The organism is Streptacidiphilus jiangxiensis (assembly GCF_900109465.1).
Taxonomy (GTDB): Bacteria; Actinomycetota; Actinomycetes; order Streptomycetales; family Streptomycetaceae; genus Streptacidiphilus; species Streptacidiphilus jiangxiensis.
In genome coordinates this window covers 457,604-513,271 of record NZ_FOAZ01000003.1, presented here as the reverse complement: position 1 = coordinate 513,271, position 55,668 = coordinate 457,604, and the positions used below count along the sequence as shown (strand labels likewise).

At 72.3% G+C, this 55,668-nt stretch carries 51 protein-coding genes, 3 tRNA genes and 3 pseudogenes (2 of these 57 only partly in view); 23 read left to right on the top strand and 34 right to left on the bottom strand.

Annotated elements, in window-relative coordinates:
• The 3 genes in view from purL to purS are tightly spaced (each overlapping or abutting the next) and all read right to left on the bottom strand, a layout consistent with a single transcriptional unit that may run on beyond the window.
• A protein-coding gene (gene purL, locus BMY61_RS08610; RefSeq protein ID WP_042453765.1) for a phosphoribosylformylglycinamidine synthase subunit PurL crosses the window boundary here: on the bottom strand, positions 1-1,709 show its 5' portion. Its footprint begins 547 nt before the window's first position; 1,709 of the gene's 2,256 nt are visible here — the first part of the coding sequence; its start codon is at positions 1,707-1,709; its stop codon lies off the left edge, out of view.
• The gene (purQ, locus tag BMY61_RS08605) at positions 1,709-2,389 is read right to left on the bottom strand and encodes a phosphoribosylformylglycinamidine synthase subunit PurQ (RefSeq protein ID WP_042453767.1); all 681 of its coding nucleotides are present in this window, start codon (positions 2,387-2,389) and stop codon (positions 1,709-1,711) included. Before purQ ends, purL begins: the two co-directional genes overlap by 1 nt.
• Positions 2,386-2,637: a phosphoribosylformylglycinamidine synthase subunit PurS gene (gene purS / locus BMY61_RS08600; protein ID WP_042453769.1), complete on the bottom strand. Its 252-nt coding sequence runs from the start codon at positions 2,635-2,637 to the stop codon at positions 2,386-2,388. Before purS ends, purQ begins: the two co-directional genes overlap by 4 nt.
• A gap of 352 nt (positions 2,638-2,989) precedes the next feature.
• Between purS and BMY61_RS08595 the strand changes: the two genes are divergently transcribed.
• From BMY61_RS08595 to BMY61_RS08580, 4 genes are all read left to right on the top strand, one after another.
• Complete coding sequence (locus BMY61_RS08595; RefSeq protein WP_042453772.1) at positions 2,990-3,313, top strand: histone-like nucleoid-structuring protein Lsr2; 324 nt, start codon at positions 2,990-2,992, stop codon at positions 3,311-3,313.
• A gap of 157 nt (positions 3,314-3,470) precedes the next feature.
• Positions 3,471-3,542: transfer RNA gene (locus BMY61_RS08590), tRNA-Gly, on the top strand.
• Positions 3,543-3,637: 95 nt separating this feature from the next.
• Positions 3,638-3,710: transfer RNA gene (locus BMY61_RS08585), tRNA-Gly, on the top strand.
• 24 nt (positions 3,711-3,734) lie between these two features.
• Positions 3,735-3,810 (top strand) — tRNA-Gly (locus BMY61_RS08580).
• A 91-nt stretch (positions 3,811-3,901) separates the two neighbouring features.
• Here the strand turns inward: BMY61_RS08580 and BMY61_RS08575 are convergent.
• The 4 genes from BMY61_RS08575 to purD form a co-directional block, all read right to left on the bottom strand.
• On the bottom strand, positions 3,902-4,804 hold the full coding sequence (locus BMY61_RS08575) for a phosphoribosylaminoimidazolesuccinocarboxamide synthase (protein WP_042453774.1): 903 nt from the start codon (positions 4,802-4,804) through the stop codon (positions 3,902-3,904).
• 100 nt (positions 4,805-4,904) lie between these two features.
• Positions 4,905-6,401 carry a N,N-dimethylformamidase beta subunit family domain-containing protein gene (locus BMY61_RS08570; RefSeq protein WP_042453776.1) on the bottom strand — a complete coding sequence of 499 codons (1,497 nt, stop codon included), beginning with the start codon at positions 6,399-6,401 and terminating at the stop codon, positions 4,905-4,907.
• Positions 6,402-6,614: 213 nt separating this feature from the next.
• Positions 6,615-8,312: a hypothetical protein gene (locus BMY61_RS08565; protein WP_042453778.1), complete on the bottom strand. Its 1,698-nt coding sequence runs from the start codon at positions 8,310-8,312 to the stop codon at positions 6,615-6,617.
• A gap of 483 nt (positions 8,313-8,795) precedes the next feature.
• The gene (gene purD, locus BMY61_RS08560) at positions 8,796-10,052 is read right to left on the bottom strand and encodes a phosphoribosylamine--glycine ligase (protein WP_042453780.1); all 1,257 of its coding nucleotides are present in this window, start codon (positions 10,050-10,052) and stop codon (positions 8,796-8,798) included.
• Positions 10,053-10,375: 323 nt separating this feature from the next.
• Between purD and BMY61_RS08555 the strand changes: the two genes are divergently transcribed.
• Positions 10,376-11,167: an SLATT domain-containing protein gene (locus BMY61_RS08555; protein ID WP_042453782.1), complete on the top strand. Its 792-nt coding sequence runs from the start codon at positions 10,376-10,378 to the stop codon at positions 11,165-11,167.
• Positions 11,168-11,379: 212 nt separating this feature from the next.
• On the opposite strand, the gene BMY61_RS08550 is transcribed toward BMY61_RS08555, so the two are convergent.
• The 6 genes from BMY61_RS08550 to BMY61_RS08525 all read right to left on the bottom strand — a co-directional run bounded on the left by BMY61_RS08550 (position 11,380) and on the right by BMY61_RS08525 (position 16,991).
• Positions 11,380-12,027 carry a hypothetical protein gene (locus BMY61_RS08550; RefSeq protein WP_042453784.1) on the bottom strand — a complete coding sequence of 216 codons (648 nt, stop codon included), beginning with the start codon at positions 12,025-12,027 and terminating at the stop codon, positions 11,380-11,382.
• Between the two features lie 53 nt (positions 12,028-12,080).
• Positions 12,081-12,863 carry a GntR family transcriptional regulator gene (locus tag BMY61_RS08545; RefSeq protein WP_042453786.1) on the bottom strand — a complete coding sequence of 261 codons (783 nt, stop codon included), beginning with the start codon at positions 12,861-12,863 and terminating at the stop codon, positions 12,081-12,083.
• A gap of 202 nt (positions 12,864-13,065) precedes the next feature.
• Entirely contained in the window at positions 13,066-14,421 is a 1,356-nt protein-coding gene (locus BMY61_RS08540; protein WP_042453788.1) for an aspartate aminotransferase family protein, read from the bottom strand.
• Positions 14,422-14,526: 105 nt separating this feature from the next.
• Positions 14,527-14,973, bottom strand: a complete 447-nt coding sequence (locus BMY61_RS08535; RefSeq protein ID WP_042453789.1) for a GNAT family N-acetyltransferase — start codon at positions 14,971-14,973, stop codon at positions 14,527-14,529.
• A 12-nt stretch (positions 14,974-14,985) separates the two neighbouring features.
• Positions 14,986-15,582, bottom strand: coding sequence for a GNAT family N-acetyltransferase (locus tag BMY61_RS08530; protein WP_042453791.1), 597 nt, complete (start codon positions 15,580-15,582; stop codon positions 14,986-14,988).
• 125 nt (positions 15,583-15,707) lie between these two features.
• Complete coding sequence (locus tag BMY61_RS08525; RefSeq protein ID WP_042453793.1) at positions 15,708-16,991, bottom strand: adenylosuccinate synthase; 1,284 nt, start codon at positions 16,989-16,991, stop codon at positions 15,708-15,710.
• A gap of 132 nt (positions 16,992-17,123) precedes the next feature.
• Between BMY61_RS08525 and BMY61_RS08520 the strand changes: the two genes are divergently transcribed.
• Entirely contained in the window at positions 17,124-17,921 is a 798-nt protein-coding gene (locus tag BMY61_RS08520; protein WP_042453795.1) for a diacylglycerol kinase family protein, read from the top strand.
• A gap of 49 nt (positions 17,922-17,970) precedes the next feature.
• Here BMY61_RS08520 and BMY61_RS48745 read toward each other — a convergent pair whose 3' ends face one another.
• From BMY61_RS48745 to BMY61_RS08510, 3 genes and pseudogenes are all read right to left on the bottom strand, one after another.
• A complete protein-coding gene (locus tag BMY61_RS48745; RefSeq protein ID WP_280520997.1) occupies positions 17,971-18,237 on the bottom strand; it encodes a Rieske (2Fe-2S) protein in 267 nt (88 codons plus the stop codon).
• A 237-nt stretch (positions 18,238-18,474) separates the two neighbouring features.
• A pseudogene (locus tag BMY61_RS48740) lies at positions 18,475-18,948 on the bottom strand (DoxX family membrane protein); the annotation flags it as partial.
• 180 nt (positions 18,949-19,128) lie between these two features.
• A complete protein-coding gene (locus BMY61_RS08510; RefSeq protein ID WP_052439094.1) occupies positions 19,129-20,214 on the bottom strand; it encodes a hypothetical protein in 1,086 nt (361 codons plus the stop codon).
• 153 nt (positions 20,215-20,367) lie between these two features.
• Here BMY61_RS08510 and BMY61_RS08505 point away from each other — a divergent pair, with 153 nt between their 5' ends.
• On the top strand, positions 20,368-20,787 hold the full coding sequence (locus tag BMY61_RS08505) for a DUF3151 domain-containing protein (protein WP_042453796.1): 420 nt from the start codon (positions 20,368-20,370) through the stop codon (positions 20,785-20,787).
• A 60-nt stretch (positions 20,788-20,847) separates the two neighbouring features.
• On the opposite strand, the gene fbaA is transcribed toward BMY61_RS08505, so the two are convergent.
• Entirely contained in the window at positions 20,848-21,870 is a 1,023-nt protein-coding gene (gene fbaA / locus BMY61_RS08500) for a class II fructose-bisphosphate aldolase (RefSeq protein ID WP_042453798.1), read from the bottom strand.
• Positions 21,871-22,081: 211 nt separating this feature from the next.
• Here fbaA and BMY61_RS08495 point away from each other — a divergent pair, with 211 nt between their 5' ends.
• Entirely contained in the window at positions 22,082-22,828 is a 747-nt protein-coding gene (locus BMY61_RS08495; RefSeq protein ID WP_042453800.1) for a DedA family protein, read from the top strand.
• A gap of 79 nt (positions 22,829-22,907) precedes the next feature.
• Here the strand turns inward: BMY61_RS08495 and pyrE are convergent, their stop codons facing one another.
• From pyrE to BMY61_RS08470, 5 genes are all read right to left on the bottom strand, one after another.
• The gene (gene pyrE, locus BMY61_RS08490; protein ID WP_042453802.1) at positions 22,908-23,444 is read right to left on the bottom strand and encodes an orotate phosphoribosyltransferase; all 537 of its coding nucleotides are present in this window, start codon (positions 23,442-23,444) and stop codon (positions 22,908-22,910) included.
• Positions 23,445-23,455: 11 nt separating this feature from the next.
• Positions 23,456-24,316: an aldose epimerase family protein gene (locus tag BMY61_RS08485; RefSeq protein ID WP_174514540.1), complete on the bottom strand. Its 861-nt coding sequence runs from the start codon at positions 24,314-24,316 to the stop codon at positions 23,456-23,458.
• 68 nt (positions 24,317-24,384) lie between these two features.
• Positions 24,385-25,263 carry an SRPBCC family protein gene (locus tag BMY61_RS08480; RefSeq protein WP_082015346.1) on the bottom strand — a complete coding sequence of 293 codons (879 nt, stop codon included), beginning with the start codon at positions 25,261-25,263 and terminating at the stop codon, positions 24,385-24,387.
• Positions 25,264-25,366: 103 nt separating this feature from the next.
• Entirely contained in the window at positions 25,367-26,854 is a 1,488-nt protein-coding gene (locus BMY61_RS08475) for a polyamine aminopropyltransferase (protein ID WP_052439096.1), read from the bottom strand.
• A 126-nt stretch (positions 26,855-26,980) separates the two neighbouring features.
• Positions 26,981-27,499: a DUF2617 family protein gene (locus tag BMY61_RS08470; RefSeq protein WP_042453806.1), complete on the bottom strand. Its 519-nt coding sequence runs from the start codon at positions 27,497-27,499 to the stop codon at positions 26,981-26,983.
• Between the two features lie 540 nt (positions 27,500-28,039).
• Between BMY61_RS08470 and BMY61_RS08465 the strand changes: the two genes are divergently transcribed.
• Positions 28,040-28,582 carry a DUF1707 and FHA domain-containing protein gene (locus tag BMY61_RS08465; RefSeq protein WP_042453890.1) on the top strand — a complete coding sequence of 181 codons (543 nt, stop codon included), beginning with the start codon at positions 28,040-28,042 and terminating at the stop codon, positions 28,580-28,582.
• Here BMY61_RS08465 and BMY61_RS08460 read toward each other — a convergent pair.
• Positions 28,536-29,612, bottom strand: a complete 1,077-nt coding sequence (locus BMY61_RS08460; protein ID WP_042453808.1) for an Lrp/AsnC family transcriptional regulator — start codon at positions 29,610-29,612, stop codon at positions 28,536-28,538. The two genes, BMY61_RS08465 and BMY61_RS08460, sit on opposite strands and share 47 nt — an antisense overlap.
• Positions 29,613-29,750: 138 nt before the next feature.
• On the opposite strand from BMY61_RS08460, the gene BMY61_RS08455 reads away from it, so the two are divergent.
• Together BMY61_RS08455 and BMY61_RS08450 are read left to right on the top strand one after the other, a co-directional pair.
• On the top strand, positions 29,751-31,187 hold the full coding sequence (locus tag BMY61_RS08455) for an MFS transporter (RefSeq protein ID WP_042453810.1): 1,437 nt from the start codon (positions 29,751-29,753) through the stop codon (positions 31,185-31,187).
• A 192-nt stretch (positions 31,188-31,379) separates the two neighbouring features.
• Complete coding sequence (locus BMY61_RS08450; protein ID WP_042453812.1) at positions 31,380-31,598, top strand: DUF6243 family protein; 219 nt, start codon at positions 31,380-31,382, stop codon at positions 31,596-31,598.
• A 74-nt stretch (positions 31,599-31,672) separates the two neighbouring features.
• On the opposite strand, the pseudogene BMY61_RS08445 reads toward BMY61_RS08450, so the two are convergent.
• A pseudogene (locus BMY61_RS08445) lies at positions 31,673-32,113 on the bottom strand (aminotransferase class I/II-fold pyridoxal phosphate-dependent enzyme); the annotation flags it as partial.
• A 174-nt stretch (positions 32,114-32,287) separates the two neighbouring features.
• On the opposite strand from BMY61_RS08445, the gene BMY61_RS08440 reads away from it, so the two are divergent.
• Positions 32,288-32,842, top strand: a complete 555-nt coding sequence (locus BMY61_RS08440; protein ID WP_042453814.1) for a Uma2 family endonuclease — start codon at positions 32,288-32,290, stop codon at positions 32,840-32,842.
• 81 nt (positions 32,843-32,923) lie between these two features.
• Here BMY61_RS08440 and BMY61_RS08435 read toward each other — a convergent pair whose 3' ends face one another.
• On the bottom strand, positions 32,924-34,090 hold the full coding sequence (locus BMY61_RS08435) for a pyridoxal phosphate-dependent aminotransferase (protein ID WP_042453819.1): 1,167 nt from the start codon (positions 34,088-34,090) through the stop codon (positions 32,924-32,926).
• A gap of 156 nt (positions 34,091-34,246) precedes the next feature.
• On the opposite strand from BMY61_RS08435, the gene BMY61_RS08430 reads away from it, so the two are divergent.
• On the top strand, positions 34,247-35,224 hold the full coding sequence (locus BMY61_RS08430; RefSeq protein ID WP_244904198.1) for a zinc-binding dehydrogenase: 978 nt from the start codon (positions 34,247-34,249) through the stop codon (positions 35,222-35,224).
• A gap of 67 nt (positions 35,225-35,291) precedes the next feature.
• On the opposite strand, the gene BMY61_RS08425 is transcribed toward BMY61_RS08430, so the two are convergent.
• Positions 35,292-36,029 (bottom strand): hypothetical protein, encoded by a 738-nt coding sequence (locus BMY61_RS08425; RefSeq protein ID WP_042453821.1) that lies wholly within the window; start codon positions 36,027-36,029, stop codon positions 35,292-35,294.
• A gap of 205 nt (positions 36,030-36,234) precedes the next feature.
• Here BMY61_RS08425 and BMY61_RS08420 point away from each other — a divergent pair, with 205 nt between their 5' ends.
• From BMY61_RS08420 to BMY61_RS08410, 3 genes and pseudogenes are all read left to right on the top strand, one after another.
• On the top strand, positions 36,235-38,250 hold the full coding sequence (locus tag BMY61_RS08420) for an N-6 DNA methylase (protein ID WP_075003809.1): 2,016 nt from the start codon (positions 36,235-36,237) through the stop codon (positions 38,248-38,250).
• A 95-nt stretch (positions 38,251-38,345) separates the two neighbouring features.
• The gene (locus tag BMY61_RS08415; RefSeq protein WP_052439099.1) at positions 38,346-39,014 is read left to right on the top strand and encodes a hypothetical protein; all 669 of its coding nucleotides are present in this window, start codon (positions 38,346-38,348) and stop codon (positions 39,012-39,014) included.
• Positions 39,011-40,225: pseudogene (locus tag BMY61_RS08410) on the top strand (serine/threonine-protein kinase); the annotation flags it as partial. The gene BMY61_RS08415 and the pseudogene BMY61_RS08410, both read left to right, overlap by 4 nt.
• A gap of 75 nt (positions 40,226-40,300) precedes the next feature.
• Here the strand turns inward: BMY61_RS08410 and BMY61_RS08405 are convergent.
• Both BMY61_RS08405 and BMY61_RS08400 read right to left on the bottom strand, forming a co-directional pair.
• Positions 40,301-41,320 (bottom strand): L,D-transpeptidase, encoded by a 1,020-nt coding sequence (locus BMY61_RS08405; RefSeq protein WP_169791882.1) that lies wholly within the window; start codon positions 41,318-41,320, stop codon positions 40,301-40,303.
• 111 nt (positions 41,321-41,431) lie between these two features.
• Positions 41,432-41,995 (bottom strand): type III secretion system chaperone family protein, encoded by a 564-nt coding sequence (locus tag BMY61_RS08400; RefSeq protein ID WP_042453822.1) that lies wholly within the window; start codon positions 41,993-41,995, stop codon positions 41,432-41,434.
• Between the two features lie 143 nt (positions 41,996-42,138).
• Between BMY61_RS08400 and BMY61_RS08395 the strand changes: the two genes are divergently transcribed.
• Positions 42,139-42,531, top strand: coding sequence for an FG-GAP repeat domain-containing protein (locus BMY61_RS08395; protein ID WP_052439101.1), 393 nt, complete (start codon positions 42,139-42,141; stop codon positions 42,529-42,531).
• Positions 42,532-42,597: 66 nt separating this feature from the next.
• On the opposite strand, the gene BMY61_RS08390 is transcribed toward BMY61_RS08395, so the two are convergent.
• The 4 genes from BMY61_RS08390 to BMY61_RS08375 all read right to left on the bottom strand — a co-directional run bounded on the left by BMY61_RS08390 (position 42,598) and on the right by BMY61_RS08375 (position 48,496).
• Positions 42,598-44,298: a YVTN family beta-propeller repeat protein gene (locus BMY61_RS08390; RefSeq protein ID WP_161791305.1), complete on the bottom strand. Its 1,701-nt coding sequence runs from the start codon at positions 44,296-44,298 to the stop codon at positions 42,598-42,600.
• A gap of 215 nt (positions 44,299-44,513) precedes the next feature.
• The gene (clpB, locus tag BMY61_RS08385; RefSeq protein ID WP_042453824.1) at positions 44,514-47,123 is read right to left on the bottom strand and encodes an ATP-dependent chaperone ClpB; all 2,610 of its coding nucleotides are present in this window, start codon (positions 47,121-47,123) and stop codon (positions 44,514-44,516) included.
• Positions 47,124-47,240: 117 nt separating this feature from the next.
• Positions 47,241-47,768, bottom strand: coding sequence for an LURP-one-related/scramblase family protein (locus tag BMY61_RS08380; RefSeq protein ID WP_075003808.1), 528 nt, complete (start codon positions 47,766-47,768; stop codon positions 47,241-47,243).
• Positions 47,769-47,809: 41 nt separating this feature from the next.
• Entirely contained in the window at positions 47,810-48,496 is a 687-nt protein-coding gene (locus tag BMY61_RS08375) for a flavin reductase family protein (protein WP_042453828.1), read from the bottom strand.
• Positions 48,497-48,691: 195 nt separating this feature from the next.
• On the opposite strand from BMY61_RS08375, the gene BMY61_RS08370 reads away from it, so the two are divergent.
• The 4 genes from BMY61_RS08370 (at position 48,692) to BMY61_RS08355 (ending at position 51,941) form a co-directional block, all read left to right on the top strand.
• Positions 48,692-49,309 carry a hypothetical protein gene (locus tag BMY61_RS08370; RefSeq protein ID WP_042453830.1) on the top strand — a complete coding sequence of 206 codons (618 nt, stop codon included), beginning with the start codon at positions 48,692-48,694 and terminating at the stop codon, positions 49,307-49,309.
• Between the two features lie 9 nt (positions 49,310-49,318).
• Positions 49,319-50,014, top strand: a complete 696-nt coding sequence (locus BMY61_RS08365; RefSeq protein ID WP_042453832.1) for a phosphotransferase — start codon at positions 49,319-49,321, stop codon at positions 50,012-50,014.
• A gap of 23 nt (positions 50,015-50,037) precedes the next feature.
• On the top strand, positions 50,038-50,631 hold the full coding sequence (locus BMY61_RS08360; protein WP_042453834.1) for a pyridoxamine 5'-phosphate oxidase family protein: 594 nt from the start codon (positions 50,038-50,040) through the stop codon (positions 50,629-50,631).
• A gap of 74 nt (positions 50,632-50,705) precedes the next feature.
• Positions 50,706-51,941 (top strand): MFS transporter, encoded by a 1,236-nt coding sequence (locus BMY61_RS08355; RefSeq protein ID WP_042453836.1) that lies wholly within the window; start codon positions 50,706-50,708, stop codon positions 51,939-51,941.
• 133 nt (positions 51,942-52,074) lie between these two features.
• Here BMY61_RS08355 and BMY61_RS08350 read toward each other — a convergent pair whose 3' ends face one another.
• Together BMY61_RS08350 and BMY61_RS08345 are read right to left on the bottom strand one after the other, a co-directional pair.
• Positions 52,075-53,454, bottom strand: a complete 1,380-nt coding sequence (locus tag BMY61_RS08350) for an RNA polymerase sigma factor (protein WP_042453838.1) — start codon at positions 53,452-53,454, stop codon at positions 52,075-52,077.
• Positions 53,427-53,846: a YciI family protein gene (locus BMY61_RS08345; protein ID WP_042453840.1), complete on the bottom strand. Its 420-nt coding sequence runs from the start codon at positions 53,844-53,846 to the stop codon at positions 53,427-53,429. The genes BMY61_RS08350 and BMY61_RS08345 overlap by 28 nt, the downstream gene beginning before the upstream one ends.
• A 178-nt stretch (positions 53,847-54,024) precedes the next feature.
• Here BMY61_RS08345 and BMY61_RS08340 point away from each other — a divergent pair, with 178 nt between their 5' ends.
• Positions 54,025-55,335 carry a serine hydrolase domain-containing protein gene (locus BMY61_RS08340; RefSeq protein WP_042453841.1) on the top strand — a complete coding sequence of 437 codons (1,311 nt, stop codon included), beginning with the start codon at positions 54,025-54,027 and terminating at the stop codon, positions 55,333-55,335.
• A 61-nt stretch (positions 55,336-55,396) separates the two neighbouring features.
• Positions 55,397-55,668, top strand: partial view of an NHL domain-containing thioredoxin family protein gene (locus BMY61_RS08335; RefSeq protein ID WP_143094228.1) — the 5' end (the start) only. The gene runs 1,552 nt beyond the window's last position; the window shows 272 of its 1,824 coding nt (coding positions 1-272); it begins with the start codon at positions 55,397-55,399; the stop codon falls past the right edge of the window.

Here is a 55,668-nt window from a genome sequence, read left to right as displayed (position 1 = left end):
ACCGCCACGACCGGCGTCGGGTGGATCGCCTCGGCGCCCGTCTGGTTGTAGAGCGAGACGTTGCCGCCGGTGACCGGGGTGCCCAGCGTCAGGCAGCCGTCCGCGAGACCACGGGTGGCCTCGGCGAACTGCCACATGACCTCCGGGTCCTCCGGGGAGCCGAAGTTGAGGCAGTCGGAGACGGCCAGCGGCTTGGCACCGGTCGCGGCGACGTTGCGGTAGGCCTCGGCCAGCGCCAGCTGCGAACCGGTGTACGGGTCGAGCTTGGTGTAGCGGCCGTTGCCGTCCGTCGCGATCGCGACGCCCAGGTTGGTGGACTCGTCGACGCGGATCATGCCGGAGTCCTCCGGCATGGCCAGCACGGTGTTGCCGAGCACGAAGCGGTCGTACTGGCTGGTGATCCAGCTCTTGTCGGCCTGGTTGACCGAGCCGACCAGCTGCAGCACGGCAGCGCGCAGCTCGTCGCCCGTGGCCGGACGCGCGAGGCGCTCGGCGGTCGGGGCGTCGGCCTGCAGGGCGTCCTGCCAGGACGGGCGGTGGTACGGGCGCTCGTAGACCGGGCCGTCGTGGGCGACGGTGCGCGGGTCCACGTCGACGATCTTCTCGCCGTGCCAGAAGATCTCCAGACGGTCGCCGTCGGTGACCTCACCGATGACGGTCGCGGTGACGTCCCACTTCTCGCAGATCGCGAGGAAGGCGTCGATCTTCTCGGGCTCGACGACGGCGCACATGCGCTCCTGCGACTCGCTCATGAGGATCTCCTCAGGAGTGAGCGTCGCGTCGCGCAGCGGGACGTCGTCCAGGTCGCAGCGCATGCCGCCGGAGCCGTTGGAGGCGAGCTCGCTGGTGGCGCAGGAGAGACCGGCCGCACCGAGGTCCTGGATGCCGACGACGAGCTGCGCCCGGAAGGCCTCCAGGGTGCACTCGATCAGCAGCTTCTCCTGGAACGGGTCGCCGACCTGCACCGCGGGACGCTTGGTGGGCGTGCCGCCCTCGAAGGTCTCCGAGGCCAGGATCGAGGCGCCGCCGATGCCGTCGCCGCCGGTGCGGGCACCGTAGAGGACGACCTTGTTGCCGGCGCCGGACGCCTTGGCCAGGTGGATGTCCTCGTGCTTCATGACGCCCACGGCAAGGGCGTTGACCAGCGGGTTGCCCTGGTAGCAGGCGTCGAAGACGACCTCGCCACCGATGTTCGGCAGGCCCAGGCAGTTGCCGTAGCCGCCGATGCCGGCGACGACGCCGGGCAGCACGCGCTTGGTGTCCGGGTGGTCCGGCGCGCCGAAGCGCAGCGGGTCCATCACGGCGACCGGGCGGGCACCCATGGAGATGATGTCGCGGACGATGCCGCCGACGCCGGTGGCCGCGCCCTGGTAGGGCTCGACGTACGACGGGTGGTTGTGCGACTCGATCTTGAAGGTGACCGCGTAGCCCTGGCCCACGTCGACGACGCCGGCGTTCTCGCCGATGCCGACGAGCATGGCGTCGGACTGCGGGGCCTTCTCGCCGAACTGGCGCAGGTGCACCTTGCTCGACTTGTAGGAGCAGTGCTCGGACCACATCACCGAGTACATGGCCAGCTCGGCGCCGGTGGGACGACGACCCAGGATCTCGCGGATCTTGAGGTACTCGTCCTCCTTGAGACCCAGCGCGGCCCAGGGGAGCTCGACGTCGGGCGTCTCGGTGGCGTTCTTGACGGTGTCGAGAGTCATTACGCGTTCACCAGCCGCTTGATGATCGAGGTGAAGAAGCCGGTGCCGTCGGTGCCGCCGGTGCCGATCAGCGGCTCGACCGCGTGCTCCGGGTGCGGCATCAGGCCGACGACGTTGCCGGCGGCGTTGGTGATGCCGGCGATGTCGTCGATCGAACCGTTGGGGTTGCCGTCCAGGTAGCGGAAGACGACCCGGCCCTCGGCCTCCAGCTCGTCGATGGTGCGGCGGTCCGCGGTGAACCGGCCGTCCATGTTCTTGAGCGGGATCATGATCTCCTGGCCCTGCGCGTAGTCGCTGGTCCAGGCGGTCGTGTTGTTCTCGACCCGCAGCTTCTGGTCCTTGCAGACGAAGTGCAGGTGGTTGTTGCGGAGCATCGCGCCCGGCAGCAGGTGCGACTCGGTCAGCACCTGGAAGCCGTTGCAGATGCCGAGGACCGGCATGCCGGCCTTGGCCTGCTCGATGATCGTCTCCATCACCGGCGAGAAGCGCGAGATGGCGCCGGCCCGCAGGTAGTCGCCGTAGGAGAAGCCGCCCGGCAGGACCACGGCGTCGACCTGGTGCAGGTCCGTGTCGCGGTGCCAGAGCGCGACCGGCTCGGCGCCGGCCAGCTTCACCGCGCGCAGGGCGTCACGGTCGTCGAGACTGCCGGGGAAGGTGACGACGCCGACGCGGGCGGTCACTGTCCCTCCTCGACGCGGACCACGAAGTCCTCGATCACGGTGTTGGCGAGGAAGGTCTCGGCTGCCTGGTGGATGCGGGCGAGCGCGGCCTCGTCGACCGGACCCTCCACCTCCAGCTCGAAACGCTTGCCCTGACGGACGTCGGCGATCCCCTCGAAGCCCAGCCGCGGCAGTGCGCGCTGCACCGCCTGGCCCTGCGGGTCGAGGATCTCGGGCTTGAGCATGACGTCGACCACGACGCGTGCCACTGGTACTCCCGGTGATAAGTGGTGCGGGGAGTTCCCAGCCTACCGGGGCCAAAATGCGATCTTGGAGACTCATCCAGCGTGACGCGCGTAGATCTGGCGATCGTGCGGAGGTTCACACAAGACGGGCTCCCACGGCTCCGCCCCACGGATCGACGACGCATCGGCGACACGCCTGCCGAAAATGCACGATTCTGAGGTTTCGCACCGGTATCGACGCGGTACCGAAACGACACGAAAATAGAAGCAGAAAAACTTGCCTCTTCGATTCCGGGGGGTCGGCGGGGCAGAATGGCAACGCCGGTCGCGACCAGCACCTGCGGTCGCACGGCAAAGCCCGAGAGGATTGGCTTCCATGGCTCAGCGCGTTGTGGTCACGCTCTCCGACGATCTGGACGGAGGGATCGCCGAGGAAACGGTCTCGTTCGCTCTCGACGGAAAGTCGTACGAGATCGACCTGTCCGCCGAGAACGCGGAAAAACTCCGTACCGCGCTCGCCCCGTACGTGCAGGCGGGCCGCAAGCAGGCCCGCGGTGCCCTGAAGGCCGCCCCGCGCCGCACCGAGATCGCCCCCGACCCGGCGACGGTCCGCGCCTGGGCGCAGTCGCGTGGAATCGACCTGCCGGCTCGCGGTCGACTGCCGAAGCACGTCTACGAGGCGTTCGCGCAGGCAAGCTGAGAACTCCCCGAACCCCGTCCGCCGATCTCGACTTTCGGAACAATACGGACATTCCGCCCCGCCATGGTGATCACGGCCCGCGAGATGGGCTAGTGTTCTTCTCAGCGGAACGCACTGCGGACGGCGCCGAAAGGCACAGGTCAGCGGGGCGGCTCTCGCAGGTGTAGCTCAGTAGCAGAGCGTCCCTCTTCCAGGGGGAAGGCACAGTGTGCGATCCCTGTCACCTGCTCTCATCCGCTCGATCTCACCAAAAGGGTGGCGAAAGCACCCTCGAGGATGGGGTAGAGTGGAGAACACGCCGAGGCCCACGGGTCCCGGAGTACTGCGGACGTGGCTCAGTTGGTAGAGCATCACCTTGCCAAGGTGAGGGTCGCGAGTTCGAATCTCGTCGTCCGCTCTCAATCTCATAACCTCATATCGTGCGGACGTGGCTCAGTTGGTAGAGCATCACCTTGCCAAGGTGAGGGTCGCGAGTTCGAATCTCGTCGTCCGCTCCAGCAGGAAGGGCACCTCGAATGAGGTGCCCTTCTTCGTTTTTCCGATCGACCCCGAAGGTGCGGGGAACCGGAGTTCCCCGCACCCGTGACGTCAGCTCCAGGTGAGACCGGTGAGGCGCTCGTACGCCTCGATGTAGCGAGCCTGGACGCGGTCGACGACCGCGGCGGGCAGGGCCGGCGGCGGGGTCTCGGACTTCGGGTCCCAGCCGGACTCCGGCGACTTCAGCCAGTCGCGGATGATCTGCTTGTCGAAGGACGGCTGCGCCCGACCCGGCTCCCACTGGTCGGCCGGCCAGAAGCGGGAGGAGTCCGGGGTCAGCACCTCGTCGCCGATGACCAGCGTCTCGTTCTCGTCCAGGCCGAACTCGAACTTCGTGTCCGCCAGGATGATCCCGCGCTCGCGGGCGATGTCCCGGGCCCGGCCGTAGACGGCCAGAGTCGTCTGCCGCAGCTGGGCCGCCGTCTCCGCGCCGACGCGGCGGGCGACCTCCTCGTAGGGGACGTTCTCGTCGTGCTCGCCGACCTCGGCCTTGAGGGCCGGGGTGAAGATCGGCGCAGGCAGCTCGGAGCCGTCGACCAGGCCCTCGGGCAGCGTGATCCCGCAGACCGTGCGGTGCTCGTCGTACTCCAGCAGGCCGGAGCCGGTGAGGTAACCACGGGCGACGCACTCCACCGGCAGCATCGTCAGGCTGCGGCAGATCAGCGTGCGGCCCTCCCAGTCGGCGGGGGCGCCGGCCGGGACCTCGGTCGAGACGACGTGGTTGGGCACCAGGTCGGCGAGGCGCTCGAACCACCACAGCGACAGCTTGGTGAGGACCTTGCCCTTGCCGGGGATGTCCGTCGGCAGCACCCAGTCGAAGGCGGAGGTGCGGTCACTGGCGACCATCACCAGCTGACCGGCCTCGTCGCGATAGAGATCGCGCACCTTTCCGGTGTGCAGATGGATCAGGCCGGGCACCTGCACCGGCTCGGGCTTCTCGACAAATCCGCTCAAGGTGTTTCCTCGGGACTCAGGGCTCTCACGGGTGGGTGGCGCACCGAGTCTTTCACGGACGCGCACGTGCGGATCGGGTGCACCGTGCTCGCAGCCCTGCTCAGTGCACCTTGCAGATACGATCCAGCAGGTTGGCCGTGGCCCGCTGGATGCGCTCGTCCATGTGGCCGGGCCGGTCCAGCGCGGGCGACCAGGCGAAGGTGCCGCTGGCGAAGACGTAGGCGCCACTGGGTGCGCGGTAGAGCGAGGTCTCCTGGTGACGGGCGGCGCCCTTCGCGTCCCGGTAGGGCGAGTGCGCGAGCAGCACCCGCTCCGACGACTCCGGCAGCGGAACGCGCGGGTAGTAGCGGTCCGACTCCCCGGCCACCAGGCCCGGCAGGGCGTCGCCGTCCTGCAGACCGGTGCCCTCCCACAGCCAGTGGTCGGTGTTGTGGACGATCATCGGCACCGGCTCGGGCACCCGGCCCGAGTACTGGATGCCCAGCACCTGCTGCTCCGGGTCCCCCAGCTCGCGCCAGAGCACGCTGGGCGGCGCGTCGGCCTGGCGCTTGGTGCAGGTGAGCAGCCGGTCCGGCTGGCCGTCGGGGCCCGGGTGGAGCTGGACCTGCCAGTACATGGTGTTGGCGGAGAGGAAGACCAGCGAGGTGCCGCCGTCCCGGGCCCGCTCGACGGCCCGGCGCATGGGCGCGGACCAGTACTCGTCGTGGCCGGGGAAGACCAGGCCGCGGTAGCGGGTCGGGTCGATCCGGCCCGCGTGCAGGTCGGTGGCGTTGGCATAGGCGATGTCGTAGCCGTAGCGCTCGGCCCAGCGGATGAAGTCGTAGGCGTGGCCGATGTGCAGCGGCAGGCCAGCGCCCGCGTACGGGCGGTCGAAGGAGACGGTGGTGGCCGCCTCCGGCTCCCCCAGCAGCTCGCCCTTCTCGCTCCACGCGTGGTAGAGGCTGGCGCCGGTGCGGCCGTCCTCCGGGTAGAGGTTGTAGGCCTGCCAGGTCACGTCCGGCAGGAGCAGCAGCAGGTCGGCCGCGCGCCCGGCCCGGACCGTGAACGGGATGTGGCTGCGGTGCCGGTTGTCGGCGGTGGTGAGCACGGCGACGTGCGCCCCCGGTGTCCAGTGGCTGGGGATCTGCAGCCGCCAGGACATCCACCAGTGGTGGCAGGAGACGGTGCGCCCGGCCACCAGCGGTGCGGGCTGCACCAGGCCGGAGACACGGGGGCTCGCCGCGACGTGCCGGGCCCCGGCGCCGCCGTAGTGGCCGATCCGGTAGACGTCGACGGTGAACTCCTGCGGCGGGTTGACGCTGACCCGCAGGTCGAGCGAGCCGCCGAGGTCGGTGGCTCCCGCCGCGAACCCCTTGATCTGCCCGCCGACGTCGTCCGAGGTGCGCGGGCGGCCGAGGACCGGCCGCGGCTGCGGCTCCTGCGCCCGCCGGGCACCCGGCAGCAGCGCCGGGTCGACGTACCAGGGCACCATCAGGCCGGTGTCGTCGAAGTACTGATCCGCGCCGCGGAGCCAGGGCAACGGGCCCTGCCCGAACGGGTCGGTCACGCCGTGTGCGAGCGCGCCGGACTCCCAGCGGCGGGTCTGCTCTGCACCCACTGCCCCCGACCCCCTCCTGGGACCTGCTGCTGACGTACCGTCATCCTGGTGCTACCGAACTGCCGTCCGGGGTTCCGTTACGGTGCGCGTCCGGGATCTCACCGGACGTGCATCACCATCGTAAGCACTGGCACGTCATCGCAGCAGGGGTCGGTTTCGGCATTGACGCTCTGTCACTTTTCAGCCGTCGGTGATTCGCGGCTCCCGGGGTGCTCACCGCAGCCTCGCCGGGCGGTCGGACGGGTCCACGCGGATGCCGAGCTCCTCCAGCCAGGCACGCAGCGGCTGCGCGTCGCCGTGCTCCGCCGCGAGCGCGACCGGGGCCCCCAGGTCCGTCCGGCGCGCTCCGTCGACCAGGAGCACGGGCCCGTCCAGCCAGTCCAGGCCCGGCTCGGCCCGGCCGGAGGCGACGGCCGCGCGGCAGACCAGCGCGTGCAGGCCGTCCCCGAGCGCGTCCCGACCGCTGCGCGCCCCGACGGTCGCGGCCCCGGTGGACGCGGCCCCGGTGGACGCGGCGGCGGTGGAGGCGGCTGCCGTGCTGCGCTGGGCCTGCTGGTCCAGCCGGGCGCCGAGCGCCTCGGCTCCCGGGCGGCCGCCGGAGCCGCCGTGGCCGCCCAGGGCCCGCAGTGCCGCGCCGAGCGCGGCGACCGGCTCGGCCTCCTCCGGCAGTCGCAGCGCGCCCAGCAGGGTGGCGGACTGGGCGCGCCACTGGCCGAGCACGACCTGCTCGGGGTAGTCCGTCCAGTCGAGCGTCGGGCTCCCGTGGCTCGGGCCGCCGTCCGCGGCCGTCGACGGAGCGGGCCCCTGGACGGAGACGGGCTGGACGGACGCGGACTGGACGGAGACGGGCTGGGCCGTGACGAGCTGGGTTGCGGTCGGCGCGGGCGGGCCGACGTAGAGGAGCCGGGCCGCCAGCAGCGATGCGGCCTCGTCAATCCGACCGGGCTCCTCGAGCAGGTCGCACGCCGGGCGTTCGCCGAGACGGGTCTCGAAGCCGTCGGCCGCCAGGCGGTCGCGCCGGGACAACTCGGTCAGCGCCGAGACCACCCCGGCGTTGAGCCGGTTCGGGACCCGCCCCAGCCGCCAGGCGGGCAGCGCCACCCTGGTCAGCAGCCGGTCCCAGCCCGCGTAGGCTAGGCCGACCTGCTCCTGGGCGACGATCCGTTGCCCGTAGTCGACCTGCCGGGCCCGCTCGGACGCCCAGGCCGCGACGGCGCGCTCCATCTCGGCGGCGTGCGTCCGCGAGCGGCGCAGCAGCCAGCGAGCGGGTATGGAGGCCCAGGCACCGCGCCGCCCCTGATGGGCGGCGAGGACCGCGTCGAGCCCGTGGGTGAACCGCCGGGCGGCGGAGATCTCCGGATCCATCGCGCAGGCCGCTCCCGCGACGACGGGCGCGAGCAGCGCCCGCAGCTCCGCCACCCGCATCCACCACAGGAACGGCGAGCCGACGACGAGAGTGGGCGAGGCGGGCTCGCGGCCGCCGGGGGCCGTCTCGTCCTCCAGCCAGCTGTCGCAGTCGGGCGTCAGCGCAACGGCGCCGGGCGCCGGCACCTCCATCCGCCCGGCGAGGTCCCGCACCAAGCGGTAGAGCTCGGGCGCGTCCCGCTCGGTGAGGGGCACGTTCGGCGTCCGGTGCGGGCGCGCGCGCCGCAGCGCCGCGGCGAAGGCCGCGGCCCAGCCCAGGGTGAGCAGCGCGAGGGCCAGGACCGCCCAGCGGGCCGCGTCCCAACCCCCCGCGTCCGGCGCGCCGGACGCACCGAGGTGCCCGGTGAGCCGCCCCGCCGCGAGCACGGCACCGACGGCCGCCGGCACGGCGGCCGCGGCGAGCGCGTACCCGCGCAGGCGCAGGATCGCTCCGGCGCGGGCGGCCGCGGCGTCCGCGACCGCGTCGTTCGCTGCATCTCCTCGCATGGATCGGTTCACCCCCTGCCGCCTACGGAAACCGACGCCTCTGGCTTTCGCACGTGTTTCGCCCCTGTCCGGTCCGACGCACGAGCGCGGCCCGGTGTTCCTGCCGCGGTCGGGAACCACTCGGATCGGTGATTCCCTGTGGACCGCAGCTTCCCCCCTCGGCAGGGTGGTGCACCTGCCCAGCACCTGCGTGCTCCGCCAGGGAGCGCGCCGGTGCTGGGCACGATACGTCCGGGGGCGGGGATACGTCAGCCGGTTGCCCTCCCGATCACCCGAAGGAATGTGCGGGTACGGCAAACGCTGCGGAGGCGCGGCAAATCTGCTTCCGTCGAATCGATTGGTCCGTGCGAGGACGGCAAACGCCAGGGGCGCGGGGAGCTGCGCGACAGGCCACCGTGTGTGGTCAGTCGCTCGGCGAGCAGCGCCATCCGCATGTCGGTGGTTGCCCGCGCAGTTCCTCGCGCCCCTGGAGGGTCGTGCAACTTACTCCGCGTTCGCCGCCTTGGCTGCGATGTCGCTGCGGTGGTGGCTGCCGCGGAGCGTGATGCGGTCGACCGCGCCGTAGGCGCGGGTGCGGGCCTCGGCGAGGTTGTCGCCGGTGGCCGTGACGGAGAGGACGCGGCCGCCTGCGGACAGGACGGTCTCGCCGTCGTCCGCGAGGCGGGTGCCCGCGTGGAGCACGTAGGCGGTGCCGTCGGCGGCTTCGGCCTCGGCGAGGCCGGTGATCGGGTCGCCGGAGACCGGCGCGGCCGGGTAGCCCTCGGAGGCGATGACGACGGTGACCGCCGCGCCCTCGCTCCACCGCAGCGCGGGGAAGTCCGCCAGGTGGCCCGTCGCCGCGGCGTACAGCAGGCCGTTCAGCGGCGTCTTCAGGCGGGCGAGGACGACCTGCGTCTCCGGGTCGCCGAAGCGGGCGTTGAACTCGATGACCCGCACACCGCGCGACGTGATCGCCAAGCCGGCGTAGAGCAGGCCGGAGAAGGGCGTGCCGCGGCGTCGCAGCTCGTCGACGGTCGGCTGGAGGACGGTGTCGAAGACCTCGTCGACCAGCTTCGGGTCGGCCCACGGCAGCGGGGAGTACGCGCCCATGCCGCCGGTGTTCGGGCCCGCGTCGTCGTCGCCGACGCGCTTGAAGTCCTGGGCGGGCTGCAGCGGCACGACGGTGGTGCCGTCGGTGACGGCGAAGAGGGAGACCTCGGGGCCGTCGAGGTACTCCTCGATGACCACCCGGTCGCAGCCGGCGGCGTGGTCGATCGCGGCCTGGAGGTCGTCGGTCACGACGACGCCCTTGCCCGCGGCGAGGCCGTCGTCCTTGACGACGTACGGCGCGCCGAAGGCGTCCAGCGCCTCGGCGACCTCCTCCGGCGTGGTGCAGACGTAGGAGCGCGCGGTGGGTACGCCGGCCGCGGCCATGACGTCCTTCGCGAACGCCTTGCTGCCTTCCAGCTGGGCGGCCTCGCGGCCGGGGCCGAAGACGGGGATGCCGCGCTCGCGCACGGCGTCGGCGACGCCGGCGACGAGGGGGGCCTCCGGGCCGACGATGACGAACTCCGCGCCGAGCTCGACCGCGAGGTCGGCCACGGCCGGACCGTCGAGCTGGTCGACCGGGTGGAGCCGGGCCACCGCCGCGATGCCGGCGTTGCCGGGCGCGCAGTGCAGGGAGGTGACTTCGGGATCGAGCGAGAGCGCTCGGCACAGGGCGTGTTCGCGGGCGCCGCCGCCGATGACAAGGACCTTCACAGCTCCAGAGCCTAGTGCCTGGCCCCGGCGGGGGCCGCCGAGGCCCGCAGAGCGAGCAGTCGAACCCGTTCAGTCACGGCGAAAGCGACATTTAGCAACAATTCGACCAGTGGTCAGATCGGCTCCCCGAAAGCACCCACTCGTAGGGGTGAGATTTGAATCGGCCGCGGAAGGCCGGATACAGCGGCCCACTTGCGAAACCCTCACTCTTTCGCACAACAATCCGGCTCGAACCGCCACCACGGTCAGCCATTTGGCGGTAAGAAATAGCTCTTGGAAGCCAGCAGGGCCGAAGGACCGGCCGAAGGACAGGGAGTTCCACGGTGAGCCAGCCGGAGATGCAGCCCGAGGAGACCCCCTGGGGCAAGGAGCCCGGGGCTGAGGACACCTCAGCCACCGCCGCTCCGGCCGTGCCCGCGCCCCGCAAGGCGCGCCCCGGTCGGGATCTGAGCGTGCGGCAGTTCCCGCTGGGCGACTGGGGTGAGCCCGCCGAGCGCCTTGAGGAGCTCTACCGCTGGTCGGAGGAGCGCGCGGTCGAGGCCATCGACTGGTACCACCGCGACCGCCGCTGGAAGCGGCGCGGCGCGCGGTTCCTGCGCGTGGTCGCCACCCTCCTCGGCATCGGCGGCGCCGTCCTGCCTCTGGTGGCGCTGACCGGCGTGTGGAAGGCCGGGCAGGACTGGGGCTACGTGCTGCTGCTGCTCGCCGGCTGCTGTCTGGTCGCCGACCGCGTCTTCGGCTTCACCAGCGGCTGGATGCGGAACATCTCCACCGCGCAGGCGCTGCAGCGCCGGCTGGAGGCGTTCCAGTTCGACTGGGCCTCGGAGTGCGTCCGCGAGGTGCTCGGCCCGACCGAGGGCACGGCCAGCGAGGCGGCCGAGCGCTGCCTCGGTGTGCTGCGGCGCTTCTGCGAGGACATCTCGGACATGGTCCGCACCGAGACCTCCGAGTGGATGCTGGAGTTCCGCGCGTCGATGACCCAGCTCCCCACCCAGGCCGCGGGCACCTGGGGCGGCCGCGCCGAGGGCACGGGCGCCCAGGTCCGCGTCCTGCCCAGCGTCGGCAGCCGCCCGACCATGCCGCGCCAGCGCCCGCCGGAGTCCCCGCTGCGCTGAGAGGGCACCAACCCTCTGTTCAGGAGCAACCCCACCCACACCCTCGGCACTCGCGAAAGCGGTTCCGGGGGTGATCTGCTGTGCACTCCGGCCCGTTGCCGGGCTTCGTGGCCTTCGTGTGCGCGCGACGCGCGAGAGCTCCGGGGTGCTCCGGCTGCACCAGGACAGCGGCAGCGGCGACTTCACCGGCCGCAGCCGGAGCTACGGCCGGCTCAGGCGAAGACGATCATCGAGCCCTGGGCGAGGGCGCGCGTGGCGGCGGCGTAGAGGCCGATCCAGGCGTGGCGCTCGCGGGCGTAGGGCCCGTCCTGGCCCGGGGGCGGGTAGGCCGGGCCCTCCAGGGTCGTCGGGGCGACGGGGCGGACCGGCACGGGCGGCAGCTGGTAGTCGATGCCGATGTGCGCGGCCACCGCCTCCAGCTCCTTGAGGAGCCGCTGCACCGAGCCCAGCGGACCGCCGGTGGCGAGGAGGGCGTCGTCGACGACGGGGATCTCGAAGTCGAGCGGGACGTAGGCTCCGGCGTGGTCGAAGTGCCACACCAGGTGCGACTGTTCCGCCGTGGCCTCGAACATCTCCAGCAACTGCTCGTAGTCACCACCGAGCTCGTCGACGGGGGTGACGTCGAGTCCGGTCAGCTGCAGCAGGTAGGCGCGGCGCAGGAAGTGCAGCGACTCGTAGTCGAACGCCGCGACCGGCTCCACGTCGCCGCTGAGGCCGGGCATGTACGGGAAGACCGGGAGCTGCGGCAGGCCCGCCGCGGCGAGGGAGCCGTTGTAGATCGCCAGATCCTCGGCGAAGGGGTTGTCCGGGCTGAGCACCAGCAGGTCGACCAAGGGGACGAGCCAGATGTCACAAGCCAAGACACTCTCCAGACCAGCGCGCCGCGGTGTTGCTCTCAGGTGGTCCGTCCACCCTACTGCGTCGTCGCAGGCAGCGAGGGGGCTTCCCGTGGGGCTGGGACCTGCAGGGGGACGTCGTCCGGCAGCGGGCGGCCGCAGAGGGCGGACATCTGCTCCAGGGACTCCTGGTTGTAGGCGAGCAGCATCGCGTGGACGCCCGCCTGGTCGCCGGCCTCGATCAGCTCGACCAGTTCGAGATGGCGGGACCAACAGAAGCTCGCGACGTCGTCGCGAGCACGCAGGTAGCTCGCGGCGAAGATCCAGTACTGGACCCGGAGCCAGTCCAGGTAGTCGCCGATGCGCCGGTTGCCGGCGAACGCGCCGAGCTCGGCCCAGAAGCGGCGGTCGCAGCCGACCAGGAGGTCCAGCTGACCGGCGCGCGCCGCGCGGACCGCGGCGTCGGCGCGGCGGCGCAGGGAGGCGACCGCGTCGGGGTCGAGCGCGGAGAGCCGGCCCCTGAGCCGGCGGAAGATGCCGTCGATGACCAGGGACCTGGCCTCGACGATGTCGACGAAGTCGTCCCAGGTGAAGCGCGGCACGGCGAAGCCACGGCCGGGTTCGACGACGAGCATGCCCTGCGCGGCCAGGTCGACCAGGGCTTCCCGCACCGGGGTCGCGGAGACGCCGTAGAGCTCGGCGATCTCCTTGACGGTGAAGTGGCGGCCGGCGGCCAGGCGCCCGGCCATCAGCTCGTCGCGCAACGCGGCGGCCACCTGCTCGCGCAGGGAGCTGCGGTGGACGACCGGCGGGCCGCCGAGGCGTCGGTCCGCGGAGGAGACGGTGGTGCCGGACGGCATCGCTTTCCCTCCGCTGCGGTTTGCCTGGGTTTGATCGGTTCGATGCACGGCTGCGGGATTTCATCCGCATACTGCCGGTCCGTGCCCCCCAATGGTAAGGCCCCGCACCCCCCGATCGGAGGGGTTGCGGGGCCGAAAAGGTGTAGACCAAGTCACGAGCCGGTCAAGACCGGCCGACCGGGCCCGAGCACCGGTGCCTGGCTCAGGCGGTGTGCGCGTCGGTGAGGGTGAGCACCTCGTCGAGGATCGCCAGACCCTCCTTGGCCTCGGCCTCGGAGACGTTGCACGGCGGCACGACGTGGAAGCGGTTCATGTTGGTGAACGGCCACAGTCCGCGCTTCTTGCACTCCGCCGCCAGCTCGGCCATCGGCGCGTTGGCGGCGCCGGCCGCGTTGTAGGGGGTGAGCGGCTCGCGGGTCTCGCGGTTCTTCACCAGCTCGACGGCCCAGAAGACGCCGAGGCCGCGGACCTCGCCGATGGACGGGTGACGCTCGGCCATCGCGCGCAGCTCGGGGCCGATCACCGTCTCGCCGATGTGCTTGGCGTTCTCGACGATGCCCTCCTCGGCCATGGCGTTGATCGTCGCCACGGCGGAGGCGCAGGCCAGCGGGTGGCCCGAGTAGGTCAGACCGCCCGGGAAGGGGCGCTCGGCGAAGGTCGCGGCGATCTCGCCGCTGATCGCGACGCCGCCGAGCGGCACGTAGCCGGAGTTGACGCCCTTGGCGAAGGTCAGCAGGTCCGGGGTGACGCCCCAGTGGTCGGCCGCGAACCACTCGCCGGTGCGGCCGAAGCCGGCCATGACCTCGTCGAGGATGAAGACGATCCCGTAGCGGTCACAGATCTCGCGGACGCCCGCGAGGTAGCCGGCCGGCGGGATCAGGATGCCGGCGGTGCCGACGACGGTCTCCAGGACGATCGCGGCGACGGTCTGCGGACCCTCGAAGGCGATGGTCGCCTCCAGGTGCGCGAGCGCGCGCTCGCACTCCTGCGCCTCGTTCTCGGCGTGGAAGTTGGAGCGGTAGGCGTACGGGCCCCAGAAGTGCACGATGCCGGAGACGCCGGTCTCGTTCGGCCAGCGGCGCGGGTCGCCGGTCATGGCGATCGCGTTGGCGGTGGCGCCGTGGTACGAGCGGTAGGTGGAGAGCACCTTCTGACGGCCGGTGTGCAGACGCGCCATACGGATGGCGTTCTCGTTGGCCTCGGCGCCGCCGTTGGTGAAGAAGATCTTGTCCAGGTCGCCGGGGGTGCGCTCGGCGATCAGGCGGGCGGCCTCGGAGCGGGCCTCGACCGCGAAGGCCGGCGCGAAGGTGCAGAGCTTGGCGGCCTGCTCCTGGATCGCGGCGACGACCTTGGGGTGCTGGTGGCCGATGTTGGTGTTGACCAGCTGGGAGGAGAAGTCGAGGAAGCGCTTGCCCTCGTAGTCCCAGAAGTACGAGCCCTCGGCCCCGGCGACGGCGAGGGGGTCGATCAGGGACTGCGCGGACCACGAGTGGAAGACGTGGGCACGGTCGGCAGCCTTGACCGCCTGGCCGAGTGCCGGGTCTGGGGAGATCGTCATGCCTGCCAGCGTATTTTCGGGCGCCACGCCCCCGGAACGTACAGCCTGTCTGGCGATCCGGGGGCAGGGCGACAGCTTGTCAGTCCCGACGCGTCAGGACGCGACTCAGCAGGGCATGACGTAGAGGAGGAACGGTGTCTTCTCGCCGTTGCGGTCGTAGACGGCGCGGGCCCGGTAGTTGTCGTCGGCCGTGTTCCAGCGGATCTGGTACCAGCCGCGCTCGCGGCCGAGCCGGCGCAGTTCGGCGAGGATCGCGTCGACGGTGCCGCCGCCCCGGTGGGCGGGGTCGACGAAGAGGTCGTGCAGGAAGCCGCGGGTGCCGCGCAGCGGCGAGTGGTCCGGGGTGATGTGGGCCAGGCCGATGGGCGTGCCGTCAGCGTCGCGCGCCAGAAGACACTCGGCCGGGTGGTTCTCGTCCTGGAACCAGGCCCAGGACTCGGCGAACCGCTCCTCCGTCAGTTCCACGTGGTAGAACTCGGCATAGCCGGTGAAGAGCTCCCGCCAGCGGGGGTAGTCGGCTTCCGTCGGGGCGGAGATGACGATGTCACTCATGGATGCTGCTCCTCAGCCCTTGGCCAGTCGTTCGGTGAGCCGGGCCTTGGCCGCCGGCCACTCGTCGATGTTCATGCCGAAGTAGACGCTGTCGCGCCAGCTCCCGTCGCCGCGCTGCACCTGGCGGCGGAGCACGCCCTCCCGCTCGGCGCCCAGGCGGGCGATGGCGTTCTGCGAGCGCTCGTTGTTGATGTCCGTCTTCCACTGGACCCGGCCGTAGCCGAGCTCCTCGAAGGCGTGGGTGAGCAGCAGCAGCTTGGCCTCGGTGTTGGCCGCGGTGCGCCAGTGGGAGCGGGCGTACCAGGTCCAGCCGATCTCCAGGCGCTCGTGCTCCTCCTGGATGTCCAGGTAGGTGGTCCAGCCGACGGGCCGGCCGGTGGCCAGGTCGACGACGGCGAAGGCGAGGTAGCGCGTCGGCCCGTGCAGCAGGTCGTCGGCATACCCAGCCAGCTCCTCGGCACTGCGGGGAGTCGGGCGGATCCAGCGGAAGACCTCCTCCGCGTCCGGCTCCAACGCCTCCCACAGGGCGGGCACGTGGTCGAGGGTGAGCGGCTCCAGACGAACGTGGCGTCCGGTCAGCACGACGGGGAGAGGGGTCTTCGCGGTCATGGTCGAAAACATAGCCGCGCTTTGCACTAGAAGCAATCGATATCTGCATTAGTGCAAAGAGCGAGGTGCGAAAAAGCCCCCGCCCGGGAGGGCGAGGGCCTGTTTCGCTTCGCAAGCGGGTGCCGCTACAGCAGCGAGTGCACCTGGATCGTCTCGGTGCGGCCGGGGCCGACGCCGATGGCGGAGATGCGGCAGCGGGAGAGCTCCTCCAGCGCCTTCACGTAGTCCTGCGCGTTCTTCGGCAGGTCCTCGAAGGTCTGCGCCTTGGTGATGTCCTCGGACCAGCCCGGGAGCATCTCGTAGATCGGCTTCGCGTGGTGGAAGTCGCTCTGCGAGTGGGGCACCTCGTCCACGCGCGTGCCGTCGACGTCGTAGGCCACGCAGACCGGGATCTGCTCCCAGCCGGTCAGCACGTCCAGCTTGGTGAGGAAGATGTCGGTCAGACCGTTGATGCGGGTCGCGTAGCGGGCGATCGGGGCGTCGAACCAGCCGCAGCGGCGGTCGCGGCCGGTGGTCACCCCACGCTCGCCGCCGATCCGACGCAGCGCCTCGCCGTCGGCGTCGAACAGCTCGGTCGGGAACGGACCGGAGCCGACGCGGGTGGTGTAGGCCTTGAGGATGCCGATCACGCGGTCGATCTTGGTGGGGCCGATGCCGGTGCCGGTGCATGCGCCGCCCGAGGTCGGGTTCGACGAGGTGACGAACGGGTACGTGCCGTGGTCCACGTCGAGCAGGGTGCCCTGGCCGCCCTCCATCAGGACGACCTTGCCGTCCTCGAGCGCCTGGTTGAGGAGCAGCGCGGTGTCGGCCACGAACGGGCGCAGCTTCTCGGCGTAGCCCAGGTACTCCTCGACGACCAGCTCGGCCGGCATGGCCCGCCGGTTGTAGAGCTTGACCAGGATCTGGTTCTTGTCGTTGAGGGCCGCGTCGACCTTCTGGCGCAGGATGCTCTCGTCGAAGAGGTCCTGCACACGGATGCCGATGCGGTTGATCTTGTCGGCGTAGGCGGGGCCGATCCCACGACCGGTGGTGCCGATCTTGCGCTTGCCCAGGAACCGCTCGGAGACCTTGTCCAGGGTCCGGTGGTACGGGGTGATCAGGTGCGCGTTGCCCGAGATCAGCAGCTTGGACGTGTCCACGCCGCGATCCTGCAGGCCCGCCAGCTCGGAGAGGAGCACGGCCGGGTCGATGACCACGCCGTTGCCGATCACCGGGACGCAGTTCGGGCTGAGAATGCCGGAGGGGAGCAGGTGGAGTGCATACTTCTGGTCGCCTACGACCACCGTGTGACCGGCGTTGTTGCCGCCCTGATAGCGGACCACGTAGTCGACCGAGCCTCCGAGAAGGTCAGTCGCCTTCCCCTTGCCCTCGTCTCCCCACTGAGCGCCGACCAGCACGAGTGCGGGCACAGGCGTACACCCCTTTCGGGCGGGGCAAAACACACGGCGGAAGGCCGCCGCACTGGCCCCGGATAGACCAAGCCCCTGGCGCAAAAGCGCAAGGGGCTCTTACACCGAGAGATTACCCGAGGAAGGACCACGGTGTCGGCTGAGCGTTCGGTGGGTGAGCCCGTGTTGGTCCTGGTCTCCCCCGTGGCGCTGGCTCTCGACGGCGAGTCGGTGCGGGTCGCCAGGGACGTGCTCGGAGCCGCCCTGCCGGTGAAGACGGCCGTGCCGGAGAGCCTGTCCGATCTTGATCGACTGCTTGCGCGACGCGGGCGCAGACAGCCGGTGGTGATCGGCGACGACCGCTATCTGCAACAGGTCGTTCAACTTCTTCACCAGCAGGCCACGCTGGACTCGGGCCCGGTCGGGCTCATTCCCGTCGGCCGCGGCCACCGCATCGCGCTGGCGCGCGCGCTCGGCGCGGAGATCCGTCCGGTGCAGGCGGCGCGCGCCGTCGTCCGCGGCGCGGACCGGCCGCTCGACCTGCTCGTCGACGACGGCGGCGGGGTCGTGCTCGGAGCCGTGCGCATCCCCGGACAGCGTTCGCCCAGGGCGAACAGGACTCCGTCCACCTGGTGGACAGGCCTGGCCGGACGAGTGGTCCGCGCCCTGGCGAGCCGACCCACCTCGCCAGGGCAGCCGCTCCGCGTGGAGGCCGACGGTCACGTCCTCGCCGACTCCGCGCACCCGATGCGCGCGCTCGCGCTCTCCAGCCACGACGGCTCGGCCGAACTGCGGATCGACGCCGCCGTCCCGATCCAGGCCCACCGCGTCACGGTCGGCGGCTCCCTCTTCACCTACGAGGCGGACCACGCCCTCAGCGCGCCGGTGCGCGAACGCACCTGGACGGTCGAGCCGGCCGCCTGGTCGCTGCGGGTCCCGGACCGATCGTGACCGCGGTGCCGATCCAGTCCGGCTGCTCCGGCTGCTCCGCCCACTCCGGCTACTCCGGCTTCTCGGCGACCCGCAGCGTCGCTCCCGACCGGGTCACCGCGTACCGCGGCAGCGCCTCGGTGGCCGGCCCCCGCAGCACGGCACCCGTGGCCACGTCGAACGCGGAGTCGTGGCAGGGGCAGACGAAGGCGCCTTCCTTGGGCGGCAGGACCGTGCAGCCGGCGTGGGTGCAGGCTCCGGAGAAGGCGCAGAAGACGCCCGGCTTCGGCTGGACCACGAAGATCGGATCCCCGGTCCCGGGAGCACTGAGCTGCACCGCGCCGCCGACCGGAACCTTCGCCGCCGCGACACTCACGCCCGTGCTCGCACCAGCGGCGTCCCCCGATCCACCGGTCGGCCGGCCGCCGGACTGGGCCACCGGGGACGGTGTCGGCCGTCGGGACCGCGCGGTCAGCGCTCCGGCCAGCAAGCCGCCGCCGGCCACCGCGAGGACGGCCGTGCCGGTTTCGAGCAGCGCCCGGCGCCTGCCGCCGCCTGCCACGGACGGCGCCGCGCGGCGGACCGCCAGCCAGGCGTCGAGCGACACCGAGGGTGTCCCGGCCAGGACCAGGGGCGTCCAGGCCACCAGATAGGCCAGGTCGTTGCCGAGGAAGTACGGATGCGTCCGCCAGCTGACCGTCAGGAAGAGCATCAGGCTGAGCGCGGCACCGCCGGCGGCCGCCACCCGGCCGAAGAGGCCGAGAAGGGTGCCCAGGCCGACCGCGAGCTCGCCGAAGGCGAGCGCGGTACCGGTCGCCGCCGGGGCGTGGCGCGCCAGGCGCAGCAGCGGCGCGGCGGGGCTGTGCGCGGTCAGCGCCGCCTGGAGCTGGGACAGGTACGACGCGGGGTCGGCGGCCCCGGCCAGGTAGTGCGGGTCGCCGAGCTTGAGCAGTCCGGCGTAGCAGAAGGTCACGCCGAGGAAGAGGCGCAGCGGCAGCAGCGCCTGGCGGCGCAGGGTCTCGGTGGAGAGCGTCATCGTCATGGTCATCCGTGGGTCGTTTCGTCGATCGCGCTCGTCGTCCGTCGCGGTCGTCGTCGGTCGCGGTCGTCGTCGGTCGCGGTCGTCGTCGGTCGTCGCAGGTCCTGCTCGGCGTCGGTCGCGCCGCCGGAGGCGGCCGGGCCTGCGGCCGACCGTCGGTCGGGGATCGGATCCGGCGTCGGTCGGGGATCAGTCGGCCGAGGTGCTGCCACCGGAAGCGGATCGGCAGGCGACCGCGGCCTCACCGGAGAGCTGCGGGCAGAGCTTCGTCCGGGCCGACTTGTCATGGAAGTTGACGTTCCAGTAGCTGACCATTCCGCCCACGCAGGCCGGCCGCTGCCAGGCCGAGGGAGCCGCCTCGCACTGGGCCGCCGTCCACGCCGGGCGGTCGACGTTGTACTTGAGCAGCCGGGAGCCGGTCCCCCGGGTGCAGGACTGCTGCCCGTCCGCGGTCGGCGCGTTCAGGCACCAGCGCAGCGCCTGGACGAAGCTGTCCGGGTGGTTCACGTAGTCGTGCGTCTGCAGGTAGTAGATCGGGGCGTAGAAGTAGCAGGCGGACTGGAAGATCGAGGGCTGCTCCGGGCACGGGTACAGCGGCTCCGCCGCCAGGCGCTGCGCGGGCAGCTGGGCGAGTGCCGCGGGGTCGTCCTCGTCCGGCTCGAACAGCTGCATGAAGACGCCCTCCGAGCAGGCCACCACCTGGTAGGTCTGCCCGAAGCGGTCACAGAGACGCTCCGCCCGGGGCACGTCCAGGTGCGAGACGAACATCGCGCCGTGCCCGATGCCGTGGATGCACGAGGCCGACATCTGCGGCGCGCACAGCGTGGTGACGGCGGCCACCGGATCGGGACTCTGGGACAGCGTCTCCTCGACGATGCCGTGCAGATAGCCCGACCCGCAGACGTCGTTGCGGAAGGCGGCGGCCTTGCCGAAGCTGCCGTACTTCTTCAGCGCCGCGTGCCCGAGGTCGTGCGCGACGGGGTGGCAGAACCGGCTGACCTGCGGTTGGACCCGGGTGATGTGCTCCAGGTCGTCCAGGGCCACGCCGGGATCCGTACGGTTCAGCTCCGCGACGAGGTAGGTGCGCAGGGTGCTCCGGGTCCACAGTGCGGGCGTGGCCGAGGCCGAGGGCTTCGGCGAGGGTCCCGCCGTCGTGACCGGAGCGGAGGGCGTCGCGGCGACGGCCGAGGGAGGCGCCCACGTGGTCGTCGCGACGGCCCAGACACCTCCGACGAACAGACAGAATGCGGCCAGGAGAGCACTTGCTCTGCCCACGATCGTCCCCCTGTGACGTGCACTGATGCTCTAGCTGCACCGGAGGATGCCACCCGGGCACGACCGAGTTCCAGCGCAGCGCCGGATGTCGTCGAACCGTGACAGAACAGCTCTGCTCTTCCGCCGAATCGCCGGAATGGCAGACTGGCAGGCATGTCCATTCACGAGAACCTGCTCGGCGGCCCGGAGCCGACCCTCCTGCCCGAGGACGAGCAGCCGTACCAGCAGATGGCCGAGCAGTCCGCGTCGCCCGCGCAGATCGCGGCGGCGCACCCCACCTTCTCGCTCGCCTGGGCGCAGCTCGCGGACGAGTCGTTCGCCGCGGGGCGCGTCGTGGAGTCCTACGCCTACGCGCGCACGGGCTACCACCGCGGCCTGGACCAGCTGCGTCGCGCCGGCTGGAAGGGCCACGGGCCGGTCCCGTGGGAGCACCGCGCCAACCGCGGCTTCCTGCGCTGCCTGGCCGCGCTCGCCCGCGCCGCCGACTCCATCGGCGAGACCGACGAGGCGAACCGCTGCTGGACCTTCCTGAAGGACAGCAGCCCCGAGGCCTACACCGAGCTCAAGCAGTAGCCGCCGCAGACATGAGGAGGGCCCGGCACCGCGCAGCGGTGCCGGGCCCTCCTCATGTGACTACTTCAGCTTGTTGCCCGCCGAACGGAGCTGCTTCGCGGCCTCGAGGACGCGCGCGGCCATGCCGGCCTCGGCCAGCTTGCCCCAGGTGCGCGGGTCGTAGGTGTTCTTCTTGCCGACCTCGCCGTCGACCTTCAGCACACCGTCGTAGTTGCGGAACATGTGGTCCACGACCGGGCGGGTGAAGGCGTACTGGGTGTCGGTGTCGAGGTTCATCTTGACGACGCCGTTCTCCAGCGCGGTCTCGATCTCCTCGGCGGTCGAGCCGGAGCCGCCGTGGAAGACGAAGTCGAACGGGTCGGTCTTGCCGTACTGCTTGCCGATCGCGTCCTGCAGCTCGCGCAGCAGCTCCGGCTTGAGCACGACGTTGCCCGGCTTGTAGACGCCGTGGACGTTGCCGAAGGAGGCGGCCAGCAGGTAGCGGCCCTTCTCGCCCAGGCCCAGGGCCTCGGCGGTGCGGACGGCGTCGTTGACGGTCGTGTAGAGCGAGTCGTTGATCTCGTGGGAGACGCCGTCCTCCTCGCCACCGGTCGGGGTGATCTCGACCTCGAGGATGATCTTCGCGGCGCGGGCCTGGGCCAGCAGCTCCTCGCCGATGGCGAGGTTGTCGGCCAGGGTCTCGGCGGAGCCGTCCCACATGTGCGACTGGAAGAGCGGGTTCTCGCCGCGGGCCACGCGCTCCGCGGAGATCGCCAGCAGCGGGCGGACGTAGCCGTCCAGCTTGTCCTTCGGGCAGTGGTCGGTGTGCAGCGCGACGGTGATGTCGTACTTGGCGGCCACGATGTGCGCGAACTCGGCCAGGGCGACCGCACCGGTCACCATGTCCTTGTTGTGCTGGCCTCCCAGGAACTCGGCGCCACCGGTCGAGATCTGGATGATGCCGTCGCTCTCGGCCTCGGCGAAGCCGCGCAGAGCCGCGTGCAGGGTCTGCGAAGAGGTGACGTTGATGGCGGGGTAGGCGAACTTGCCTGCCTTGGCCCGGTCCAGCATCTCGTTGTAGACCTCGGGCGTTGCGATAGGCATTCGAATCCGCTCCTGTCGTGGGCGTCTACGCAATGGGGAAGGTGCTGACGCCGGACGTCGTCGACCGGGCACCGAGCGCCATTCTCGCATTGCGGCGCAAGCCCTTCATCCCGCCACAGGGCAGGTCAGCGGGTGACCTAGGTCCTCGCCCGCCCCCGGCGGACAGCGGGCGCCACAGCGTGCGGACACCCGCGCCCGCTACTCTGCGCGGGTGACCCAGAACCTCGCGCTCTCCCTGAGCACTCTGCTGGACGCCAAGGCGCTGATCGCGCAGGTCGGCGTCTACGGGCTGCTCGCGATCGTCTTCGCCGAGACGGGCCTGCTCATCGGCTTCTTCCTGCCCGGCGACTCGCTGCTGATCCTCGGCGGCGTCGCCGCGTCCGGCGCCGGCAAGGCGTTGCTCGGCACGCAGATGTCGATCGGCACGCTGCTGGTCGGCGCTCCGATCTGCGCGATCGCCGGCGCGCAGCTGGGTCACCTGTTGGGCGCGAAGGTCGGCTCGCGGCTGTTCGACCGCCCCAACTCGAAGCTGTTCAAGCGGGACCACGTGGTCAAGGCGGAGCAGTACTTCAACCGCTTCGGCCCGGCCAAGGCCGTGGTCATGGCCCGCTTCGTGCCGGTCGTGCGGACCTTCCTGAACCCCGTCGCCGGAACGCTGGAGATGCCGGCCCGCACGTTCTTCGTGTGGAACGCCGTCGGCGGCCTGGTGTGGACCGAGGTCATGCTGCTGATCGGCTGGAAGTTCGGCGATTCGATGGCCCCGGTGATCGACAAGTACCTGATCCCGGCGGTGCTGCTGATCGTGCTGCTCTCGGTGATCCCGATCGTCATCGAGATGGTGCGGGGTCGCCGCGAGGGCACCGACCACGGCGCGGGCGAGGCCGCGCTCGCGGACGGGCCCGCGCAGGAGCCGTTCCCGGTGGCGGCGGGCCGCGGCGGACGTCACCGCAAGCGGTGACGTCCGGCGAGCGGACACCTGACCGGCCCAGGTCCGACCGGCCCAGGTCTGACCGGCCCAGATCTGACCGGCCCAGGCCTTAGAGGCCCAGGTCGGTGAGCTCGTAGGCGAAGAGGTAGGGCAGGCCGGCGTCGGCGATCGCCTGGGCGGCGCTGCGCTCGACGATCGTGGCCACGGCCACGACCTCGCCGCCGGCCTCACGGACGGCCTCGACCGCGGTCAGCGGCGAACCACCGGTGGTGGAGGTGTCCTCGACGACCAGCACGCGGCGGCCCTTCACGTCGGTGCCCTCGATCCGACGCTGCATGCCGTGCGCCTTCTGCGCCTTGCGCACCACGAAGGCGTCCAGGCGCTGCCCGCGCGCGGCGGAGGCGTGCAGCATGGCGGTGGCGACCGGGTCTGCGCCCAGGGTCAGCCCGCCGACGGCATCGAAGTCGAGGTCCTTGGTGAGGTCGAGCATGACCTGCCCGACGAGCGGCGCGGCCACCCCGTCGAGCGTCACACGACGCAGGTCGACGTAGTAGTCCGACTCCAGGCCGGAGGAGAGGATGACTTTGCCGTGGACGACGGCCTTGGTCTTGATCTCTTCAAGAAGCGCGTCACGTGAGGTGCTCATGAGGCTCCAGCTTAACCGCTGTGCCGGGCGCTGCCGCGACGCCAGGTCCAGGTGGTGCTGACCTCGAGCGGCTCGATCGGGGTGACCAGGTGCGGAGCGCTGTTGAGCCCGTTGGGCGGACCCGACTGCGGCTCGACGCAGAGCGCGTCGGCCTGTTCGTCGAAGACCACGGCCCAGGCGCAGTCGCTGGTGACGCGCAGCGCCAGCTCCTCCCCCCAGCGCACGGTGACGTCGACGCCGTCCGGGAAGGCGAAGCAGTCGTCCCAGGGCCCCGGCTGCGGGTCGATGCGTCGGCCTGTGGGCAGGTGGTCGGCGCCGCGCTCCTCCTGCCAGGCGGGCGCGAAGTCGAGCGACGCCTGCGGCCCGCCGTCGCGCAGCCACTTGCGGAACCACGGGTGCCAGCCGGCCTGCGCCGGGAACGAGTCGCGCAGGGCCTCGACCGAGAGTGTGGTCCGCAGCCGCTCCGGCGTCAGCTCGAACAGCTGGGTCACCCGGCCCGGATAGGGCCACGGATCGGCCAGCTCCAGGACGAAAGCGGCCGTCGTCCCCTCGTCGGTGACGGCCGGCGCCGCGGCGGTACGCCAGCGACTGCGCACGGCGGTGCCGTGCGCGGCGTGCGGGGTCAGGTCCACGGGCAGCCGGTGCCGCACCGGTCCGTTGTTGAACAGCCCGCGATCCACCCGCCCCGCCCACGGCACCATCGGGAACGAGCCGTACCCGAAGACGTCTGCGGCCGGGTCGTCGATCTCCTGCGCCGTGCGCAGCAGCTCGTGCGCGCCGATGCGCAGGCTGCCGAGACGGCAGCCCGCGTCGGGCAGGACGCTCACGGCCACGTCGCCCGCGGTGAGCAGGACGGGGGCGGGGTGGAGCACGGTCGGTCGGTCCCTTCGGTGGATGTCCGTCGTGTCAGCGGAAGCGGTGTGTCAACGGGAGCGGTGTGTCAGCGGGAGCGGCGCAGGGCGCGGACGAGGATCACCGCGCCGCCGAGAAGGGCGACGCCTCCTCCCACGATCCACGGCGTGGGGATGCGGTCCGAGGGAACGACCGGCGGCTCGCCCATCCGCGGCTCCGGGTTCAACCAACGGGCGGACGCGCGCGAACGCGCGCTGCGCGCGGGCAGTGCGGGGGCGTACCGGCCGCGCGGCGGCGCGTGGTCGACCTCCTCCGCGGACCGGCCGACGATGTGCCGCCGGGCGGGATCCGCCGTCGGCCCCGTGGGCGAGGCCAGCCCGTCCAGCTCGGAGAACTCGGGCAGCGCGGCGAGGTCCTGGAGTTCCTCCTCCAGGGGGCCGAGGTCGTTCAGGTCGCCCAGGCCCTCGACCAGCCCCTCGACGAGGAAGAACTCGCCGGCGTCGGTCCCCGGGACGGCCGGGTCCTCGGCGCGCTCGGCGAGCTCCAGGCAGAAGCGGTCCAGCAGGCGCCGCACGGCCGTCTGCAGCGCGGAGCCGGAGACCTCCTCGATCCGCCCGCTGCCCTGAACCGACGTCAGGAACGTCACCCGGGTCTCGAGCCCCGGGTCGTCGGTGTCGGCGTCCAGCCGCAGGCGCACGGTGCCGGCGACACTCCCCGGGCCCACGGCCTGGCGGCCGTCGAGCCCGAACAGGAACTCGTCCGGGTCCGCGCCGGCGTCCAGGCGCGTCAGCGCACCGCGATAGGTGATGGAGGTGCTGCCGACACGCAGCTTCAGCCGCCCCGCGAGCGGGCTCTCCCCGTCCTCGTCGGACGTGAACCCGGGCAGGCACACAGCCAGCAGCGCGGGGCGGTCCAGGGCCCCCCGGAGCGCCTGCGGCGACAGCGGCACCAACACCTCATGCTCCATGCCTGCTGAGCCTACCCGTGCACCGTCAAGGGCGCGGGGCTCTGCCGATTTGCGGCTCCGCCGCGTCGGCGCAGGCCGGGTCGGCCTCGCTCCGGCTCAGAGTTCACGGTGGCCCCAGCAGCGTCGCGACCCGGGGCGGCAGTCCCGAGGGTTCCGTCAGCGGATCCACTCCGCGCAACACGTCACGCGGGAGCGGGGCCTCGGAGGCGAGGACGAAGTGCCAGGTGGCCGGAGTAAACGGGGGGTCGGCGCAGGTGGGGTTGGTGCCCGTGGCCGCGTAGCCCGCGGGGCGGAGGCCGACCGCGCGGAGGGTGTCCGCAACGGACCAGAGCCGGGTGCCGGCGTGGACGACGAGGCGCCCTCCGGGCGCCAGCATGCGGCGGACGAGCCCGTAGAACTCGCGGGTGTAGAGCTTGTCCGCGGTGTCCTGCCCGGCCGAGGGCAGGTCCGCGACGATGACGTCGTAAGGGCGCTCCTGCCGGGGCGCCGTGCGGAGCCAGCCGAAGGCGTCCGCGGTGACGGTCCGCACCCGGGGGTCGGCCAGCGCGCCCGCGTTCAGACTGCGCAGCACCGGATCCGCCTCGGCGAGCCGCAGCAGCAGGGGGTCCTGTTCGACGACGGTGACCCGACGGACGCCGGGGGCGCCCAGGACATGACGGGCAGCCAGGCCGTCGCCGCCGCCGAGGACCAGAACGCGGGCGCGCGGGCCGCCGCGCAGGGCGGGGCCGGTGAGGGCGGCGTGATAGGCCGCCTGGTCCCGGCCGCAGACGGCGAGGTGGCCGGCCAAATAGAGCCGGGCGGTCTGCGCCGTGTCCGCGTCCGGCCCGGTCCCGCCGGTGAGCACGATCTGCTGGAACCTGCTCTGCAGGCTGACCCGCACCGGGCCGCCGTAGAGGCGACGTTGCGCCGCGCGCTCGAACGCGCCGCTGCCGGCCCAGGCGAGGGCGAGCACCACCACGACGGCCCCGCTGCACAGCCCGAGCAGCAGCCGCACCCGCGGCGCCGGCTCGGCGCGGAACAGCCAGAAGGCGATCAGCCCGCCGGCGACGGTGTTGACCACGCCGGTCAGCAGCGCGCCGGTGAGCTGGCCGAGGGTGGGCAGCAACAGGAAGGGGAAGGCGAGGCCGCCGACCAGTGCGCCGACGTAGTCGGCGGCGAAGAGGTCGGCGACGGCGCGGCCGGCCTCCTGTCGGCGGATCCGTTGCATCAGCGTCATCAGCAACGGGATTTCCGCGCCGATCAGCAGGCCGATGAGGGAGGCGAAGCCGACGAGCGCCGCCTGGTAGTGGCCGAGCCAGACGAAGCAGCCGTAGAGCGCGATGACCGAGAGGCCGCCGACGAGCGCCAGCAGGCTCTCGACGAGCGCGAAGGACGCGGCCGGCCGCAGTGTGAACCGTTTGGCCAGCAGCGAGCCGACGCCCATGGCGCAGACCATCACCGAGAGGACGACGGAGGCCTCGGTGACCGAGTCGCCCAGCAGGTAGCTGCCGAGGGCGACCAGTTCCAGCTCGTAGACCAACCCGCACGCGGCGCAGACGAACGCCGCGAGCAGCACCAGCAACCGGGCGGCCCGGGGAGTGGGGTTGATCACGAAGAAACGCTAGGCGACGGACCCGTCAGGGCTCTGCGCCCCGACGGGTGAACCGCATGTCGTCGCATTGACCGGACGGACATCTGCGCCAATCACCCAATCACCCGACAGTTCCGGCCGGGTGGGCTACCAGTCGCGGCGTCGCAGTGTCGACCGGGTGCAGACCAATCGGCCCTCCTGCGGATAGGCGTGCCAGGTGCGCCAGAGGATGCCCTGCTCGTCGCCGCCCGCGAGCAGCGCGGTGAAGGCATTCGGGTCGCCGGGGAAGACGCCGGCCAGGCCGTGCGGATGGTTCTCCACCAGCGCCAGCAACTCCTGGGCCCGGCAGTCGAACTCGTATTTCGTCAGTTTTTCGATGCGTGCAGCGAATTCGTACTCCCAGCCGCGCACGTGCTCGGCGGCACGGGCGGGCAGCGGGGTACGACGCCCCGGCATGCAGGCGACGGTCTCGACACAGGCGTCCTGGCCCTGCTCGCCCGTGTCCAGGACCACCTGGTGGGAGGCGCCGAGAAGGCGCAGCTGCAGGCTGTTGGGGCCGAGGTCGAGGTCGAGCACGGCCAGCGCGGGGAGCAGTCCGCTCCCCAGGCACCAGGCCAGATCGCCGGCCCGGGTGTCGGTATAGGTCGTGTGGAGGGTGGTGAGCATTCTCGGCTCCGCGTACTCGGGTCACTCGACAACGCCGGGGCGGGGACCGACCTGCCGTGACATGCTGCGAGACATGAAGAGATGACATGACATGGCAATGGCATGAATGGCATGAGCGGAACGAAGTCCGCCGCGGCGGAGAGACATTCGGGGACTCAGGAAGCAGCGAAGCACGAATGCTCCGTGTCCGTAGGGGATTTACCCATTTTCGCCGCCGCCTCCCCACTCGGCCCACAAATGACCAAAGTCCCCTGCCATGCTGTTGGACACGCCTTTGACGTGCCGTCTTTCCCCGTGAACTCGGCACTTAACTCGCCGACATGTGCCCGACGATCATTCGGCGGGCATATCCGGCATTTTTCGGCCCTCCAGGATCACCCGTCCGTGTGCCACCCGAACGGAGCCATGCACCGTCAGCGACGCAGCCTCGCCTCACTCCTGCGGCGGACCTGGACGCACCCGGCGGCAGGAACGACAATCGGCTCCATGAGCAACTCCCTGACGCGACCGCATCCGGAGCACGGGACCGCCATCCTCCGGATGGACGAACGCCTCTCGGATGCGGACCGCGAGCAGGTGGTCGACCGGCTGCGCGAACACGCCGTCCAGGGCCGGCTCTCCCACGACACCTTCCTGCGCCGGATGGAGCTGGCCTTCGCCGCCCGCGGCCGGCACGAGCTCGACGCGCTCACGGCCGATCTGCCCAGCGACGGGCGGTTGCTGCGCACCCTCACCCGGGCCGTGGCCGGCGTCGCCACGCTCAAGGTGCGGCTGGCCAACGCCTGGCGCACGCCGCAACTGCCGGCCCTGCCGCTACCGCGCGACCCGGTCGGTCCGGTGAAGATCGGGCGCCTGCCCGGCTGCGACCTCAAGCTCGGCGACGAGTCGGTCTCCCGCGTCCACGCCGAACTGCTGCTGGAGGGCGGCGTCTGGCTGCTGCGCGACCTCGGATCGACCAACGGCACACAGGTCAACGGCTGGCGAGTGATCGGCACGGTGCCGGTCCGGGCCGGTGACCGGGTCAGCTTCGGCTCGGTCAGCTTCCGGCTCGCCGCCGCGGGCGGGGCGAGCGTACGGGCGTGACGAAAGGTCCCGGGCCCTTCACCGTCCGCATCACCGGCGAGGACTCGACCCGGCGCACGGCGGGCAGCGTGGCGATCCGGGTGGTCAGGTACGTGTAGAGCGCGGGCACGTCCGGGCTGAGCACGACGGCGTTGAGGTTGCTCGGGCCGGTGACGGCGGCCGCGTAGCCGATCTCGGGATGCGCGGCCAACGCCTCCCCCGTGGCCGCCAGCTCGGCCGGGGCGACGTCGAGCCAGAGCTGCGTCATGGCGTGCACCCCGAAGAGCCGCCAGTCCAGGTCCAGGTCGAAGTAGAGCGCGCGGGCATGCTCCAGCTCCTCCATCCGGCGCCGCACCGTGCTGGCCGACCAGCCCGTGGCGGCGGCGAGTTCGGCGAAGCCGGCCCGTCCGTCGACGGCCAGGGCCGCGAACAGCTGCCGGTCCCCCTCGTCGAGGTCGATCGGGTCCGCCGGACGGGCGGCGCCCCCCGGCCGGGTTCCCGTCCCGGACTCGGGCGCTCCGGAGAACGCCCGCACCTGCGTGACCTGCTCGGCGTCGAGCGCGCCGGACTTGAGCGCGAGGCTCTGCTCGCCGCCGAAGAAGGTGTGCAGCACGCAGTGCGCGGCGATGCCGACCACGCTGGGCGTGCGGGGCAGCCGCTGCAGCAACAGGTCGTCCTGCCGGTCCGGATGGGCCCGGGCGGTGCAGGTGATCTCCGCGCCACCGGAGCAGACGTTGACCCAGGCCGTGTCGTCCCGCCGGGCCAGCGCCTCCGCCAGCCCGCCCGCCGCCGCGGGAGCGCACTGCACCCGGATCATCCAGCGCACCTCGCCGAACGCCTCCGGCGTGGTGAGGCCGAGCACCCGCAGCCCGCTCGACTCCCGCAGCCGCGCGTAGCGCCGGGCGACGGTCTGGTCGGAGACGCCGAGCACCTGTGCCAGTCGGCTGAACGGCGCGCGCCCGTCCAACTGCAGCGCCTGGATCAGCTGCCGGTCCAGCGGGTCGAAGGCACGGGCCTTCGCGTCGGCGCGGGATCGGATGTCGGATTCCATCTCTCCAGGCTACGAGAAGTCGAAATCCTCCGCCGACGGCAATGTGGACGGGGAGTGCCACGCGGCAGGGCGCAGTCTGATGAGGCGGTTCCGACGAACGGGGGAGCCGCGCCGCCGTCCCGTCAACCGGAGCCCACCGTGCGTAAGTGGATACCCCTGGCAGCCATCTGCCTCGGCGCCTTCATGCTGCTCGTCGACGTCAGCATCGTGAACGTCGCCCTGCCCGACATGTCCGCCGACCTGCACTCGTCGTTCACCTCCCTGCAGTGGGTCGTGGACATCTACGCGCTGACGCTGGCGGCGCTGCTGATGGTCTGCGGCTCGCTCGGCGACCGGCTCGGCCACCGCCGCCTCTACCTCACCGGCCTCGTCGTCTTCGCCGCCGCCTCGCTGGTCTGCGCACTCGCCCCGGACGCGGCGACGCTGATCACCGCCCGCGCGGTGCAGGGCGTCGGCGGCGCGGCCATGATGACCTCGACCACGGCGCTCATCGCCGGGGCCTACCAGGGCCGCGACCGCGGCACCGCGTTCGGCGTCTGGGGTGCGGTCAACGGCGCCGCGGCGGCGGTCGGCCCGGTCCTGGGCGGGCTGCTCACCGACCAGTTCGGCTGGCGGGCGATCTTCATGGTCAACCTGCCGGTCGCGGCCGTGGCGTTGGCGATGACGCTCGGCAAGCGCCTGGCGCTGCCCCGCGCCCACGCCGTCGAGGGACGCATCGACAGCCTGGGGGCCGTCGCCTTCACCGTGTTCGCAGCCGCGCTCACCTACGGGCTGATCGAGAGCGGCGACCGCGGCTGGGGCAGCGCCGTCGTCCTCGGCTCGCTCGTCGTCTCCGCGCTGGCGCTCATCGTCTTCGTCGCCACCGAACTGCGGGTCCACCGGCCGCTGCTGGACCTGTCCCTGCTGCGCGGCCGGAGCTTCGTCGGCCTGCTGGCGGGCGGCCTGCTGCTGAGCGCGGCGGCCTTCGCCGAGCTCACCTACACCTCGCTCTGGCTCCAGCAGGCGCTGCACCTCTCGCCGTTGACCGCGGGCCTGGCCGTCTCGCCGATGGCCGCGACCGCGTTCGTCGTCGCCCTGGCCACCGGCCGCGCCCTGCACCGGTTCCCGCCGCAGCTGCCGATCGGCGTCGGCCTGCTGTTCATCGGCATCGGCACGCTGCTGCTGACCGCCGTCTCGGGGACCTCCGGCTGGACCGCGCTGCTCCCCGGCATGCTGGTCACCGGCGTGGGCGTGGGCCTCTCCACCCCGATGCTGATGGCCACCGCGCTCGCCTCGGTGTCCCCGCAGCGCGCGGGCATGGCCTCCGGCGCCCTCAACACCGCCCGCCAGCTCGGCTACGCGCTCGGCATCGCGGTGCTCGGCACCATCTTCCAGCAGCACGCCCACGGCTCCGCCCCGCGCACCGCCTTCGCCGCCGGCCTCCACCCCGTCTTCCTGACGGCCGGCCTGACCGGCCTCGCGGCCGGCCTCCTCGTCCTCGCCCTGGTCCGCCGCCCTCACGCCGCGGCCCCGGCCACCGCCCCGCTCGCCACCTCGGCCACGACCACCGCCCCGGCGGACAGCGCGGCGCGCTGACGCTCGCGGAGAGGCCCGAAGGCCCGGCCCGTCGCGTCCCTGCGACGGGCCGGGCCTTCGGTGCTGTCCCGCTCAGTTGAGGACGCAGGTGGCCCCGTCCCGGCGGATGCGTCACCACCTCGACGACGCTTGTCGGGGCATATCCTGGCAGAATCCATCGGCCGACCTGGCGCTGGTAACGGAAGAAGAACCATGACCGACAGCAAGAACATCAACAACCCCGTGGGCATGGGCGGCGGCCAGCGCAAGAGGCTGTCGCGCGCCGAAAGGCAGAACAACGGCCCGCACCGCAACCTCGACCGCCAGGGTGCGGCCGCCCAGAAGGCGGAGTTGGTTCGCAAGATGCGTGAGAAGGCAGGCGGCGCGGCCGAGGGCGCGGGGCAGGCGGGCGACGACACCGCGCGAGGCTGACGCGCCCACCGCAGGGCGGCGCCCCCCGGGCCGGCCCTGGTGCGGCACCGGGCGCGGTCGGGGGCGCGGTGGGGTCAGCGCTTGGCGAGACGCCGCAGGCGCGTCACCGCCTCCTGCAGCACGGAGTCCTGCTTGCAGAAGGTGAAGCGGACCTGGGTCGCGCCCGCCTCCTTGTCGTCGTAGAAGACGGAGTTGGGGATGGCCACCACGCCGCAGCGCTCCGGCAGGGCGCGGCAGAAGGCGTAGGCGTCCTTCTCGCCGAAGGGGGCGATGTCGGTGGTGATGAAGTACGTGCCCTGCGGCTCGTAGACCTCGAAGCCCGCCGTGCGCAGGCCGTCCGCGAGGAGGTCGCGCTTGCGGGCGAGGTCGGTGCGGAAGCCCGCGAAGTAGGAGTCCGGCAGCCTCAGCGCCTCGGCGACCGCGTACTGGAACGGACCGGCGCTGACGTAGGTCAGGTACTGCTTGGCCGTGCGGACCGCCGCGACGAGCTCGGGGGTCGCGGTGACCCAGCCGACTCCGCGTTCGCCCACCCATTCGGTCGCCTGACGCCAGAACGCTGCCATCTTCCTCAGTAGCGGAGGGAGCACAGCCGTGGCGCGCGTCAAGACCGGCCCCGAGTCGTGCAGCGCCAACCTCGGTGGCACGGCACTGTCAGTCGTATCCTGGCCACACACGGGAAGGAGCCGTCCATGAGCGTCGATGCGATCGTGCACACCGAGTTCCCCGAGGGGTACACGGTCCTGTTCGGGGCCGACGGAAAGGTGATCATGACCCCGCAGAGTGAGGAACACTCCAGCACGATCAGGGCGATGCAGATCGACTCGGCTCTCGCGCTCGGGCGTCATGCCAAGGTCACCTCCGACGTCTACATCGACTTTCCCGCCGATGAGAACTCCGCTCCCGATCTGGCGATCATCCGCGAGGACGCCCGCAGGGATGGCAAGCGCTACAGCTACGAAGACGTCCTGCTGATCTCCGAGGTCGTCTCGACCTCCTCCGCGCGCAAGGACTACGACGACTGCACCGCGAAGTACGGCCGCTACGGCATCCCGATCTACCTGGTCGTCGATCCCTACGCCCAGGAAGTCGTCCTCCACACCCAGCCGACAGCCACCGGATACATCGCCGCGCACACCCACAAGTACGGCACCGGCAAGCTGCCCATCCCGATGGCTGACGGCCGCACCTTCACTCTCGACCTCGACGAGCTTCCCCGGCCGGAGCCCGAGTCGGACGCCCGCTGACGACCTCGTGCGGGATCCGGGCTTCGGCCCCTACGTCCTGTGCCAGTGCCACCAGGTGCTGACGCGCTCGAAGTTGGTGGCTCATCGGAGGGCGCCCAACCTGAGCACGGCCTCCTCCAGGACGTGGTCCTGCTTGCAGAAGGTGAAGCGGACCTGGGTCGCGCCCGCCTCCTTGTCGTCGTAGAAGACGGAGTTGGGGATGGCCACCACGCCGCAGCGCTCCGGCAGGGCGCGGCAGAAGGCGTAGGCGTCCTTCTCGCCGAAGGGGGCGATGTCGGTGGTGATGAAGTACGTGCCCTGCGGCTCGTAGACCTCGAAGCCCGCCGTGCGCAGGCCGTCCGCGAGGAGGTCGCGCTTGCGGGCGAGGTCGGTACGGAAGCCCGCGAAGTAGGAGTCCGGCAGCCTCAGCGCCTCGGCGACGGCGTACTGGAACGGACCGGCGCTGACGTAGGTCAGGTACTGCTTGGCCGTGCGGACCGCCGCGACGAGCTCGGGGGTCGCGGTGACCCAGCCGACCTTCCAGCCGGTGAAGGAGAAGGTCTTGCCCGCCGAGGAGATGGTGACGGTCCGCTCGCGCATCCCGGGCAGGGAGGCCAGCGGGCGGTGCGCGGACGGGGCGAAGACCAGGTGCTCGTAGACCTCGTCGGTGACGACCAGCAGGCCGTGCTCGACGGCGAGTTCCGCGACCGCGGTGAGCTCGTCGAGGGTCAGTACGGTGCCGGTGGGGTTGTGCGGGGTGTTGAGCAGCAGCAGGCGGGTGCGCGGGGTGATCAGGGCGCGCAGTTCGTCCAGGTCGGGGCGGAAGGACGGGGCGCGCAGCGTGAGCGGGACGCGGACCGCGCCGGCCATGGCGATGCAGGCGGCATAGGAGTCGTAGAAGGGCTCGAACGCGATCACCTCGTCGCCCGGCTCCAGCAGGGCGAGCAGCGAGGCCGCGATCGCCTCCGTCGCGCCCGCGGTGACCAGCACCTCCGTGTCCGGGTCGTAGGCCAGACCGTAGAAGCGCTGCTGGTGCTCGGCGATCGCGGTGCGCAGCTCCGGGATGCCGGGCCCCGGCGGGTACTGGTTGCCGCGGCCCGCGAGGACCGCGTCCGCCGCGGCCTGCGCGATCTCGCGCGGGCCGTCGGTGTCGGGGAAGCCCTGGCCCAGGTTGATCGAGCCCGTCGTGGTGGCGAGCGCCGACATCTCGGCGAAGATCGTCGTTCCCATGCCCGCCAGTCGGCGGTTCAGCAGCGGCCTGTCGCTCATGACCGCAGCATAGGGGGTCGTCTCCACACCAGGCCCTGACCCGGAGGACGGGGCGGAAAGGCGGAGCGGGCGTAGGTCCGTGGACCGAGGCCGTGCACGCGGCGGGCGCCTAGCGTCGACGACAGGACGGTGCAGGACCGAGGCGAGGAGAGGGCCGTGCTGGCGAGCGTGGTGCGGGAGTTCGGTGGGCCGGAGATGCTGCGGCCCGAGCAGGTCGCGGAGCCGGTGGCCGGGGCGGGCGAGCTGCTGGTGGCGGTGGCGGCGTCCGGGGTGCAGTTCGTGGAGACCCAGATCCGCGCCGGGGCGCTGGCGGGTACGCCGCTCGCGCCGGCCGCGCTGCCGTACACACCGGGCCGGGAGGTCGCGGGCGAGGTCCTCGCCGTCGGCGCGGGCGTGGATCCCGCCCTGGTGGGGCGTCTGGTCGCCGGACAGACGCCCCGGGGCGGCGGCTACGCCGAGCTGGCCGTGCTGGAGGCCGCCTCCACCCACCCGGTCCCGGCGGGACTGGGCCCGGCGGAGGCCGTGTCGCTGCTGGGGACGGGTCGGACGGCGTTCGCGCTGGGCGAGCTGGCCCGACTCGGCGCGGACGACGTGGTGCTGGTGGAGTCCGCGGCGGGCGCGGTCGGCGTGCTGCTGCTCCAACTCGCCCGAGCGGCGGGCGCGGCCCGGGTGATCGGGCTGGCCCGGGGCGAGTCGAAGTTGGCGCTGGTGCGGGAGTTCGGCGCCGACACCGCCGTGGACTACGGGGAGCCCGGCTGGTCGGCGGCGCTGCGCGACGCCGGGGTGACCGTCGCCTTCGACGGTGTGGGCGGCTCCGTGGGCCGGGAGACGTTCGACCTGCTCGGCCCGGGTGGGCGGTTCGTGACCTTCGGTTTCTCCAGCGGTGCGGGCACGCGGCTCGGCGAGGGCGAGGCGGCGGAGCGCGGCGTGGACGTGCTCTCGTACTGGGGCCCGCCGGTCGGCCCGCGCGGGCCGGAGGCGCAGCTGCGCCAGACGCGCGAGGCGCTCGACGCGGCCGCGGCGGGACGGCTGCGGCCGTTCGTCGGCGCCACCTTCCCGCTCGCGGCCGCGGACGCGGCCCATCGGGCGATCGAGCGGCGCGAGACCGTCGGCAAGACGGTGCTGCTGCCGTGACGGCTGCGCGCGGGCGGACGGAGGCCCTGAGCGCTACCCCCGTGCGCTCAGGGCGGTCAGGGGGTGGTCAGCCCGCCGCCGCGGGCAGCTTCTTGAGCAGTCGGCGGGCCAGGGTCAGCGCCTGCGCGCCGGTGCCGCTCTGGTCGTTGTAGCTGGTGGTCACGAGGACCTTGCCGGAGCGGATCGCCACCATCGTCTGGCCACCCGTCAGGGACGGCGAGGTGACGACGGCCTCGATGGCCTCGTCGCCGAGGCCCGGCAGCTCCTTGACCTTCAGGTGCATCGTGTAGGTGGCGCCGCCCGTCGTCATCGGGAAGGTCCTGCACTCCGTGAAGACCTTGCTCAGCCCGGCGAACTCCTGGGTGGCCCGGGTGCCCTCGAAGGCGTCGAGCTCCTGGTAGTACTCGTTGCCGTAGGAGTCGTCGAAGTCCGTCCCGGCGAAGGCGGCCGGACCGAGGCCGCCCGCGTTCATCCAGGTGGTCCCGTTGAGCAGGTCGCAGGCCTTGGACTTGGTGAGCGGCGTGTCGCTCGGCTCCACGAACGTGTCGCCCGAGTTGTTGACCACCTTCGGGTTGGCCTTGAGCTTGGGCACGACGCTCCCCGGCAGCAGCCATCCGGCCAGCTTGGTGCCGTTGGGCAGACCGGCGGTCGGATCGGCGGCGGCCGAGGCGGACGTGCCGGACCCGGCCGACGCGGCCGAGCCGGCGGTCGCCGTCGAACCGCCGCCGGAGGAGCAGGCCGTCAGGGCCAGGGCCGCTCCGGCGCAGAGGGCGGCAGCGGCGACGCGACGGAGGTGCGTGGTCATGGTGGACGCCTCTTCCAGGCAAGGGGGTGGCAGGGCAGAGCACACGCGGTGAACCGGAACCGGATCACTCGGCTGTGCAGCGAGAGAATCACAGCATGCGCTGTTAAGTCAGTCAACACGCGCCTCGTGTGTGAAGCGTGAAGTCGGGTCGACGTGTGTATGATCGCCGCGGATCCACGGGGGGATCCCGAACGGAGGCGCCACGATGGCCCAGCAGCGCAAGGCCGGATCCCAGCACGCGTCCGCCGAGGTCACGGCCACGGCCATCGCCCGGCTGGCCGGCGTGGGCCCGGCCGCGGTGAGCAACTGGCGGCGGCGCCACCCGGACTTCCCCAAGCCCGTCGGCGGCTCCGCCAGCAGCCCGACCTTCGACCTCGCCCAGGTCGAGAGGTGGCTGCGCGCCCAGGGCAAGCTCACCCAGGTGCCCCTGCGTGAACGCGCCTGGCAGCAGATCGAGCAGTACCCGCTCGGCCCCTCCGCCGCGCTGATCCGCCTGGGCGCGGCGCTCACCCTCGGCCCCGACCCCGGCGCGGCCCAGAACCCGCTGCTGACCACCGGCCTGCAGCTGGCCGAGGAGCTCGGCCCCGCCGGCGCCTTCCGCTTCCTGCTCGGCCGCCACCTGGACTCCGTCTCCCGCCAGTACGCCCTCACGCCTCCCGAACCGGCCTCGCTGATGGCCGAGTTGGGCGGCCCCGCGGCCGAGGTCCTCGATCCGTCCTGCGGTTTCGGTGGGCTGCTCGACGCGGCGCGCGGCATCAGTCCGGACGCCCGCCTCTGCGGCCAGGACGCCGACCCCGAGCTCGCCGCCCTCGCCGACCTCCGCCTCGCCCTCGCCGAGGACACCTCCGAGGCGGAGAGCGCGGACGGCACGGACGGCACGAAGGCCACGGACGGCACGCGGGCCGCTGCGGTCACCGCCGACGGGCCGGGGCCACGTCGCGGCTGGGTCGACGTGCGGACCGGCGACTCCCTCCGGGCGGACGCCTTCGACCGTCCGCCGCACGCGCCCGGCGCCGACGTCGTGCTGTGCCACCCGCCGTTCAACGAGCGCAACTGGGGCCACGAGGAGCTCGCCTACGACCCCCGCTGGGAGTACGGCCTGCCGCCACGCACGGAGTCCGAACTCGCCTGGGTGCAGCACGCGCTCGCCCACGCCCGCGAGGGCGGAACGGTCGTGGTGCTGATGCCGCCGGCCGCCGCGTCCCGCCGCTCCGGGCGCCGGATCCGCGCCGACCTGCTGCGGCGCGGCGCGCTGCGGGCGGTCATCGCGCTGCCGGCCGGCGTCGCCCCGCCGTACGGGATCCCGCTGCACCTGTGGGTGCTGCGCCGCCCGCAGGGCGCCGGCTCCGCCGCGTCGCCGGGGCTGCTGCTGGTCGAGACCGGCAGCCTGGCGTGGCCGGAGGCGCGCGAGGCTGCGTTGGACGCCTGGCGGACGGTGGACCTGCCCCACGGTCGGACCGGTGCAGACACCCGCGCAGACGCCGAAACCGGCACCGGCACCGGCACCGACCGCCCCGGCGTCAGCCGCCTCGTGCCGGTCGTGGACCTGCTGGACGAGGAGGTCGACCTGACGCCCGCACGGCACCTGCCGCCCGCCGCCGTCGGCGGCGGCGCCCTCGGCCTGGACCAGCTGCGCGAACAGCTCGCAGCCGCGCTGCAGAACGCCTCACGGCTGCCCGCGACCGGTGCGGCCGTCGAGGCGGCGACCGGCGGCGGGCGCTCGGGCGGCCGGCCCTCGACCAGCGTCGGCGAGCTCGCCCGGGCCGGGGCGCTCACCCTGCTCACGGCCGCGGCGGCGGGCGAGGAACCGCCCCGGACCCGGGCCGGTGACGTGCTGGTCCCCGTGCTGGGCCAGGAGGGCCAGGAGGGCGGTGGCGTCCGGGTCGTCACGGAGGCCGAGGCAGGGGCGCCGCTGGGGCGCGGCCTGCAGTTGCTCCGCCCGGAGCCGGACGCGGTCGACCCCTGGTTCCTGGCCGGCTTCCTGCGCTCCACCGCCAACAGCCGTCAGGCGTCCACGTTCACGGGCACCTCCACCCGCCTCGACGCACGCCGTCTCCAACTCCCCCGGCTGCCACTGGCCGAGCAGCAGCGCTACGGCACGCGATTCCGTGCGGTCGCGGAGTTCGAGGAGGCGCTGCGCCAAGCCACGCGCCTGGGCGAGCAGTTCGCACAGGGCCTGTACGACGGACTCGCGGAGGGCGGTCCCGCGGGCCTGGGGTGAGGCGCGCAGCCTCCGACCGGGTCCAAGGGCTTCCGGAGCAGGGCGGGAGCGGCGGTACGCTACCGACGACCTGAGCCCGAGCCCTGGAGCTGCGCATGTACGGCCCGACGCCGCCAGTTCCTCCGCCGGCCCCTCCGTCCGCCCCTCCGTCGGCTCAGCCGGTCCCCTCCTACCCGCCGCCGCACCCGGCGTATCCGGCGTTCCCGGCGTACCCGGGCACGCCGACGGCCTTCGGCGGCCACCTGGACCGCCCCGGTCCGGCCGCGCCGCCGCGGCCGATCACCGCGGCCCGCGTAGGGCTCTTCGTGTTGCGGGGGCTCCTCGCGTGCGTGCCCATCGGCACCATCGGCATCCTGTCCTGGGTGCCGCTGATCCGCACCGCGCTCGTCCGGCGCCGGGCGTGGGACTGGGTGGCCCTCGCCTTCACGATCCTGTTGTCCTTCGGGGCTTTCGTCACCGTCGGCACCGCGCCCAACGAGGACGACCTGCAGATGGACGTCGGGATGGCCACCCTGCTCCTGCTCGCCGCAGGCTCGACCGTCTACTTCCTCGTCGCCGAGCTGCGCAGGCCGCCCGAGCCGCTCCCCCAGCCGTACGGTCACCCGTACGCGCCGCCGCCCCACGCGCCGTCGGCTTTCGCACCGGCCTACGCGCCGCCCTATGCACCGCCCTACGCACCGCCGATCGTCCCCCTCGGGCAGGTCCAGGCGGAGCTGGACGAGCTGAGCGCGCTGCTGCACCGCCACGAGCGGTCCGCGCCGTGATCGCCGCCCCGGACGGGCGCCGCACGGTCGGCGGCCGGTACGCGCTGACCGCACTCGTGGGCCAGGGCGGGATGGGCCAGGTGTGGTCAGCCCAGGACCTGCTGCTCGGCCGCGAGGTGGCGGTCAAGCTGCTGCGGGCCTCCGCGCCCGGCAGCACGCACGCCGACGAGTTGCGGCGCAGGTTCGAGCGGGAGTCGCGGGTGACCGCGCGCGTCGGGCATCCGGGCCTGGTCACCGTGCACGACGCCGGCACCGACGCGGACGAGCTCTACCTTGTCATGCAGTACGTGCGCGGCACGGACCTGGCCGACCACCTCGCCGAGAACGACCCCTATCCGTGGCCGTGGGCGGTGGCGGTGGCGGCGCAGCTCTGTCCCGTCCTGGCGGCCGTCCACGAGGCGGGTGTCGTCCACCGGGACCTGAAGCCACGCAATCTGATGCTCCGCCACGACGGCACGCTGGTCGCCCTCGACCTCGGCGTCGCGGCCGTGCTGGGCGCGGACACGACGCGGGTCACCATGACCGGCTCCCCTGTCGGCAGCCCGGCCTACATGTCGCCCGAGCAGGCGATGGGCGGCGCCGTCGGACCGGGCAGCGACCTCTACTCGCTCGGCGCGGTGCTGTACGAACTGCTCACCGGGGCCGTGCCGTTCGAGGGCTCGTCAGCCCTCGGCACGCTCCACCGGCATCTGCACGAGGCGCCCGCGCCGCTGCGGACGGTCCGCCCGGACCTGCCGCCCGCACTGGAGGCGCTGGTGCTGTGGCTGCTGGCGAAGGACCCGGCCCAGCGCCCGGCCGACGCCACCGCGCTCTACCACGCCCTGGCCCCGCTGCTGCCGACGCCGACGGCAGGAACAGGCGGCGCCGCGCTCTGCGATCCGACGCGTCCGTTCCGGCTTCCGTTCGCCCCGTGGCCGGACCGTGGGCCGGGGCCCCTGCCCGCCGTGCCCGCCCAGCCCGCCACCCCCGTGCCCGCGCCCGTCCCGCCGCCCGGGACTGTGCCGTCACCCGCTGTGCCGTCCCAGGCTGTGCCGTCGCACGACGCGGAGGGCGCGCTGCTCGCCGCCACCGTCGACGAGGCGCGGCGGCTGCTCGGCGCCGGGCGGATCAGCCAGGCGCTCGGCCTGCTCGGCAGCGCGCTGCGCACCGCGGAGGCCCGGCACGGCGTCGACTCGCCCGTCACCGCCGCGCTGCGCCGTCAGTACACGGCACTCCAGCCGCACGCGGGCGCAAACGGAACGGCCGGTGCGACGCCGCACCGGCCGTGACGTGTGTGGGGGTCGGCGTCAGCCGACGGTCGTCGGCAGCTCGCCCGCGGCGCTGCCGGACAGCCAGTCGGACCAGCTCAGCGTGAACGCCGCGTAGCCGTTGTCGCCGGGGGTGTTGCCGCGCGGCGAGCCGGTGATGGTGACCGGGTCGCCGGGCTGGACGAGGTTGTAGAACCACTCGGAGTCGGACAGCGACAGGTGCACGCAGCCGTGCGAGCCGTAGCTGTGGCCCGGCCACGGGTCGCCGGTGGAGTAGTGCACGTAGGTGCCGGAGGTCGTCAGGTGGACGTCCCAGGGCAGGGTGATGTCGTAGTAGTTCGGGCTGCTCTTGTCGCAGCTGATGCCGACGCTGCAGGAGGTCATCCGGACCTCGGCCTGCTTGTCGATCACGGCCATCGTGCCGTCCCAGGACGGGAAGGTCGGGCTGCCGGCGTCGATCGGCATCGACTTGATCAGCGAGCCGTTCTTGTAGACCTTCATCGAGTGGCCGGGCGCGTCAACCTTGGCCTCGACGTCGGCACCGATGGTGAAGCTGTGGTGGTAGTCGTGGGTACCCCAACGACCGTTGCCGTCACCCACGTTGTTCAGGTCGGCGTTGACGGAGACCTTGGTGCCGGACGGCCAGTAGCTCTGCGGGCGCCAGTCGACGCGCGTGCTGGAGAACCAGTGCCAGGCGCCGGTCATCGGCGACGAGGTGGTGACCTTGAGCGCCTGCTCGACGGCCTTGCGGGCGGAGGAGGCGACCGAGTGCGTGAACACGATCGAGATCGGCTGCGCGACACCGACGGTCTCGCCGTCCAGCGGGTAGATCGTGTCCAGCTGCAGCGGTGGACCGGCCGGGTGCGTCGGCGAGGGGCTCGCCGACGGGCTGGCGCTCGCGCTGGTCGAGGCGCTCGCGCCACCGGCGACCGGCGAGGCCGACCCCTTGGCCGACGTCGCGGAGGCCGAGCCCCCGCAGCCGCTGGCGCCGAACGCGACCGCGCCCGCCAGCAGTGCTATACCGATCCCGCTCTTGAACCGCGCTACGCGCCCCACCACGCCACCTGCTCCGCTCGCGTCACATCGTCACCACCGGACGTACTCAACACGTCCAGAGAGACCGAACCCTACGCAAGCGGTTGCAGGCGTCATGTAAAGCAAAGGTCAAGATTAGGACTCGGCGGAGTCGCCGTCACCCTCGGCGCCGCCCTCGCCGCCCTCGGCGGCCTCGTCGTCGACGGCCTTGACCAGGCCGAGACGCTCGTTGATCCACTGGTTGAAGGTCACGGAGGCCTGGACCCAGTTCACGACCATGGCCGCGAAGTAGTTGATGTTCACGCCCATGCCGACGATCATCTGCGTCTCGCCGACGACGCGCAGCTGACCCTCGTCGGTGGTCTGGGTGTAGACCTTCGGCCACAGGGTCTCGCGGTTCCACTCGTCCAGCGCCTCCAGCAGCGCGGTCTTGGCCGCGAGCTCGTGCGCGTGGGAGTAGAAGGCACGGACCGCGAAGAGCTCCTTCTGCTCGCCGCGGAACATGAAGTAGACCTGGAACTCCTCCCAGGGCGCGACGACGTCACCCTCGGCGTCCTCGCCGTGCTTCAGCTGCATCTGGTCCAGCAGCTGCTTGACCAGCTCCGCGTCCGGAATGATCACCGGCGGCGGACCCTGCGGCGTCGGCGGCTGCTGGGGCTGCCCGCCGAAGTTGGGGATGGCGGACGGGTCGATGGTCACGACAGGGGTTTCCCTTCGGGGGATTACGGCTTGCCGTCCCTCATCCTGCCTCACCCGGGGGTGCTGCGCCCAGTGTCCACAGCTGTGGCTAGGATCCGCTCACTCCGTGCGCGAACGCGTCGGGCTTCCCGGGGTGGGAAAGGGTGGGGGACGATCACGCGGATGCCCGGCAGAAGACGCTCGGCCCTGGTCTGCACGGCGGCGGTGGCTGGGCCGGCTACACCGCCGTCGCCAGCCCCGGCGACCTGAACGGGGACGGCCACGACGACCTGGTCGCCCGCGACACCTCCGGCACGCTCTGGTTCTACGCGGGCCGTGGCAACGGGAGGTTCGCGGCGCGGGTGCGGATCGGCGGCGGCTGGAACGGCTACACCCACCTGGTCGGCACCGGTGACCTGACCGGCTCCGGCTACGGCAGCCTGCTCGCCGTGGACGGCGCCGGGGTGCTGTGGCGGTACGACGGCACCGGCCGCGGGACCTTCCGTGCGCGCAGTGAGGTCAGCGCCGGATGGGGCGGGGACTGGGGCCTGTTCTAGCCCGCGCCCGGAACGACAGGGCCCCGCACGCGGACGCGTGCGGGGCCCTGTCGTGTGCCCTACGGGTCATGAGCAGCTGATCAGCAGCGAGGTCACCACGGTGCAGCTGCGGCTCGCGGTGTCGTTCGCCGGGTTCAGGTCGACCGGGGTCGAGGCGGTGCGGGCGGCCGTCACCGCGTACGGCAGGCCCAGGGTGAGCAGGCCCACCGGGACGGTGAACTGGCGGGTCGTGCTCGCGCCGACGGCCAGGGCGCCGACGGAGCAGGTGACACTGCGCCCGCTGACCGTGCAGTCGGAGGAGGACGCCGCCATCGGGACCGGCAGCTGGGCGGTGACCGTGGCCGAGGTGAGCGCGGAGGGGCCGTGGTCGGTGACCGTCACCGTGTAGACGATCGAGCCGCCGAGCAGGGCCGGGTGGGGGGTGGCGGTGAGGCTGACGCCCGCGTCGGCGGCGGCGTAGCCGAAGTGGTCGGCCGCGGTGGTGGCGCTGGTGCCGCCCGGGGTGGTGACCTGGACGTCCACCGTGCCGACGGTGCCGGGCGGGGAGACCGCGGTGCAGCTCTGGTCGGTGCAGGAGAAGGACGTGGCGGCGTTACCCGGGCCGAAGTCCACGGCGGTGGCACCGGCGAGGTGGCTGCCGGCGACGGTGACGGTGGTGCCGCCGGCGGGCGGGCCCGAGGCCGGGCTGACGCCGGTGACCACGGGGGCGGGCACGGTGAGGGCCACGGCGAGGCCGGCCGGGGCCGACCCGACCGCGGTGGTGCCCACCACCTGGCCGGTGCTCGCGTCGAGGCGGGTGACGGACGCCGCGCCGAGGTCGGTGACCAGCACCCGGGTGCCGTCCGGAGTCACCGCGACGCCCTGCGGATTGCTGCCGGCCCCGGTCGGGACCGTCGTACTGGTCCCGGTCGAGGTGTCCAGCACGGCCACGCTGTTGGCCGGACCGTCCGCCAGGTAGAGGTGGGAGCCGTCCGGGCCGAGTGCCAAGGCGTAGGGGGCGGCGGGAACCGCGAACGCGGTCGTCGTGTCGGTGGCGGTGTCGACGGCGGAGACGGTCGTCGAGCCCTGGGCGGCCAGGTAGAGGCGGGAGCCGTCCGACGTCAGGGCGAGGGCCACCGGGACCCCGCTCGTCGGCAGCGTCGCGGTCACCGTGTCCGTCGCGGTGGAGACCACCGACAGGGCGCCGCCGGAGCCGCTGTCGGCGACGTAGAGCGTGCCGCCGTCGGGGCTCACCGCGAGCGCGTCCGGGCCGGAGCCGACCAGGATCGTGCCGATCACCGTGTCGGTCGCGGTGGCGAGGACGGAGACCGTGTCGGTGCCGAGGTTCGCCACGTAGACCTGGGAGCCGTCCGGGCTGACGACGGCCGCGGTGGGGCTGGAGCCGACGGGGACCTCCGCCGCGAGGGTGTTGGTGCGGGTGTCGATGACGGCGAGATTGTTGGAGCCGATGTTGGGCACGTAGACGTGGCCGCCGTCGGGTGCGGCAGCGACGCCCTGCGGGTCGTAGCCGACGCTCGCGACGGTGGCCTTGACCGCGCCGGTGGCGACGTCCACCACGGAGACCGCGTCGGCCCCGGCGTCGGCCACGTAGGCGGTCGGCACACCGCCCGCCGGGGACGGGGCCGCAGCGGCCGGCACGGCGCCGCCCAGCGCCCCGGCGACGGCAAGGCCCAGCACCGCTGTCAGCGCCCGGGCGGACCGCCGGACCGGCCGTAAGGCCCGGGCCGGGGAGCCGGCGGGCGGCAGCAAGGGATACGACGAGGACATGAAGAGGACCCCCCTCGGCGCGCCCGCCGCGGCAGGCACCGATCGGAGCCCTGGGACCTCGGCGGTGCGACATGCTGCGGGCGCCGTCGGACCCTCAGGTCCGTCGACGCCGCCGCGCACCAGCATCGCCGAGCTCCCCAGCGGCCACAAGAGAACGGGAGATGACCACACGTCACCTCCCGCCCTCCGTCATACTCCGCCGAACGCGGGTGGGGTCAGTCCTTGCGGGTGACCGTCAGCCGGTCCGCGCCCTCGTCCGCGTCGACGAGGACGGTGTCGCCGTCGCGGACGCCGCCGGCCAGGATCGCGCGGGCGAGCTGGTCGCCGATGGCCGACTGGACCAGGCGGCGCAGCGGGCGGGCACCGTAGGCCGGGTCGTAGCCGGTGAGGGAGAGCCAGTCACGGGCGGCCTCGGTGACGTCCAGGGTGATCCGTCGGTCGGCGAGACGCCGGTCCAGGGCGGCGACCTGGAGGTCGACGATGCGACCCAACTCGGCCGTGGACAGCGGCTCGAAGACCACGATGTCGTCGAGGCGGTTGAGGAACTCCGGCTTGAAGGACGCCCGGACGACGTCCAGGACGCGGTCCTTCTTGACGGCGTCCGCCACCGTCGGGTCCACCAGGCTGGGCTCATTGAAAACCTGCGAGCCCAGGTTGGAGGTCAGGATCAGGATGGTGTTGCGGAAGTCCACCGTCCGGCCCTGGCCGTCGGTCAACCGGCCGTCGTCGAGGACCTGGAGCAGGATGTCGAAGACCTCCGGGTGGGCCTTCTCGACCTCGTCCAGCAGCACCACCGTGTACGGGCGGCGCCGGACGGCCTCGGTGAGCTGGCCGCCCTCCTCGTAGCCGACGTAGCCGGGGGGAGCACCCACCAGCCGCGCCACGCTGTGCTTCTCGCTGTACTCGCTCATGTCGATGCGGACCATGGCCCGCTCGTCGTCGAAGAGGAAGTCCGCCAGCGCCTTGGCCAGCTCGGTCTTGCCGACGCCGGTCGGGCCGAGGAAGAGGAACGAGCCGGTGGGACGGTCCGGGTCGGCGATGCCGGAGCGGGCGCGCCGGACCGCGTCGGAGACGGCCTGGACGGCGGGCAGCTGGCCGACCAGGCGCCGCCCGAGCTCGTCCTCCATCCGCAGCAACTTTGCTGTCTCGCCCTCCAGCAGGCGCCCCGCCGGAATACCCGTCCAGGACGCCACGACGTCGGCGACGTCGTCCGGGCCGACCTCCTCCTTGACCATGGACGAGGTGGTGGACTCGGTGCGGGCCGCGTCCTGGGCCTCGGCGAGCTCCTGCTCGGCGGCCGGGATGTCCGCGTACATCAGCCGCGAGGCGGTCCCGAAGTCGCCGTCGCGCTCGGCGCGTTCGGCCTGGCCGCGGAGCCCGTCGAGGCGCTCCTTGAGCTCGCCGACCTTGTTGAGGCTGCTCTTCTCCTGCTGCCAGCGCGCGGTCAGCGCGCCCAACTGCTCCTGCTTGTCCGCGAGGTCGCGCCGCAGCCGGTCCAACCGATCGACCGAGGCGGCGTCGGACTCCTTGGACAGTGCCATCTCCTCCATCCGCAGCCGGTCGACGGAGCGCTGCAGCTCGTCGATCTCGACCGGGGAGGAGTCGATCTCCATGCGCAGCCGGGAGGCGGCCTCGTCGACCAGGTCGATGGCCTTGTCCGGCAGGAAGCGGGAGGTGATGTAGCGGTTGGACAGGGTGGCGGCCGCGACCAGCGCCGCGTCCGCGATCTGCACCTTGTGGTGGGCCTCGTAGCGGCCCTTGAGGCCGCGCAGGATGGCGATGGTGTCCTCGACGCTGGGCTCGCCGACCAGCACCTGCTGGAAGCGGCGCTCCAGCGCGGCGTCCTTCTCGATCCGCTCGCGGTACTCGTCCAGCGTGGTCGCGCCGACCATGCGGAGCTCGCCGCGGGCCAGCATGGGCTTGAGCATGTTGCCCGCGTCCATCGCGGAGTCGCCCCCGGCGCCCGCGCCGACGAGCGTGTGCAGCTCGTCGATGAAGGTGATGACCTGGCCCTCGCTGGACTTGATGTCGTTCAGGACGGCCTTGAGCCGCTCCTCGAACTCACCGCGGTACTTGGCGCCGGCGACCATCGCGCCCAGGTCGAGCGCGACCAGGCGCTTGCCGCGCAGCGACTCCGGCACGTCGCCGGCCACGATGCGCTGGGCCAGGCCCTCGACGACGGCGGTCTTGCCGACGCCGGGCTCGCCGATCAGCACCGGGTTGTTCTTGGTGCGGCGCGAGAGCACCTGCACGACGCGGCGGATCTCGTGGTCGCGGCCGATGACCGGGTCGAGCTTGCCGTCGCGGGCGGCCTGGGTGAGGTCGGTGCCGTACTTCTCCAGCGCCTTGTAGCTGCCCTCGGGGTCCGCGGAGGTGACCCGGGCGCTGCCGCGGACCTCCTTGAACGCCTCCAGCAGCCGCTTGGCGGTGGCGCCCTCGGCCTTGAGCGCGTCGGCGGCCGCACCGCCCTCCGCGGCGAGGCCGACCATCAGGTGCTCGGTGGAGACGTACTGGTCGTCCAGCTCGGCGGCGCGGGCGGCGGCCTCGTTCAGGACGGCGACGGTCTGCCGCGCCAGTTGCGGCGCGGCGACCGTCGAGCCCTGGGCGCTGGGCAGCGCGCGGGCGAGCCGCTCGGCGGCGCCGCGCAGGCGGGCCGGGTCGGCACCGACCGCCTCCAGCAGCGGCCGGGCGATGCCCTCGGGCTGCTCCAGCAGGGCGAGGAGGACGTGGACCGGGGTCACGTCCGGGTTGCCCGCGCTCGACGCCTGCCGGATAGCCGCGGACAGGGCCTCCTGGGCCTTGGTGGTGAGCTTGCTGGCATCCACGTGTGTTCGGTCCTCCTCGCCGGTCGCGCCGGGCTCGCCTATGTCTGCTTTTTCAAGCATGACATAAGTTGAGTCTATTCCACTCAACCTTTGACGAGTGTCCTCCTGGCTCCTGCCTCAGACCTCGTGCGGGTGCTCCTCGGCGTGGAGATGGTCCACGCAGACCGCGACGGAGAGCAGCAGCGGGATGTCCTCGCCGTCGGCGACGTCGATCGCGTAGGTGTCCCGGACCGAGAACCACTTCTTGCTGACCTGGGCGATCCGACGCCCGTCGCGCTCCATGGTGAACTCGTGGTCGGTGAAGTTGCCGTGCACCTCGATCTCGCCGCCGCCGACCTCACCCTCCAGCTCGGCGAGGTACTTGTCACGGAAGACGGTGATCAGCTTCTTCTTGACCGTCGCGATGCGGTGGTCGTCGCGCTCGACCACCATGGTGTCGCGGACGGAGATCAGCTTCTTCTTGATCACCGCGACGATCTCACCCGTGTGGTGGTCCTTGAGCTCGAAGGTCTCGCGGACGCGCAGCGCCTTCCCGTCGACGAGGTAGGCCTTGTCGCCGTGCTCGGTGGTGATCCAGTGGTCGTCGCCGATACCGAAGACCCGCTCGCGCATCAGAAACTTCATCGCGCTGTCCTTCTTTCGCATGTGCCGGAGCGTCACCGCACATGCTGCCACCCGGCGGACCCTCAGCCCACGCTGGAGGGCACCCGTGACGGCGTCCGGTAGAGCTCCTCCTCGATACCCGCCAGGCGCGAGGGCCGCACCTGCGGACCGAGCCCGTAGAACTGCTGGAAGCTCATGATCAATGGCCGCCAGCGGTCCGGGTCGATCCGGTTCGCGTGGCCCGGCAGCCGGATCTCCTCGGCCACGTGGACCCGGACCACCTCCAGCTCGACCGTCCAGACGTGGCCGCGCCGCTCCGGGTCGTCCGCGGCGAGCGAGTGGAACGCCGCCACCTCGGCCTCCATCTGTACCGGGCACTCCAGCGCGCGGGGTGCGTCGACGCTGCGGCCGGGCGCCGGCGTGAGCCCGGCGAGGCCGAACTTGTCCCGCTCGTGCCGGTAGCCCCAGCCGACCTTGCGCTCCGGCACCGGAGAGGCGCCGGTCGTTCGGGCGATCCGGTCGACCGCGTCGGCCTGCTCCACGGACGGCAGGTTCAGCACACAGGCCCTCTCCCGGCGCAGGTTGGCGAGGGTGTGGGTGTTGCCACCGAGGCCGATCACGGCCCGGTGACCGAGCCAGAAGACGGAGGAGATCGGGGCGAGATGCGGACTGCCGTCCTCGTTGCGCGTGCCGACGAGCACGACGGGCGTGCCGAAGTAGAGGATCGCGGGCGAGATCTCGACGCTGTGGTCGTCAGTGGTCTGCTGCATGTTCTCCAGACTCCGCGATCACGAGCGCGTCGTCCGGCGGGAATCGGACGTCGCGTCCGTGTCGCGTGCGTGTCGCGTCCGCTCGAGGTGGGGTGAACCGAACCTCCGAGCTGTCGTGCCTCCGCCCTCGTTCGGGAAGTGCGCCGGCCCCGACCATGGAGAGGTCAGCACGTCCGCCCCACATCGGAGTTGACCATGGTCGCCGTCGCCCCCGCCTCGCTCCACCGCCCGGCCGCCCGTTCCGTCGTGCGCACCGCGCCCGGCCGACTGCTGCGGCTCATGGCCCGGACCGCGCTGCGCGGGCTGACGGGACTGCCGCTGGCCGTGGCCGCCGTGCCACTCTCGCTCGTCGGCCAGGCCGACCGGGCGGCGGCGTGGCAGCGGGCCGCGGTCGCCCGCTGGTCACCGCGCCGGGCCGCGTCCGTACCCGCTTCCGCGGACGCGGACGCGCCGCAGGACGGAGTGCGCGTCGGCGCGGTACGGGTGCTCGCCCACAGCGTGCTCGTCGCCCTCCCCGCGCTGGCCGGCCTGGTGGCGACCTGCGTGGCCGCGTTCACCGTCTACTCCGGCTACCTCTACTTCCTGCGTCCCGACGCCTCCCCGGCGCTGGGCCACCCGTTCGCCGCCGACCACCGGTTCGACGGCGCATGGGGCGGACCGACGCTGGTCGGCGCGTGGCTCGTGCACAGCCTCGTCGCGCTCGGCATCCAACTCGGTGCGGTGCTCGTGGTCCAGGCGCTGACCGCGGTCCAGGACCGCTGCAGCCGGCGCCTTCTCTCCGTCGGCCGGTCGGTCGAGACCGGTGGACGCTAACGTCGGCCCATGGCACCCTCCACGCCCGAGCCCGAGCCCGAGCCCGCGCCCGCGCCCGGACCGCTGATCGGCACCGGCCGCACCGCCGACGTGTACGCGCTCCCGGACGGGCGCGTCCTGCGCCGGTACCGGGCCGGGCTGGACGCCACCGGCGAACTCGCGGTGATGCGGCGGCTGGCCGCGCACGGCTACCCCGTCCCGCGGGTCTGGCCCGGCGACGCCCCGTGCGACCTGGTCATGGAGCGCCTCACCGGCCCCACCCTGGCGGAGGCCACCGCGAGCGGCGACGTCACCGCCGAGGCCGCCGCAGCCCTGCTGGCCACGCACCTGGACCGGCTCCACGCGATACCGGCCCACAGCTCGGCCGACCCGGCCGACCGGGTGCTGCACATGGACTTCCATCCGCTGAACGTCATGCTGACCGGGGCCGGCCCGGTCGTCATCGACTGGGCCAACACCGTCGAGGGTCCGCCCGCGCTGGACCGTGCCATGAGCGCTCTCATCCTCGCCCAGGCCGCGGTCTCCATGCCGGAGTTCGCGCCGCTCGCGCGCGCCGTGCTGCCGCCGTTCCTGCGCCTCCTCGGCCCGCTCGACCCGGAGCGGCTCGCCGAGGCCCGCGCGCTGCGCGCCGACAACCCCACCCTGACGCACCGTGAGACCGCCGCTCTCGACGAGGCCGTGACGCTTCTCTCGCACCACGGCTGAGGCGCGTCGGCAATCATGGCGGCATGGGAAAGACATACGCACGCATCGACGGCCGGCTGCGGAAGTTCATCGAGGCGCAGCACATCTTCTTCACCGCGACCGCGCCGCTCTCCGGCGACGGCACGGTGAACCTGTCGCCCAAGGGCCTCACCGGTTCGTTCGCCGTCATCGACGAACAGACCGTCGCCTACCTCGACATGGCCGGGAGCAACGCCGAGACCATCGCCCACCTGCGGGAGAACGGCCGGATCACGCTGATGTGGTGCGCCTTCGACGGCCCGCCCAACATCGTGCGGGTGCACGGACACGGGGAGCCCGTCTTCCGTGACGACCCGCGCTGGAGTGGGCTGCTGCAGCACTTCCCCGGCATCGACCCCGTCCCGCACGGACTGCGCGCGATCATCGTGGTGACCGCCGACCTGGTCCGCGACACCTGTGGCTACGCCATCCCGTTCATGACCTACGACGAGGACCGGACGCTGCACAAGTCGCGCTTCGAGCGCGAGACCGACGAGAGCCTCGACGCCTACTTCCACACGAGGGACCACATCGAGCACAGCCTCGACGGCCTGCCCGCCCTCCCGCTCCCGCTGCCCCCGTTGCCGGCCAGGTCCTGACCCCTTCCTGACCCGTTCCTGACCCGCACCTTTCCCTGACAGGAGCTGTCAGGGAAGATCCGTAGCGTCACAGCATGCGAACCGAACGGCTCCTTCTCGGCGCGGCCTTCGCCACGGCACTCGGCAACAACGTCCAGCTGATCAGCGGCGCCCTGCTGATGATCCGCCAACAGCACACGATGCTCTCGGTGGGCTGGCTGTTCATCGCCGTGGCCCTGCCGCAGGCGCTGCTCTCGCCGTTCTTCGGCCGCCTCGCGGACCGATTCGACCGACGGCGGCTGTGGATCGCCTGCGACCTGTGCAGCACGGGGCTCGCCCTCGCGCTGCCGCTCTGGCTCGCGGCGGGCGGCTCCACGGCGGTCGGCGTCTACGGCGCCAACTTCGCGCTGGCGCTGGTGAGCGCGCTGTTCCTGCCGGTCTCCGCCGCACTGGTCAAGGAACGGGTCGACGCCGCGCGGCTGCGCCGGTTCAACGGCGGCTTCGAGACCGCCACCCAGTCCGGCATGTTGCTCTCCGCCACCGTGGGCGGCCTGGCCGTGCAGCGCTTCGGCGCGCCGCCGCTGCTCGTCTTCAACGCGGCCACCTTCGCGGTTTCCGCGGTCTGCGCCGCTCTCCTGAGCCGCCGACGTCCCGCTCCCGCCACCGCCCCGGACGCGGCCGTCCACGTCGCGGCCACGGCCGACCCCGCGACGGGGACCGTCCTCTCGCTGCGGCGCGTCATCGTCCTCTACGCCCAGGGCAGCGTCGTCGTCACCGTCTTCAACGCGCTGCTGCCGACCTTCGTCCTCGCCGAACTCCACCGGGGCGCCGGCACCTTCGGCGCGATCGACGCCCTCGGCAGCCTCGGGTTCCTGCTGGCCGCCGCCGTCTACCAGAAGCTCGCCCGGCGCCACCGGGACCTGCGGATCGCACTTGCCGGGTTCCTCGTGTGCAACGTCCTCATGGTGCTGCAGGGGCTCTTCGGCGTCATCGGACTGGTCCTGCTCGTCCCGTGCGGTGCCTTCGTCTTCGGCCAGGCCCGGATCGCCTCCCGGAACCTGCTGATGGCCGCCGCCGACACCGCGACCGTCGGCCGCGCGTTCGGCCGCGCCAACGCGGGCGGCCTCGCGGCCACGATCGCGGCGATGCTCGTCGTCGCCACCGTCACCGACCACTCCGACGCCCGCTACGGCTTCGCGACGACCGCACTGCTCGGAGCCCTCGCAACGCTCTCCGCCGCGCTCCTGCACCGCGGTCCGCAGCGCACCCCGGCCCTGCCGGCTCACCCCGGGACGGCGGTCACCGTCCCGCCGGCGTCCGAGCCCGCCTGAGCGAGCAGCGCCCCGCCCGGCTCCGGAGCCGCACCGTGGAGCGCCCAGGCCACGGAGGGGCCCACGCCCAGCGCGGCCGTGTCGACCGCGCGCCCCACACGGCGGCGCTCAACGGCCATCGGTCTGCCGCGGACTATTCGAGATCCCGCGCGAGAGCCGCTGCCTTGCGCAGCAGCACGGCCCGCTCCGGCGCGTTGCGGCACAGACGGGCGGCGAGCTCCAACTCGGCGCGGGCCTCGGCGATGCGGCCGAGTCGCCTGAGCAGTTCGCCGCGCACGCCCGGCAGCAGATGGGAGCCCGCCAGCCGCCCGGAGACGGCCAGGTCGTCGACGAGGACGAGCGCCTGCTCCGGGCCGCTCGCCATCGCGACGGCCACGGCGCGGTTGAGCTCGACGACCGGCGAGGGGGCGACGCGGCCGAGCGCCTCGTAGAGCAGCACGATCCGCTCCCAGTCGGTCTCCGCGACCGAGGGCGCCGTCGCGTGGCAGGCGGCGATCGCCGCCTGCAGCCCGTACGGTCCGAGGCCACGTCCGAACGTCGCGACCCGGCCGAGCGTCGCCAGACCGCGGCGGATCGCCGAGCGGTCCCACAGCCGCCGGTCCTGGTCCTCCAGCAGCACCGCCTCCCCGTCCGGCCCGGTCCGCGCCGGGAAGCGCGCCGCGGTGAGCTCGAACAGCGCGAGCTGCCCGTACACCTCCGGCTCGGCGGGCAGCAGCGCGGCCAGCATCCTGGCCAACCGCAGCGCCTCACGGGCGAGATCGGGACGCAGCAGGCTGTCGCCGACGGTCGCCGTCGAGCCCTCCGTGAAGATCACGTACAGCACGCTCAGGACCCCGCCGAGCCGCTCACGCCGCTCCTCGGCCGGCGGCAGCGCGAACGGCACCCCGGCCGCGCCGAGCGTCTTCTTCGCCCGCGTGATCCGCGCCTGGACGGTCGGCACCGGCACCAGGAACGCCCGCGCGATCTCCTCGCTGGACAGACCCCCCACCACGCGCAGCGTGAGCGCGACCCGGGCCTCGGTGGAGAGCACCGGATGGCAGGCCGTGAACACCAACGCGAGCACGTCGTCGTCGACCTGGTCGGGATCCCACGGCAGCTCGTCCGTCCGGCCCTGCCCCGCCGCGGCCCCCGCACCGGCGCTGAACTCGCCGTCCGCCAACGGGCCCGCCAGCAGCGAGTACCGCTCGTCCAGCGCCGCACGACGCCGGAACCCGTCGATCGCGCGCCGTCGTGCGGTCGCCAGCAGCCAGCCCACCGGGTTGTCCGGCGCACCCTCCCGCGACCAGCTCACCAGCGCCTCGGCGAGCGCCTCCTGCGCGACGTCCTCGGCGAGCGCGAAGTCGCCCGTGTAGCGGGCCAGCGCGCCGACGATCCGCGCGGACTCGATCCGCCACACGGCCTCGACGGCCCGCCGCGCCGCCTCCGCGACCGGCGGACCGTCCCCGGGGGCCCCGGGGCCCCCGGAGCCCGCTGCGTTCCCGGGCGTCAGAGCTGACCCGTCCGCTCGCGCCACGCCCGCTCCTTCACGATCCACTCGTTGTCCTGCGGGAACTCCTCGATGCCCGGCACCCGTCGGATCTCGCACTTCGACCCCTGGATGGCCGGCGCGCGCCGCGCCCACTCGACCGCCTCCTCCTTCGAGGCCACGTCGAGCAGCCAGAACCCGCCGAACAGCTCCTTCGTCTCCCCGTACGGCCCGTCGGTGACCACGGGGGTCTCCCCGCTGTAGTCCACCACCACGCCCTGCGACGGATCGTCCAGCCCCTCGGCGGCGACCAGCACCCCGGCCCGGATCATCTCCTCGTTGAACCGGCCCATGGTCTCGAGCATCTCCTCGAACGGGGTCTCCATCATCTTCGCCATGGACTCGTCCGTGCCGCGCATGATCAGCATGTACTTCGCCATCTTCGTCTCTCCCTGACGCCGGTGGAGCGGATCACTCCCGCCCCTCTCTACCCCAGGTCGAACGGCGCGGCAGCGGATCGACACAGCCGACGAGAAATTTCTCGGACAAGGCCGGCCTGTCACTGGGCGGGAGAGTCCTCGCGTTCGACCAACCACGGCAGCTGGCTAGGCTGAAGCGATGGGGTGGCATCTGAGTGAGCTCATCGCGAAGTACGGCGTACCGGGCGCACAGGTCGCCGTGCTGGCCGACGGGGAGATCCACGACGAGGCCGCAGGGGTGCTGAGTCTGGACACCCGGGTCGAGACCACGACCGACTCGGTGTTCAAGATCGGCTCAATCACCAAGCTCTGGACCGCCACGCTGGTCCAACAACTGGCGAACGACGGCGTGCTGGACCTCGACCGTCCCGTTCGCGACCACCTGCCCGGCTTTCGGCTGAGCGACCCGGCGGCCACCGAGACCCTGACGGCCCGCCAGCTGCTCACCCACACCGGCGGCATCGACGGCAACCACTTCACCGACACCGGGCGCAACGACGACGCGATCGAGAGGTTCGTCGCCACCCTCGCCGACGCGGACCACCTGCTCCCGCCGGGCACCCTCTTCTCCTACTCCAACAGCGGTTACGTGGTGCTCGGCCGGCTCGTGGAGCTGCTCCGGGGGACGCCCTTCCACGACGTGCTCCGCGAGCGCCTGGTGACCCCGCTCGGCCTGACGACCGTCGCCACCACCCCCTACGAGGCGATCCTGCACCGTGCCGCGGTCGGGCACGTCGAGACCGACGGAGCGCTCGCGCCCACGAAGAGCTGGGCGATCCGCTACTTCTCCGCACCCAGCGGCTCTCACCTCGCGATGAGCGCACGCGATCTGCTGAGGTTCGTCCAGCTGCACCTCACCGACCCCGCGCTCGCGGCCATGCGCACCCCTCAACTCGAGTCCGTCCCGGACTTCGGCGGCGGCGTCCTGGGCTGGGGACTCGGCTGGATGCTCTATCGGGACGGCGTCGTCGGTCACACGGGCATTTCCAAGGGACAGAAAGCGTTCCTGCGCGTCGTCCCCTCGGCCGGCGTGGCGGTGGCGGTGCTGACCAACAGTGCCACCGCGGAGCCGCTGGCCCACGGGATACTCAGCACCGTCCTCGGCGATCTCACCGGCGTGGAGACGGCGCCGCTCCCGGTGCCGCCGGCGAATCCACGCCTCGTCGACGTGGACCGCATGTGCGGCACGTACCGCAGCACTCTCTACGACCTCACGCTCACCGTCAAGGACGGCCGTGCGTTCCTCATCCGTCGCCCCCGCAACGAACGCGCGCGGGCGTTCCTCGGCAAGCCCGAGGAACGCGTCGAGGTGGTCCGCCTCAACGACAGCGCGGTCATCACCGCTGAACCCGGTGTCGACGGCCATCAGGTCCTGTCCCTGATCGGCTCCGACGAACACGGTCGGGCGCGCTTCCTCCACAACGGCGCCGCCGCCCGGAGGATCTCCTGAAGACCGACGGGCACGGACCCGGCCGGAATGCGCGCACAGCGCGATGCGGTTGGATGCAGGTATGGCATCACGTGCACGCGTTCGCGCCCCCGAGCTGGTCGGCAAGGGTGGCTGGCTCAACACCGGTGGCAAGGATCTGACCCTGGGCGACCTCCGGGGCAAGATCGTTCTGCTCGATTTCTGGACCTTCTGCTGCATCAACTGTCTGCACGTCCTCGACGAGCTCCGGGAGCTCGAGGAGGCGCACCGGGACACGTTGGTGATCATCGGCGTGCACTCGCCCAAGTTCGTGCACGAGGCCGAGCACCAGGCCGTCGTGGACGCCGTGGCGCG

Coding starts and splice junctions, on each gene's coding strand:
- BMY61_RS08565 (WP_042453778.1), bottom strand. CDS start 8,312: ATGCGAGGAGATGCAGCGAACGACGCGGTCGCGGACGCCGCGGCCGCC.
- BMY61_RS08545 (WP_042453786.1), bottom strand. CDS start 12,863: ATGCCGTCCGGCACCACCGTCTCCTCCGCGGACCGACGCCTCGGCGGC.
- BMY61_RS08460 (WP_042453808.1), bottom strand. CDS start 29,612: ATGGAATCCGACATCCGATCCCGCGCCGACGCGAAGGCCCGTGCCTTC.
- BMY61_RS08530 (WP_042453791.1), bottom strand. CDS start 15,582: ATGACCGCGAAGACCCCTCTCCCCGTCGTGCTGACCGGACGCCACGTT.
- BMY61_RS08355 (WP_042453836.1), top strand. CDS start 50,706: ATGCGAACCGAACGGCTCCTTCTCGGCGCGGCCTTCGCCACGGCACTC.
- BMY61_RS08505 (WP_042453796.1), top strand. CDS start 20,368: ATGTCCATTCACGAGAACCTGCTCGGCGGCCCGGAGCCGACCCTCCTG.
- BMY61_RS08375 (WP_042453828.1), bottom strand. CDS start 48,496: ATGCAGCAGACCACTGACGACCACAGCGTCGAGATCTCGCCCGCGATC.
- BMY61_RS08480 (WP_082015346.1), bottom strand. CDS start 25,263: ATGGAGCATGAGGTGTTGGTGCCGCTGTCGCCGCAGGCGCTCCGGGGG.
- BMY61_RS08450 (WP_042453812.1), top strand. CDS start 31,380: ATGACCGACAGCAAGAACATCAACAACCCCGTGGGCATGGGCGGCGGC.
- BMY61_RS08380 (WP_075003808.1), bottom strand. CDS start 47,768: ATGCGAAAGAAGGACAGCGCGATGAAGTTTCTGATGCGCGAGCGGGTC.
- BMY61_RS08535 (WP_042453789.1), bottom strand. CDS start 14,973: ATGAGTGACATCGTCATCTCCGCCCCGACGGAAGCCGACTACCCCCGC.
- BMY61_RS08465 (WP_042453890.1), top strand. CDS start 28,040: ATGGACGAACGCCTCTCGGATGCGGACCGCGAGCAGGTGGTCGACCGG.
- BMY61_RS08390 (WP_161791305.1), bottom strand. CDS start 44,298: ATGTCCTCGTCGTATCCCTTGCTGCCGCCCGCCGGCTCCCCGGCCCGG.
- BMY61_RS08360 (WP_042453834.1), top strand. CDS start 50,038: ATGGGAAAGACATACGCACGCATCGACGGCCGGCTGCGGAAGTTCATC.
- BMY61_RS08470 (WP_042453806.1), bottom strand. CDS start 27,499: ATGCTCACCACCCTCCACACGACCTATACCGACACCCGGGCCGGCGAT.
- BMY61_RS08415 (WP_052439099.1), top strand. CDS start 38,346: ATGTACGGCCCGACGCCGCCAGTTCCTCCGCCGGCCCCTCCGTCCGCC.
- BMY61_RS08425 (WP_042453821.1), bottom strand. CDS start 36,029: ATGACCACGCACCTCCGTCGCGTCGCCGCTGCCGCCCTCTGCGCCGGA.
- BMY61_RS08370 (WP_042453830.1), top strand. CDS start 48,692: ATGGTCGCCGTCGCCCCCGCCTCGCTCCACCGCCCGGCCGCCCGTTCC.
- fbaA (WP_042453798.1), bottom strand. CDS start 21,870: ATGCCTATCGCAACGCCCGAGGTCTACAACGAGATGCTGGACCGGGCC.
- BMY61_RS08365 (WP_042453832.1), top strand. CDS start 49,319: ATGGCACCCTCCACGCCCGAGCCCGAGCCCGAGCCCGCGCCCGCGCCC.
- pyrE (WP_042453802.1), bottom strand. CDS start 23,444: ATGAGCACCTCACGTGACGCGCTTCTTGAAGAGATCAAGACCAAGGCC.
- BMY61_RS08420 (WP_075003809.1), top strand. CDS start 36,235: ATGGCCCAGCAGCGCAAGGCCGGATCCCAGCACGCGTCCGCCGAGGTC.
- BMY61_RS08540 (WP_042453788.1), bottom strand. CDS start 14,421: ATGACGATCTCCCCAGACCCGGCACTCGGCCAGGCGGTCAAGGCTGCC.
- BMY61_RS08345 (WP_042453840.1), bottom strand. CDS start 53,846: ATGGCGAAGTACATGCTGATCATGCGCGGCACGGACGAGTCCATGGCG.
- BMY61_RS08440 (WP_042453814.1), top strand. CDS start 32,288: ATGAGCGTCGATGCGATCGTGCACACCGAGTTCCCCGAGGGGTACACG.
- BMY61_RS08435 (WP_042453819.1), bottom strand. CDS start 34,090: ATGAGCGACAGGCCGCTGCTGAACCGCCGACTGGCGGGCATGGGAACG.
- BMY61_RS08595 (WP_042453772.1), top strand. CDS start 2,990: ATGGCTCAGCGCGTTGTGGTCACGCTCTCCGACGATCTGGACGGAGGG.
- BMY61_RS08340 (WP_042453841.1), top strand. CDS start 54,025: ATGGGGTGGCATCTGAGTGAGCTCATCGCGAAGTACGGCGTACCGGGC.